The following is a 57,131-nucleotide window of genomic DNA, read 5'->3' on the forward strand; positions in this document are numbered from 1 at the left end:
ATTGGGCATCTGCCCTCGTCCGATCTGTCTGCAGTACGCGTGGGCCGTGTGCGCCGGGTTGTATGCGGGGCGCCCGGCTATTTCGCAGAAAGCGGCATTCCTCGATCTCCCGAGGAACTAAAGATGCACCGCACCGTGGCAATCAGCCCGGTTAGCCCATCGGTCGACTGGAGGTTCGGCTATGAGATGGACGAGACGGTCCGGATCAATTCTCGCCTCGTAGTGAGCAGCGTGGCATCGGGCATTGAAGTGGCGCGGAAAGGTTGGGGCCTCACGCGATGCCTATCGTATCAAATCGGACCCGACCTTGAGAGCGGAGCGATGCAAACCGTTCTGGAAGACTTTGAGCCCGAGCCTCTACCGATTCACCTTGTGCATGTCGAAGGCCGCAGAGCGGCTGCAAAGGTTCGAACTTTCATCGACCTAGCATCCTGGCGGCTGCGTTCGGTTGCCGTTCTGAACTGAGCGAGAACCGGATCGCACACCAGAATTGCGCCAGTTGTGCGAAAGCTAGACGGGTGTTCTTTTCGCGAAATCTATAAAGGCTCGTAATCTGGAAGGCATGTGTCGCTTCGTGCGGTAGTTGAGCGAGTAATGCGGCAACTCAGGCACCATATCTTCGAACAGGCTCACCAACGTGCCATGCTCCAGCGCATCTCTGGCGGCCTCATGATAGACATAGGCAAGGCCGAGGCCGCTGGCCGCGAATTCGACCATGGACCGCAGATTGTTGATAGTCATCCGGCGCTTGGGATTGATCACGCGCGATCCCCCTCCTCTTGAAAGGTCCAGGGTGCAACATTCCCCGAATTGCCAAAGGCAAAGAATATCCCATCGTGATCGAGCAGATCGTCAGGGCGATCAGGCGTGCCTTTTTCTGCGAGATAGCCGGGCGATGCGATCACGGCCATCTTGAGCTTTGGTCCGAGAGGTACGGCGTGCGTATCCTGTTCAAGAAGCGTGTTGGACCGGATTGCTGCGTCGATACCGCTTGTCACCAAATCGACCTTGGCGTCCTCATAAATAAGCTCGACTTGAACGTCCGGGAATTCCTTGGCGAACTGAGCGAGAAGTCGATCAAGAAAGAATGGTCCGGCGCTGTATGGCGCGCTGAGTTTCAATGTGCCAGCAATCGCATCCTTGTCATCATCCAGTTCCTGAATGGCGACCTCAAGGTCGGACAAAGCCGGCAGGCTGCGCGAATAGAGCCTTTCGCCAGCAGTTGTGAGCGCGACCGAGCGAGTGGATCTTTCAAACAACCTCACGCCCAGGCGGTCTTCGAAACGCTGCACGGCTTCGCTGATCGAACCCGCCTGAAGGTTCAGGCGGGATGCGGCGGCCCGGAATCCGTTTGAACGTGCAACCTCGGCGAAGATTGTCAGGTCGCTCAATTGTTGGCGTTCCATTGTTTGATATTCCTTACAGTGTGTTTGTTAAAATGCGGATTATCAGATCAATCTAGCGAGCCTATCTGTCTTTGCAAGCCGAAACTGAAACTGAAACACAGGAGAATGATTATGACTGAACGTGAAGAAATCGAAGCTGTCGTTAACGCTTGGAACAATGGCCTGGACGCTGGTGACATCGAAGCGATGGTCGCAACCTGTCATCCGGACACGATGACCGTGAATGAACGTCAGCCCGTCACAATTGGTACGCAAGGTATCCGCGATAAGTACAACCCCCGCATCGCAGCCGCCGAAATTACCTCGGGATATGACATTGAAGACTTGCAGTTCTTTGGTGATGTTGCCGTCGTTTCGGGCCGTTTCTACGGTACGATGAAAATGCGCGACACCGGAGAAGTCCGTAACCCTGAAGGCCGCCTGGTTCTGGTCTACCAACGCGACGACACGGGCGCCTGGAAGATGATCCTCGACATCGACAATAACGGCCCAGCCTGATCCCTTGCAGGCCGCGTCATACCGGCGCGGCCTGTCTCCCCTTTGAGCTGAGTACCGGAGCGTGAATCATGACAACCTTGGAAACCGTCACCAACGAAATTGTGGGTCTGCACGATTTTTTCGCCGCATGGTTTAACGGCACTGCCGATCGCGATCAGCTTGATCCACGTTTTCTGTCGCGCTTGCATCAGGATATCCAGTTCATCCCACCAGAAGGCCAGGTAATGAACCGGGCCACCCTGCAAGCGGGCTTTGACAACAGTTACGGATCAAACCCTGATTTTCGCATCGCAATTCGCGATGTCGATATTCGCTATGAGCATGGCGACCATGTTCTTGCCACCTACACGGAATGGCAAACCGGAGCGACGCGGTCCGCCTTGGCCAACAACGCCCGATTCACCACAGTTCTGATGGAGATGACCAAGCCGGTGACTTGGCTGCACCTGCAGGAAACATGGCTGCCTGAGGCTGTGCGTAGCGCAGGTTCGTTCGACTTTTAATGCCATTCATATTGCCCAACTCAAACTGATCGAGGTCCCCAAATGACAAAGCATATAGCCCATCAACCGCGCGAAATTGCCGACTGCGTCAGCGCTTATCTGCAAGAAGGCGACCTGGATGGGATCGTTTCGATGTTCCACCCCGATTGTCTGGTGTTCTTTCCACCTGACGCCCCGCCAAGTGTAGGCCTGGAAGGCGCCAGAAAGGCCTTTGAAGGCTTCTTGGAAGTGCGCCCCAGGATCGAAAGCAACGTCTTCAGCGAAATCATCACTGGCGACACGGCCATGCTCCGCGCGAACTGGCGGGTTATCGCGCCCGACGGGTCGGTCATGGCGGAAGGTCAATCGACCGAAGTTGCCAAGAAACTGGACAATGGTGGCTGGGGCTATCTAATTGATTGCCCCAACGGCCCGCCCAATCTTGAGGATGCGTAGCGATGGCTGATCAGAATTTCCATGAGCATGAGATGCGCCTCCAAAACAAGATGGGGATGCGCGAACAAATCGACATGCTCACGGAAAGGCTGATGCACGATGAGATGCCCGATCAGCACCGCGAATTTTATGCTGGTCTTGAATACATCTTGGTCGGCACGGTCGGCGCAGATGGGAAACCATATGCTTCAATGCTGACCGGCCCCGTTGGCTTTGCGTCGTCACCTGATCCCAAAATCTTGAGTATTCGCAATACGATTGACGACGAAGATCCCGCATTTGCTGAGCTGAAAGTGGGTGCCCCGGTTAGCGTTCTGGGCATCGAGCTTAGCAATAGGCGCCGTAACCGGATGCATGGCCGGATTTCTCGTATCGACCCGGATGGTTTCGATATTACGGTCAGCCAGAGCTACGGCAATTGCCCCAAATATATCAGCACGCGGGCGATTATCGATCGCGTCGACACGCCGGCAAATCCAGTCGTGGCAGAGCGAGATGAGCTGTCGGTGCAAGACGTCGATCTGATAAAGAGGTCCGATACGTTCTTCATTGCCAGCCATCACCTTGATGGCAGCGGCCAGCCATATGAGGGCAGTGATATGTCGCACCGCGGCGGCAACCCGGGCTTTATCCACGTCGAGGGGAACGGCCGATTTGTTGTCCCTGATTATAGGGGCAACAATCTGTTCAACACGATTGGCAATCTGGTCTCGAACTCCGCTGCCGCTGTGCTCTTCGTCGATTTTGAAACGGGCTATCTGCTCCACATCAATGCGGCAGCGAAGATTATCGAAGATGAGGCCGCGATTGCAGTATATCCCGGCGCAAAGCGATTGATCGCTTTCGATGTGTTAGACGTCCGCGCCACAGACGCTGGCATCGGCTTGAGGTGGCAGCTGCTTAAACCATCACCGGTCAATCCGGCGCTTTGAGGGTCTCGGCGTCGACTGTATTTTAGGCGATCTTCGCTGCGGATATAGCGGCTGCCTTCCAGTCATAGCCACGCGCCAGCTGTTCCAGACCTACAATCGACTTTGCAGCGCCAGATCCGAATATGAATGACATAGAGACCATGCGTTTAAGGTCGATGCCTTCAATGGGGCGCATATTGATGCCCGCCACAACCGTTGAAAATTCACCCAGGGTGCAAACGCCCTTGCCTGCGGCCACCAGTTGCTGGATCCAGTCTTCACGATCAGATTGCACCTTTGGGCGTATGTCCAATCTTTTTTCAGTCACCATCGCCAGAAAATCTGATCGGAATTCGCAGTTCAAACGATCAAAATAGCTTTCCTTGGAGAATTCTTCCAAACTGATCTGAGACTTGTCTGCAAGTTCAGGTTTGTCTCCAAAGGCCATTAGAATTCGCTCTTCGAAAAGAGGGGTGGTTTTTATCTTATGATTTTCAGACGGCCGCTGTGTACAGATGCAGGCATCGAGGAAACCCGACAGTATCGCCTCTTCAGAAGTGGATTGGTCGATTTGGTGCAGAACGATGCGTGTGTTGGAATTCTCGTTCATGAATTGCGAGAAAAAATCTGCAAACTTCGCTGGCCCCAGCGAGTTAGCGATGCCGATGTTCAACATGCAATGGCCAGATTGCAAATGTTCTTCCGCAAGCATTTTTGCACGCGCTTCGCTCTCCGCTATGCTTGAGAACTCCTGGCGAATTTTCTGGCCCAGTTCTGTCAGTCGCGTGTTCTTGCCATCGCGAATAATCAGCAGGCCGCGGAATTCATCCTCCAGTTTCTGGATGGATTTGGTCAAGGCGGGTTGCGAAATATTGTGCTGCTGTGATGCCTGCGTAAAGTTCAGCGTCTCAGCTACCGACAGAAAGTATTTTATCTGACTTAGCTCCACGTGATCCCTCCTAAGCTATGACTTTATCGCTGTCGTAAAAGAGCATCGATCACGCATTGCAACCGATGCCATCATTCTTCAAAAAACTGCCCTAGGGCAGAGTTCTGATGGAGGACGCGAGATATGGTCTTCAGGTTGAACACAGTCGATTTTCATCTCAGGCGTTTAGGTGTAGCTTGCAATATTTGCAACCTTGCACCGCAACATGCCAGCCCGACTTAGGCCGATATTGATCTTCACATTTTCAAACGGATAGCAATTCTTGCGAACAAGCAATGGTAGCTGGCCTCTCATCGCCAGCCGCCATTACATTGCCGCTTTTAGGAATCGTCTAGTGAAGCCTCAACCTCGCCGAGCCATTTGGGGACGGGTGGGTTTCCATCTTCCCATAAGACCGGATATGCTTCCACGTAGATCCAATCGGTGTCTTCTGCCGGAACATGGCAAGCCAGACAGTCTCGTTTGTAATCCGTGGCCACTTGTTTCGTGGGTTCTTTGGCCTCGAATAACGCCCAGCCCCAGCCATCTCCCCAGAGCGGGTTGTCGCCAAAACGCTGCTGAGCGTCCTTGACCATAACAAACCAGACGCCCTTGTCTGTGGCATAACTGGCCGCACCTGTAGACAATTGTGCGGTCGCCGCGCTCCTCACTTCCTTGACGAGGACAGCGCCGTCAGGGAACTTGCCCGTGCTTCGATAGGCGTCAATCGTGCCTGGCGAAACATACACCTGGTGCATGCCATTGGTGGTCCCGGCACCGTCAGCCGTCGACCAAGCTCCCAGAGTTTGCCATTCCAAGAAGTCTTCCGGAAAAGAAATGTCTCCACTGTCAGATACGATATCTGACGGCCAAGCCACCTCTCCATTTGCTAGCTCGGAACCCTCAGGAGAGGATTCCGAGCCGCACGAACCGAGGGCCAATGCTAAGGCAGCCACGGCGCCTAATTTTGCTTTTCTCATGGAGTGCCTCCCTCCGCTTTTTGTTCACTTAGTTGGGTTTGGCAGCTCGCAAAACTGGATAAAACTGCGTGAAAACGAAATCGTCAGCAGCAGACGCCGCATGGCAAGCATTACAAGATGCTGTTGGCATGGCGGAAGCCGTTTGCTCATACGGGGGGCTGAGTGACCAAAGCTGAAATATGCCCATCCGCCAGGCTCGTCCTTAAAACGCTCAGTATCCTTCACAGTCAGTTCCAGACCCTGAAACTCACCTTCGAAGTAGCCAACTCCGCTGACTTCCTGAGTGGATCCGTTTTCCGCATTGTTGTTGCTGCGAACGCTTGTCAGTTCTTTGGCGATCTGAGTTCCTTCGGGGAACTCTCCCGTGGCCGAATATGCGGCGAATGCGGTGGGCTCGATGTAGACATTGTGGAATTCCGGGAATGGAGCTTCCCCGCCATTGAGCGCATTTGGCGTGAGAGGTGCCCCGATGAAGACCCATTCGCGCCAATTTTCCGGCTGGTTCACCGAACCATCATCATTAAAGGATGCGCGGATTATCTCACCCGACGCCTCAGCGGATGCCGTGGCTCGATCACCCTCACCAGCTGTATCTGCTCCCTGCGTACAGGCGGCAAGAGCAAGTGATCCTGCGGCAATGAATGTCCACTTTGTTCGATTGATAAATAGGTCTTTGGCCATGGGGCACCCTCCGTTGCTTTAGTCCTTCTCAGGACAGCCTATGGCAAAGTTCCGCCGCCGATTACATTTATTGATCTCGATAAGTTTTGGTAATGTGAATGAAGCCATCGCTTGATGACATAATGCCTATGTTTGGCACACGGAGCGCTCAGACCGCAGCAAGGGCAAAGATGGAGAATGTACCGATCGGCGCGCTGGCGCCGCTTCACCAGGCTCGCCTCTCTCCTTAGAGATTGGGCGCCGGCAGCTCTTTAGGCCTGAACCAATTCTTCATTGCAAAGCGTGCGGCGGATCAATTCCCCATCCTTAAACCACTGCCATGTTCGCGCTCGCTTTTTTCCGGTAGATCCGATGGTAATCATCTCGAAGAAGTTGGCGCCTGGTTCATCTTTGCGATCCAGATTGAGCAGGATGATTCCATCATAAGTTTCCCATCCCCAGCCCGAAAAGCGGTCATTTTCCCACCACAGGCGGTCTTCGCGAAGTTCGCCGTTTAGGGTCGCACGATATTGCCGGCCATCGGCCCAAGTGAATTCGTTGTGCTGGATGTAGGCATAAGGACCGGAGGTTGGAAAGACGCATTCAACTTTCGTCTCGTGTTCATCGATCAAATTGCCAACTGCGTCGACATGCCGATAAATCCCTTTCCAGACCCCAGCATGGCGCAACATGCCGGGCATAATACCGTCAAGAATAGGCTTTTGTGATGAACTCATAAGACGACTACCTCTCTCATTTGGCCTTTCCGATAGGAACCTTGAGTGCCATCGAATAACAACTCGTTGGGTTCTTGACACAACGATTGATTGTTCTCAGGCTGGTGCCGCTAATATGAAAAAGCCCGATATCCGCGCACGGTTCATCCGTCCTTCGCTCGACCCTCAGAAGTTGACGCACTTTATGGCGGTATATGAAACCGGCGTATTTTCTGTCGCTGCGGCGGATGTCGGCGTCACTCAGCAGGCAATTTCGAAGAGCATTGCAAGGTTGGAAGACAGCCTGGGCGTCGTTCTGTTTGAACGTCGACCTACAGGCGTCGCTCCGACGATCTTCGCCCACACTCTGGCGAAACGCGCGCGCGCCATCATTTCCGAAAGCAAACTCGCTGCGGCCGAATTGATCGCGTTGCGCGGCGCGGGGCAGGGCTTCGTCCGAATTGGCCTGGGCTGGACGTTTTTACCGCGTCTGGGGCCTGAATTGATCGAGCGATTCAAGCGGTCGAACCCTGATGTGACCGTCTCTATCGTGACCGGCGAGTCGCGCCAGCTTTATGCTTCGCTGCTTATCGGAGATGTTGAATTCGTCGCCAGCGCGCCACCCGCCGATATGGTTGCCGATCCGATGATCCAGCGCCACCCCCTGTTTGTTGATCGTGATCAGCTGGTCATGCGTGCGGGCCATCCTTTGGCGAAACGCGACAGCCATACACTCGAAGATTTGCGTACACAGACTTGGATGATCTCGCTCCAGCTCAGTCAGCAATGGAAGAGCATTTGCGATACCTTTTTGAAGCAACAACTGGAGCCGCCAGCCAATTTCGTCGATCTCAATTCGGTCATATTATTGAAATCTATGCTGTTATCTACCGATGGGGTTGCGCTGTTATCGCCCGAGCTCGTCTCTCTGCCGCATGAGCAGGCGTTGTACCATACGATCGGCGACAACCCCTTTGCCCTGCCGCGCAAGGCGTATCTTGCCACGCGCAAAAATGCCGATCAGCAGGCGCTGACGCGGCAGATGATAACGATCTTTGACCAGGTATGGCGCGAGATGATCGATGAGCGGTTACATTGTGCTCCACCCGCGTCCAAATTCTAGGAGTGTTGCCTCTTCATCATAACAACCAGAAGTTGTGGTGACAGGCGAACGTTTTGTTGGCGCCTCACTCTCCAAGCGTTATTTCTCAATCAAATTTGTCCGGACAAATTGACAAATTGCCCATCGAGCGCACACCGGGGAACAATGTGCCGAAGGGATAGTCACAATTGCTGCTTGGGAGGCCCATTTATGTCTAATCGTCTTACCGCCAGAACTGCTTTTCTGTTTGCAGCGTCGGCTCTCGCATTGAGTTCTGGCGCAACGGTGTCCGCGCAAGAAACGGATGACAGCGCTGCATCGAGCGGTGCTGATGGCAGTCAGTCAACTATCATCGTGACCGCGCAGCGGCGCGCACAAGACATTCAAGATGTCCCATTGGCCGTTACTGCTTTGGACCAAAGGACGCTGGACGTTCTGGCAGTGAAGAACACGATCGACCTCGTCGATTCCATTCCAAACCTGGTGGGTAGCAACAACACCACATTGGGCAGCGCGAACGTCTATTTCATCAGGGGCCAGGGGCAGGACGAATCCTTCCCAACATTTGATCCGGCGGTTGGCACATATATCGATGAAATCTTCGTCGCCCGCCAAAACGCCAACAACATCGCCCTGTTTGATGTTGAGCGGACCGAAGTTTTGCGTGGGCCGCAGGGAACGCTGTTTGGCAAAAACACGACTGGCGGTGCGATCAATATCGTTCTTGCCCGCCCGGCTGATGAATTTGGCGGCTTTGTCGAGGCCAGCTATGGCCGGTTCGACGAGGTAATTGTCCGCGGTACGGTTGATCTGCCCGCGTCTGAAAACGTCCGGATAAAGGCCAGCGGCTTTTATGTTGATGACAATGGTTGGCTACCCAACCCTGTATTGGGTCGCAATCTGAACGATCGTCAGGCTTGGGGTGTTCGCGGGGCTGTTGATATTGATCTCACTCCCGACCTGAATTGGTATCTGACCGCTGACTATATTGATGACGATGTCACGAACCTTACGGGCCGCGACACCATCGCCGGGGACAACAATCTGACAACCGGCAACTTTGGTGAGGTTGAGCTCGAATCCATCTCGATCCTTCCCAATGGTCTCGACGCGATCTATCCGGGTGTGCAATCCAAGGCAGACCCGGGCAGTGTGAGCCGGTCGCTGAATTTCTCGTCCAATTTGAGCTACGAGCTTGATAATGGTCAGATCAGCCTGATTGTCGGCTATCGCCAGCTTGAGAATGATTTCCTGACCAACTTCCCGCTGCCGAACTTCGATTTTCTCGCTGTTCCTGGTGCTGAAGATGATATTTTCGTCATCGATAACCTTGGCGAGTTTGATCAGTTTTCTGCTGAGCTGAAATACAATGCTCAACTGTTTAACGATGCAGTCAACCTTACCGCCGGCCTCTTCTACCTGAGGGAGGAGAACACTAGTGATGTGGCCGCCTATTTCGGTATTTTTGGCGCGACACGCGACCGGATCATTGCCAACGATACCGAAAATATCGCAGTCTATGCTCAGGCCGATATCTCAATTACGGATCAGCTTATCGCGACGCTCGGTGGACGCTTTACTGATGAGAGCAAAGACTTCTCAGTGTCTGACAACGCTCCGGTTGGTGACATCACCGACCTGACCACGGCGAACCTGATTGCATTGGGCATTCCGACAACGATTTCGGAAAGCATCTTCACCCCACGTTTCGCACTTCAGTACTTCATCAATGATGATTTGAACGTCTTTGCGTCGGCCACGCGCGGCTTCCGGTCGGGCGGTTGGAATGCGCGGGTTGATAATGCTTCAGGCCTTACGCCATTCCTTGCAGAGCGTGTTTGGTCCTATGAGACTGGAGTGAGGGCGAGCATTGGTCCGGCGTTGAGATTGGCTGTCACCGGCTTCTTCCAGCGCACTACTAATTTCCAAGCGAACACAGCCCTAGAAGGCGGAGCCTTTGCGGTTGGTAATGCTGGCGCGCTAGAGAATTTGGGTCTGGAGGCTGAGGCATTCATCAGTCCTACCGATAACTTGAATTTCTATGTCGCACTTGGCCTGCAAGATGCCGAGCTGTTGCCAAGCGATGAAGAGTTTGCGGCCTGTGCGGCTCCAAACACGCAGCTATCGTCGTTTGACATCAATTGTAACATTGCGCGGACACGGCGAACACCATCATCGCAGGTCACATTTGGTGGGTCTTGGGATATCGATATGGGTCCGGTGACCATCACGCCGCGCGGAAGCATACGCGTGTCATCTGACCTTGATATTGCGACCAGAAGCCTGGGTCCGGTTGATGGCTACACGCTTGTTAACGCGGGCATTGACATCACACCGTCGAACTCAAATGCGATCACACTCTCGGTCGAATGCAGCAATTGCACAGACGAGCGTTATCTGGTCTCTACATTTGGCCAAGGCGATCAATACTTCAACCGTCCGGGTCGCTGGGCCATTCGCGTCCGCTACAATTTTGGTGGTCGTGCGTTCTAAGCGACGATCCTTACAAACAAGCAACGGCGGGCCGCCCATGGCCCGCCGTTCATTTGTGGCAGGCACAGCCGGGCTTGGAGCTGGTCTTATGATGAGCGGGTGTACAAGTACCCTTGAAGCAAGCGCTGGCACCGCCGGTCAGGACATGGTTTTGGTGCATGGTGCCTGGCATGGGGGATGGTGCTGGGAATTGGCGGAGCCGCTGCTTGAGCAGGCGGGATACCGCGTTCATTCCGTGACACTGCCTGGGCTTGGTGATCGCGCTGCCGAACTTAAAGATGGTCTAGGGCTTGATGATCACATTGCCGCTGTCACGAAATATATCGCTGACAATGGACTGACAGACCTAGTTTTGGTCGGCCACTCATATGGCGGTATGGTCATAACCGGCGTCGCCGATCAATTGCGCGATAGCCTTGCGCATGTGGTGTATCTTGATGCCGCCGTGCCAAAAAATGGCGAGAGTATGATCAGCTATGGCGAACCGCGCCCAGCGGAGGTGATCGCTGCGAGCGAGGCCGGTTTGGCGCAACTTGCCACCGACGGAATTGCAATACCCCCATTCCCGCCTGAGCTGTTCGGCGTTCCAGTATCGCATCCTTCCTACGAGTGGGTTAGTGAGCGGCTGACACCGCACCCGCTAAAGACATGGCTTGATCCGATTTCACTTAAGCAAGGCGGGGCTGACGGATTGCCACGTACATATATTCATTGCGTCGATCCTATTCTGCCACAGACCCAGTTTCCGTATATTGCTCAGCAAGTGTCGGGCGATCCCGCATGGCGCTATTTCGAGCTCCAAACCGGTCATGATGCCATGATAACCGATCCCGTCGGTTTGACGCGACTTTTGGCAGACCTCCATATTTCGAAGCGAGCATAGAGCCGATGACACAAGCGTCCAAAACTGGTGAGTTTCGTCTCGGTACCAAGCCATTGATTGCCGCTCTTGTCGGGGTGGCGTTAGGCGCATCTCCGATACCCTACAATTCTATCGGACTTGTCATTGATCCGATTACGAAAGAATATGGTTGGAGCGTTGAGCAGGTTGCCAACGGCATCACCATTTTCGGCGTTGTTGCCGCGCTTCTTGCGCCGTTGTTTGGCGCTTTTGCCGATCGCATAGGGTCGCGCAAGGTGGCGATCTGGTCATTGGCTGCCTTCATCGTCACCTTCTCCCTTCTTTATTTTACGCCGCCAAATGTCTGGTGGTGGTATGCAATCTGGGTCTTGATCAGCCTGTTCGGTATCGGCTCTACACCGGTCACCTGGAGCCGCGGGATCAGCCAATGGTTTGTTGAAAATCGGGGGCTGGCGCTTGGGATCATGCTGCTGGGCACCAGCGTTACTGCGATCATCCTGCCCCGGCTTGGCACTGCGATTATCGAAGAATTCGGATGGCGCATGTTGTTCCCGATGCTGGCCGGACTGTCTGCCATTATCGCCCTGCCTCTGGCGATTGCCTGGTTCCGTGAACCTAAACAGGAGGAGCGACCACCGGCGCTGGCGGATGAAGGGGGAGAACTTCTGGGCATCACAATCGGCGAGGCGCTGCGTAATTATCGCTTCTGGATTCTTGTCGCATCGACGGTGCTCATATCGATCGCCTATGGCGGCGCTCACGTCCACATGGTGCCGATGGTGCGTACACACGGGTTTACCACGGTCGATGCTGCCGGCGTGGCGACGCTGATCGGAGTGGGTATTATCCTCGGGCGCGTAGTTGTCGGCCTACTATTTGATCGGTTCTGGGCGCCCGGTGTCGCGTTTCCCGTCCTGCTCTTACCGGCGATTTCCGCCTATATTCTGATCGGCCAGGATGCGCCGCTCAGCCAGCTTCATATCGCTGCCTTCCTGCTTGGCCTTGCCGCCGGAGCAGAGAGCGATGTGATCGCATTTATGGTCGCGCGCTATTTTGGTATGAAGAATTACGGCAAGATATTCGGTGCCGTATACCTTTTCTTCGGCCTTTGCGCTGGCGTCTCGCCAAAGCTTTATGCGCGCGCGGTTGACCAGACTGGAAGCTATGATTCCATGCTGCAAATTGCGATGGTCCTGTTTCTTATCGGCGGTTCATTGCTGTTGCTGCTGGGCCGTTATCCCGATCTCAAAGCAGCGGACACGGGAGGGTCCGCCCAACCCAGTGGAGCTACTGCATGACAACCACCCTCCTTGAAAAATCTCTCGCCGATCAGCTAACCCAAACAGGGGCTGAGGTTTTGTCCGGTGCAGATGACCTCGAATTCTATGCGCATGACATCTATTCGCGCGGGGCCGATCTTTCTGCGGTTGTTAGACCGGCAGACAAGCATCAACTTGCCGCGGCGATTAAGGCGGCAACCGATGCCGGGCACTCCGTTGTGCCGCGTGGTGGCGGCATGAGCTATACGGGCGGATATACGGCGGGAACACCTGGTGCGGTGCTGTTCGATCTGGCCGGGATGGACCAGATCATTGAAGTCAATGAAACCGACATGACCGTGACGGTTGAGGCTGGTTGCACCTGGGCCAAGCTGCGTGAAAAACTGGAACCGCTGGGTCTGCGGACTCCGATGTGGGGTACCCTGTCAGGGCTAAAAGCCAGCATTGGCGGCGGGATGAGCCAGAATGGCATCTTCTGGGGCACGGGCCGTTATGGCACCGCCGTCCAGGGCTGTCTGGCGCTGGAAGTGGCGCTGGCTGATGGCTCCTTACTTTCCGTGGGTAAAGGTTTCACCCGTCCCTATGGCCCCGATCTGGTTGGATTGTTCCTGAGTGACACGGGCGCTTTGGGTATCAAGGCGACTGTCACATTGCGGCTGATCCGCGAAGCAGATGCCCATGGTTATGCCAGTTTTGCCTTTGACGATCACGCCAGCTGGCTGACCGCAGCAAGTGAGATTGAACGGCGCGGGATAGCGACCGAATGTTTCGGTTTCGATCCGTTTCTCAATGCGATCAGGATGAAACGCGATAGCCTTGCAGGGGATGCCAAACAGTTGGTTGGCATGATGAAGAAGCAGGGCAGTGTGCTGAAGGCACTGAAAGAAGGCGCGAAGGTTGTTGCTGCAGGCCGGGACTTCCTGAAGGACGCCAATTTCTCGCTTCATGTGCTGGCCGAGGGACGCATTCAGGCGGCCGCCGATGCCGATGTCGCGATTGCTCGCGAGATTGTTACGGCCAATGGCGGGCGTGAGATTGAGAACACCATTCCCAAGATTATCCGCGCCAATCCCTTTGGCCCGCTGAACTCAATCCTGGGACCCGATGGAGAACGCTGGGCACCGGTTCACGGGCTGGTTTCGCACAGCAAGGCGAACGCTTGTTTCCAAGCGTTTCTGGACCTGTTTGCACGCCATCAGGATGAGATGGACGCGCATGGCATGCATTATGGGACTTTGGTGGCCAATGTTGGCAATTCGGGCATGATTATCGAACCATGTCTGTATTGGCCCGATGCGCGCAATCCGTTGATCGAGGATACGGTTGAGGATGCGCATCTCGGCAAGCTGCCAGTGCTGGCGGCAAACTCAGATGCCTGGGCGCTCTGCCAGAAAATGCGCAAAGCGATTGCCGACGTCTTTTTTGAGCATGACGCCGCTCACTTTCAGATCGGGCGGACTTATCGCTATCGTGACAGTCTCGCTCCGGCGGCCGACGATTTGCTTGTCACCATCAAGCGGCACCTTGATCCGCGAGGCCTTATGAATCCAGGATCACTCGGTTTGTAAACTTCGCTGGCCTTGCAAATACCTGCGTTACGTCATCGAGGATGTTTGCTCTGGCTGGGCTTTGAAACGGGAAATGCCGCTCCGCAATTTGGGCGGAGCGACATCTCCTTTGTTGCACCATGGGGGTATTGGTGCATGGTGCGATGAATTCGCCGGACTTACCGAATTCGATCGCCTGAAAGGTCATAGACCTCGACATCGCCAAGACCGGATGCCCGCAATTCGTCCTCAAAGTTATCAAGATCACCAACAAGCACCCATGTGAGGTCGTCGGTCGCCATGATGGTTGGCGCAACGGCTTGAATCTCGTCGACAGTGACTGACGCAAGCCGATTGACCTCTTCGTTCAAATACGCATGCGGTTTGTTGAATAATTCATTGGTTGTATACTTACCCAGCAGGAACGCATTGTTGCCCATGCTGTTTGAGATTCCCCGTATAATCGGCTCGTTGGTCTCAGCCAGTTCCGCCGCATCGATGGGGCGCTCACCAAGATACTCATCCACTTCACGCACAATTTCGCGCAATGCCCCCATCGTATGTTCGCCAGTGATGGTTCCGCTTACTCGCCATTGCGAAATATGAGGACGCGGGATGATGCCGGAGCTAATTCCGTAGGTCCAACCCTTATCCTCTCGGATATTGAGGTTCAGCCGCGAGGTGAAACCACCGCCGAACACCTGATTGGCAAGCTCTTCGGTATAATTGTCATCATATTCCAACGGGAATAGTCGTGTTGCGTAGACCAGAGTTTGCGAGCTGCCTTCTTTGTTGACCAGCACGAAACGTGGTCGCTCAGGGTTCCCAGGAACGTCTTCTCTTATCGGCGCGAGTTCTGGCACCGCGCCGCGCCAAGAACCTAGTTCTTGTTCAAGAGTTGCTTCTAAAGCCGCTTTGGTCACATTGCCGACCGCGAAAATGCGCGCATTTCCCGGCCTGAAAAACCTGGCGTGATAGTCGCGCAGTTCGTCGGGGTTTGCGCTTTCAAAATACGCGATCTTGTCTTGCAGAGTTTCGTAGTGATCTGCCCCGAACAGACCAACTCCAGCTTGATCGAATGCGACACCTTCGGGTGTTCTGCTCTGAACCAGATTTTCCTCGGTGTTGCGCTCTGCAAAGAAATCATAATCCGCCTGCGAAAAATTGGGTTGGCGCAGCGCAAGCGCCCACAGGCTGATCGCTTTTTCGAAATCTTCGACATTTGTGCTGAGGCCAACGCGCGTCTGCATGCGTTCGACTAGCGCATAAATACGGGCGCCATTCAGCGCGGAGCGTTCTTCCGTTTCTTGACGCGATAGCCCTCCAGCGCCTCCGGAACTTATCATTTCGGCTACATGCCGGGCAGTTCGTGCATCCCTCATATTGTGATGAGACCGTCCAACTGGGGTAACAAAAGCCATTTCAACAGTTGGAGAATTGGTTCTTTGGACAAATACAACTTCGGTGCCATTGCTCAGTGTAAAGCGTTCTGGCTCTGGGAAAGGTTTTGCCTCTGTCGGTAGGACAGGGGGCATTTCTGTCAGCGTGTCAGCTTCTACAGAGGTAGGCGCTTCGCGAAGCGCTTCCTTGCGCTGTTCGTGATATCCATTGTTGAGCCATTCTTGAGCTGCATTGTGTAACTCGCCTTTGGTCATCTCTGCCGCCCACACTCGGGAACGCAGCCCGAAATTCGGATCCCCCCTCAGCAGCAGATTTTCTCCCAGGGCTCCGCCGATCAGGCCAATCGATTCTGCGGCCCGAAACACATTGTTTCTCCTCCGCGCGGCCAAACGTTCACGATCTGCCTCGGTTGGACCGGCCTCCCGGTATTCCGCCATGACTTCGTCCAGAGCTGCGGATAAACGCTCCAGAGATACGCCTTCCCTTGGAACAAGGGTGATGATGAAAACGGTATCCAGCGCCCGTGCATCTACGGAACCGTATGCGCGAGTGGCAAGCTCCATGTCTTCCACCAAGCGCCTATGCAAAAGTGAATTTTCGTCAAAGCCAAGCAGGTTTGCCGCTGTTGTTGGCGTGTATGTATCTTGATCGGTGATCTTCGGTAGCATGTAATAACGCTTCAGCTCGGATTGTGGGGCAATGTCGGTTACATGCTGAAGAGTGTTCGTTTCCCGTTTTACCGGATAGGCTACGACACGATCGATTCCAGGACCGGGCTGTAGTCGCGAGAAGTATTTTCTCACCAATGGTTCGGCCGTTTGCTTATCAACGTCACCTGACAGCACGAGTACCATGTTGCGCGCGCCATAATAGTCGCGGAACCACTGCCGAACATCGTCAAGCGTAGCGCTTTCCAGATCTTCGATGGAACCGATCGTCGAATGCGCATAAGGATGCCCTTCGGGATAGAGCATTTCCAGCAAGGTGTATTGAGAGCTGCCAAATGGCCGGTTGTCCGAAAGGCCTTTTTCGTTTTTCACCACTTCGATCTGATTTTTAAGAACCTCTTCGCTTAGTCCGCTGAGGAGGTTGGCCATCCGATCACTTTCTAACCACAATATTCCTTCGAGCGAACCTGTCGGAACGGTCTGAAAATAATTTGTCCGGTCGTTGTTGGTCGTCCCATTGGCGCCCGTCGCACCAAGCCTCTTCAGGTGCTCGAAATATTCGCCCGGTGCATTGACCGTGCCGTTGAAAAGCAAATGTTCAAACAAGTGCGCAAAGCCACTTTTCCCTTCCGGTTCATCCTTTGAACCGACGTTGATAATGTTGGTGACTGAAATTGCCGGGGCAGAGCGATCTTCATGGACGATCACCCGCAACCCGTTTTCAAGGGTGAAGGTCTCGTATTGAAAGTACTCGGAGAACGGCAGGCTCTCCTCCGCTGCGCGCTCTTCTGAGATGATTTGCACGCTCGCTTCTTCGCTGGCCAAGGTTACGCTATGCAAACCGAGCAGGGCGGACGACCCCAGCAACAAGAACTTATTCATGATCAGGCTTCCCATTGTTTCGGGAATGGCACTACGGGTGCGACTATGCGCTAAGATTGCGGCTCAGATTTTTTTGCCAGCGGCAGTGTGATGGTGAACATTGTGCCAAAACCTGGCTCACTCTTGCATGTGATGCTGCCGCCGATGAGTTCGATTACCTGAATGGTAATCGATAGCCCTAATCCGCGTCTCCCTTTGCGTTCTGTAGCTGCCGTGTCCTGGCCATCTTCGCTCAATCCGAACTTCGACGCATCGAACCCCATGCCATGATCACGGATTGTAACCGTCCCATTGCTATCCACCCTTACGGCAATCGGTTTCCCGGTCTGACTGTGATGGATGGCGTTGTTGATGATATTGTTGATCGCAAGAAACAGCGCGGTTGCATTTGCCCGTATCAAGACCGTGTCCACATCGTGCGGCAGGGCCAATTCAATACTAAGGCCATGTGCACGGGCCGCAGATCGCAATGAATCGCAGGTTGTGCTGATCTCCGCCACCAGGTCGATTTCCTTGATATTGATCGCCTCTGCCGAGATGCTCGCAAATTCGAGTAAGCGTCTCACAAGTTCGCTCATCCGGCGGATATCACCAACCAGCTTGGTACGCAGTTTTTCGTCTTCGACATTCTCAAGACGCGCTCGCAAAACAGTGAGCGGCGTGTTCATTTCGTGTGCGATTGCGTTGCGGAATTTCTGTTCACGGACATAGCCGACATCAAGCCGGGCAAGCGCTTTGTTGATCGCCTCAACAAACCCGTGCACCTCGGAAAACATCCCTTTGACAGGCAGTTTTGCACCGCGAGTTGAAGGTGAGATGTCTCGCGCAATGTTGGCGGCGCGCTTGATTGGCCGCATTATGGCGAAGATCAGCATCGGCGTGAGGATGATGAGTAGGGCATAACTGACAAGGATAGGTTCGAAAGCAAATTCAAGCGGCGTGCGCAGCAGATGCGCATCGTTGATCGGGGTATATCCCGGCTCGATACCAGCGACTTCACCGGCACTCTCAACGCCATTGCACTGCCTCACAAATGCGTAGATCTGGTCTGAATCGTAAAACAAAGTGGGGCAGGTCCGCGACAGCACGTCTTTCGCCGACAACCCGTCTTGCCGCAATTGCTCACGCAAGCTCGGTAAAATCTTTGGGGGTTCGCCATAAGATGAAGAATGCCCGTCACGCTCGACAAAATATCGAAACTGAGGGTTCTTAAGTTTTATATCTTCGACTGAGGCCCGCAGTTTGGGAATGTCTTCAGGCTCTAATGGTCTTTCCAATGAGCTGGGATCTTGCTCATAGGCGCTGAGTGCGGAGATCATGTGAAAGGCAAACACGTCATTAAGCGGAATATCCCGCTGCTGCTGATCAGCCTGCCATTGCAATACGGTGAAGATAGCCAGCATCGCCAATTGGGATACGATGAAGACCAGCATGATCCTCGACGAAAGGCTATTGAATGCGCTTCTGGCGAACTTACCAATCATTTTTCGACAAGGATGTAGCCAACGTGCCGCATCACGCGAATATGCAGCCCGGACCCGCTGTTGGCCAGGGTCTTGCGCAATCTAGATATTTGCGAGGACACGGTGTTTGACGCTATCTCGTCGTCGAAGCTGTAAATCGAATTTTCGATTGCTTGATGGGAGACAACCTCTCCCTTGCGGCGCACCAGTAGATCGAAGATTGCCAGCTCGCGCCGAGGCAAGGCCACCGCTTGGCCATCCACGGATAACTGCCGCGAGTTGAGATCATACTGGGCGTTCGCGACGTTTATGACCTTGTGCTGTGCGGACTGTTTCGAATTGCTGCATATCCTGAGCCGCAAGAGCAATTCATCAGGCTCATAGGGCTTAGCCAAATAGTCCAGCGCGCCGGCGGACAGGCCATGAATTCGATCGCTTGCCTGCCCGTGCGCTGAAAGTATCAAGAACGAGGGCAATTCCTCGCTCGGCAATTCTCGCTTCAGTTGCTCAATCAGATCAACCCCATCACCATCTGGCAGGCCGCGATCCAAAATCACGCATGCGTAATCCGCGCCCTTGATCGCCTCAATTGCTAGTTCAATGCTGATTTGATGATCGACGATGTAGCCGTTTGCCTCAAGCAGTCCGACCAGCATTTCCGCGATTTCATTGTCATCTTCGATCACCAATATTCGCATGCTGGCCGGCCCTCAGAACGTGTCGTCTCTTAGAAGCTCTTCCTTAGCCCAACAAAGACCGTGCGTCGTCTCAGGTCATACCCGAGAGAGGAAAAACCGTTGGCAAGGTTCAAGAACGGTGGATCCTGATCAAACACATTATCGACTGCCAGTGTCACTCTAGTGCCTCCAATGGGGCCCAGCGACTTTGGCAAAGTGTAGGCGAGGTTGAGATCGACCAGAGTCAGGCTGTCGACCGGGATTTGACCCATGGTCAAAACCCCATCGATAAAGCCGACCGATTCAACACTGTACCCACCATTGTGAATGACGACGCCAGTGAGAGACCAATTGTTGTAGGTTAGCTGTGAGCGGAAGTTCCATCTGGTCGATGGTTGATCCTCGCCGCGAGTGCTCTCGAATGGCGAGCCTTCTGTTAGCCGCTCTTCATTGTCCAGTATGCGGCTGTATGTGAACAGGCTGTCGATCTGCAGCTCACCCAAGGATACAACATGATTGAATTTCACATCTAGGCCAGCCGTGAATTGGCTTGCCAGGTTTACAGGGCCGCTAAACAGGAATTCAGGATTTCCGGCTGCATCGCGGACGATCGCTGGTTCTGACAGGTCTCTTTGCGGGAAACTCGCCCCCAGGAATGGGGCAGAGGATGCAATCCGGTTGCTGTAATCGATTGCGAAATAGTCGACATCGACGCGAAAATTGCTGCCCAATGCATCGAAACGATACGTACCGCCGACGTTCAGTGTTTCGGCTGTTTCGTTACCCAGGTCGGGGTTGCCGCCTGAAACCAGCGGCACCAATGTTGGATCAAGCACTACGCCCGATACTGGGTCCACCTGCGGATCAAAGGGGCTTGCGACTATGCTTGCCTGACCAATCTCGGTGGCATTTGGTGCGCGGAATGAACGCCCGATTGTCGCACGGATAGTCAGATCGTCCGTCGGGTACAGAGCAATGCCCAGCCGCGGGCTAAATCCATCGCTCGATCCCCTATATTCGGCCAGCTCTCCTACGGGCGTAAACTGATTGATCCCGTTCTCTCGGAACAGGTCCAATGCGCTCTGCCGGGTTACTGAGGTTCCGTTGTTTTGAATATCTTCATAGCGCAGCGCGGCGTTGACCACGACCGAGGAATGAATTGGGAAACTCAATTCTGCAAAGAACGCCGTTGTTTCGCGGTTTGAATCGAGATCAGGTTGAGTCACCTCTACCCCGAGAGTGTCCGTGCTGGTCCGGATGAAATTCAGACTTTCTTCGCGATACTCGCCGCCAATCACCACTTCCAACGCGCCGGACGCGCGCCCCGTAAAGAGCTTGCCGCGAACAAAACCCTGAAAGGTCAGCAGGTCTGTTTGGCCATCGTTCAATTGAACCCGGCGAGCATTCTGCAGCGTCTGCGCAATCTGATCGTTCACCAGGAAATCGGCACGTTGCAAATTCACAGGCGGCGTGAATGTGAATGTGTCAAAATCGAACCTGCCCGTAAGCAAATCCCCGAGGACCAGTTCATCAAAGATCCCGCGATCTTCATTGCGCGAGAAACTGGCCGATGCCTCCCATCCCCAATTCTTACTAAGGTCTCCAGTAATCCTGCCCCCCACATCGAAATTCTCGCTTTGCGTATCGATAAATTCGTTCGCAAGAATGCCGGCGTTCACGACCTCTGTAAGGTCAAGCGAGAAATCCACGTCGGTGCGGAATGGAAAGGGAAACGGCGACCCGCTTGGGAATGGCGAGCCAAAGCCGTTGAAGCTCGCAATGAAACCGGCGACGTCGATCCGCGGTGCCTCCACTTCCGTCACGGTGTCACGCTGAGAATAAGAAGCATCAAGCTGGATATTGTTGATAATCCCTAGCGGAATATCCTGACTCGCGCGAAAGCTGACGCCCCAGGTTTCAAATCCAGGGGCCAAGTTCACAGGCAGAAATTCACTGAGATCGTCCCGCGCCACCACACCGAATGTTGACGGGTCAGTGCCGGCACCAACTGGCCCTGAATCGTCCGGTAGAAGCAGCCCGCTTGAAGAAAAAACATCGCTCGCCGGAAGAAACGGTAGTGCGCCTGATGTCGCCAGAAACACGCCGCGAGTGGATGTCAGCGTGCGGCGGTCTGTCCCGCCAAGATCGCGAAAATCGCGGGTCGTAACGCCAAATCCGTTGGCAGTGATGGTGTCTTGTTCGAGATAGCTACCGGACAGGTTAATGTTACCGCTTCCCCAACTCACGCCGAGCGTTCCGCCCAGACGCAGTTCGTCACCGCCTGACTCGCTAAAGCCGTACTGACCACTAAGACTAAGGCCGGTGTAGTCGCTTTTCTGAATGATATTGATCACGCCAGCGACAGCATCGGCACCATAGATGGCCGACGCGCCAGCACTCACAATCTCAATACGCTCAATCGTTTCGATAGGGATTGCCGAAATGTCGGCAAAGTCAGCGTTGGCAACACCTTCACCGGCAAGACGTCGTCCATTGAGCAGAACCAGTGTTGATCCCGCGCCAAGCCCGCGCAGATCGACGACTGAGCCGCCTTCAAGATTGCTCACGACACTAGAACGGTTGAGCGGTGCTCGGCCGTTTATTGCGCCTGTGTTCGAGGCCGAGATAGCAGGGGTATTGTTAGAGACCTGACGCAGCAATTCGTCGATACTGGTGATGCCGCGTGCGGTTATCTCTTCGGCGGTTATGACAGTTACTGGCTCGGACGCGGCGCCTGCGGACAGGCGGCTGCCGGTGACGACAATGGCATCCGTGCTTTCTTCGTCGATCGCTGTGGTGCTTGTGCCAACCTCTACAATTTCGCCTTGCGGTTCGGCACCCGTCTCTTGTGCTGAAACGGCCCCATGCATCGCGATGCAAATCAACGACGATGAAACATAGACCATAGACCTAGTTGTCATATATTCCCCCTCAAATCCTCAATTGTTCACTCGGCTTGAAGCCGGCGAACTTTTTGATGATTTTATAATGGGGGCGAATGATGCGCGAACATTGCGCGGCGTAATCGCCCGTCCAAATGCTCTTGCCAGTGTATAGTATTATGGTGGGCGTGTCCCGCTGCCTGGGCGGTCGGCGATCCTGATGTCGCGCGCTGATGGCACTATGCCAAGCATATGAGTACTCAGTCTATCTTGCCGCATTTTGCCTGGGCTACCTGGACCGACCAGCAGCACTTGTGCCGTTTACTGTATCGCTTGGAACATGGCCTTTAGAATTGGTCCAAAGGCAGTCATGTGTCTTGCAATATGCGAGCTGTTGCTTTGCGGAGCTGGGGCAGGACGTCCGCTTCGAACCAAGGATTATTCTTGAGCCATCGAGTGTTACGGGGGCTGGGGTGAGGCAAGGGCATAACCCGCGGCCAAAACGTCCGCCAATCCCTGACCGTGTCCGTTAGCGTTTTTCCCTTCGCGCCTCCTAAGTGCCAGCCCATCGCATATTTACCGATGACCAACGTCAATTCGATGTTCGTCAATTGGTCTAGCACTTTCTTGCGCCAGGCTTGCTCGCATTCGCTTCGTGGAGGCAAATCGCCGCCCTTTCCCGTGCCTGGAAAGCAGAAACCCATCGGTACGATGGCGAACATATCTGCATCGTAGAAGGCGGTGCGATCTACACCCAGCCAGTCGCGCAACCGATTGCCCGAAGGGTCATCGAAAGGTCTGCTTTTGAAGTGTGTGATCCGTCCAGGCGCTTGCCCTGCGATTAGGATTCTGGCCTTTGATCCTATCTGGAATATGGGGTTTGGCCCCAGTGGTAGTGCGGTGCAGATCTGGCACGCACTGATTTCCTCGACCAGTGGATCAAGGTTTTGCGCAACGTCGGGGCTGTAGCTTTTTGCCATGCGTGTATCCGTCACCTTTGGGACTGAGTCCTGGAATGCGTCATGGGATTGACTGTTGCATGTTCTTGGCGAGAGCCATGGGCTCGCCTGAGTGGCCGATCGATCAGGAACCGGGTTCCAAACCGCCAGACCCTCGCCAAGTGCAATGCGATGCCTAGCCGATGGCCGTGAAACCGATCACCAAGATCGCGGCCCAAGACACCAAGTAGACCGGGGTCCGGAGGCCTGGCACACCCAGTATATAAACCGCAGCATGTGCGATCCGGGCAAAGAAGAACACAGATGCCCATGTTCCAATTGTGCTCGCGGTGGATGCGTCGCCAATCAATCCTGCTGCAACGACCACAGCGATAAACGCTGGCATGGTCTCCACCATATTGAGGTGCGCGCGCTTTGCCCGATCAACCCACAATGGTGTTTCGGGCTCCCTGGCTGGGAAACCTTCAGGATAGTTATGCAAGAAGGTTGGCAGGCCCCAGATAAACAGACGTGCAGTGATATACGGCACCCACAACAGGACGGTGAGAATGCCGCTTAGAGCGAGATATGTGTATGCAGTTTCCATTGGATCGACCCTCCTCAGGTCGTTTATCAATCAGTTCATTGTTCGCTGCCGAACATGAATGAGGAGGAGCATCGCCCCTCCTCAAATCCGATCGGGTTTACAAGTCGGTGGCCGCTGTGCTGCGAATTTGCTGCCAATTGGCTTCTGCCTTGGCGATCGTTCCCTGTGGGTCTTTTTGATATGCGTTGAAGATGGCCTCGTTCAGGAAAACGTAGAGTTTGCCATCACGGACATCAGCCCAGCGGGGATCGCCATCGAACTTCTTGCCTACCGCTACGCCAAAGGTGCAGAATCCGCCATTCTGTGGGATATAGCTGGCTGGGTTTGCGTTGAAGGCGTCCAGGTTTTCCTGGGTGGCGAAATAATATGCAACGCCGTCATGAACAGCGGCAAATCTGGCCGCGCCCTGGATGCGGTTACCCGTGCTAATGAAGGCCACGGTGTCAACGCCGTGTAGGCCAAGTGGCGCATTGGCTGCGGTTAGCCCTGCCGACACATTGTATTCATCAGCAGCGATAGCGACGCCCGAGGTTAAAGCTGTAGCAGCAACAAGTGATGCAATAAGGGTTTGTTTAAGCATGATATTTCCTTCTCTTCTGTTGGGTTTTGATGGGGGTTAGGCAGCTTGTGCAGCCGGGGTTGTCACGACTGGGAAGTCGATTTCAGTTTCAGCCAAGTGGTTGAAATAATTTGTGAAAATATTAGCCATGACTTGACCAAAAATTTCCAGCATCTCACGGTCAGAAAAGCCGTTTTCGCGCAGCTCTGCGATGCGATCATCGCTGACGTGGCCTTTGGCACTGACGATCTCTGAGGCAAAATTGAGCACCAATTGTGTGCGAGGATCATCCGATTGACCGGAAAGGTTGCGGGCCATTTCGTCGGCATCAACACCGGCCATTCCGCCGAGTGCTGTGTGTGCTGATGCACAATAATCGCACTGATTGGCGCCAGCGACGACGAGAGCGATCTGTTCATTGAGCTTGCCTGAGAGGCTGGAGGCGCCGAGCGCACCTGAGAGGCCCAGATATCCCTCCAGCAACGATGGGGCGTTTGCCATCGTACCAAAGATATTGGGCACCATGCCCAGACTAGACTTTACGTTGCCGAGAAGTTCGGCGGCCTTTGGATCGGCTTGTTCCGAAGTGATTGGTGTTATGCGTGACATGTTTGCTCCTTCGTTAGTTTGACGATGGAGCGGGATTTGCCTGGATTGGACGATATGACAATGCTATGTGGTTAAATCGCGATAGAATGCAAATTCATCCGGACGATATGCAAATTTAAGTCATGGATTTCCGATAGTGTGTCGGTGTTTCACCAAATTTTGTGGCAAAGGCGCGTGTGAATGCCGCGGGCGAACGGTATCCCGTTTGATTCGCAACTTGCTGAACATTTTCTGTGCCCGTTTCGAGCAAGGCTAGTGCCTTTTGCAGCCGCCAATCAGATAGGTAGGACATCGGTCCTTGCCCCATCAATTCAGCAAACTTCTCTGCGAAACTGCTGCGCGACATTCCTACCTCATGCGCTAGGCTGTTCACGGTCCAGGGGTCCGACAATTCTTTATGAATAATCGCCAGGGCACGCCCGATCTGGGGGTCCTGAAAGCCTCTTAGTGCCGGCTGGATCCCACCTTGCTCCCCAGATTCAATCCCGATCCGCATCAATTCGATGAACATCACTTCCGATAAACGCCTGACCGACGCCTCCAGCCCGGATTTGTCGGACAGCATATGGCGGCTGATCAACCGCAGTATGTCGTCCAACCATGGGTTCTTCGCCCGCATTGAAGAGGTGGTCAGCAGTGTTTCCGGCATCGCACGCAGCATCGCATGATCGGCTTTCTGACGGAATGTGAAGTGGCCGCAGATCAATTGCGTGCTCGCATTGGCATCGCCATCACCAACCTTCAGAAAACCGTTCCCGTCATATCCGACCTGGTCCAGCACTGTTTCGAGCGGCGGAGCCGTTTCCACTGGCGTGTCCGACAGAATATGCGTTTGGCCGCGCGGGATCAGGATCAAATCACCGGGGCTGAGCACCCACGGCTCTTTGTTGGGAAGCGTGACCGTACATTGGCCTTGGACCACCAGATGAAATCGAGCGGCGCCCGGGAGTACCGGTACGGTGACCGACCAAGCTCCCGAAAAATCTGTGCGGAAGTAGAGCGCGCCCTTAAGGTCAAGCGTATCGAGAACGTCGTCGAGAATATCCATGTCGACATCATACGAAAATGCACAGCGTCCGACTACCCAGTGAAATTTGACCGTCACATCAAATAAGTTTGCCAATCGTCCGAAGGTGCCAATATTCTACTGCAACCCAGCTTTCCTGGTGCCGCCAATTGAGCCAGCAACAGCCTTGATCCCGGTCGTGTCACGGCGCGTTATACCAATTGGGCTACAGCAGGTTTGCCTGTGTCTCATCACGGTGCTTCTTGAGATAACGCATAAACGGGGTGCCTCCAGTGCCAACCTCCGTATCATTGCCAGCGTTCCGCTTACCCTGCTTGTTGATGTAACTGGCGGCATATTCGAGATGGCGCGTTCGAAAATCGGCCACGGCCTGAATATTGGCGTTGTAGGCGTCGGTTAGCGCAGCTGAACCTGCATCTTCGACAAATCCACGTAGCCCGCTGTTTGAACGCACGTCATCGACAAACCGGCGATGAGGCTGGGGACGATATGCGTGCAATTGATCTAGAAACGCTCGCAGTGGATCAGCAGCATGTCCCACACCCAGCAACGCATCCATGCTTGGGACAATTGAGGATTGCGATCCTGTTTGCCCGCGATAGGCCTGTGCCGCTGTGCCAAAGCGCTCAACACCCTCGTAAATCACCCCATTGGGAAGGGCGGGATTGTCCTTCCAACCATGAATGTAGGGCCGGACCCGCTCAAAATAGATATAGGGATCACACCGTTCTGGCATTCTATCAAACAGCGCGTTGATTTGCGCCCAAGTCTCGGCTGTTTTCTCAAGCAGTTCGCGTGCAACCGCTGTGTCTTTGCGGGTGGCGGCTTCATGAATGTCTGCAAAGCGTGCAAAGACTTCGCCTGCGCGCGCTTCGATCGCTACATGCACCAATACAAACCACGCCTCGTCCTGACCTCCAAGAAAATTCTGGATCATCTGGATATTGTCGAGCCCCAACGGCTTAGACGGATCGATCAAAGCCCAATTGTCCAGAACATAAGAGGCATAGGTCAGCAGCGGCTGCTGCCCCAATCGGTCAGCCAGCGTGACCATCGGCACTGCCAGAGCAGCGGGGAGCCGGTCCGTGTGGGCCGTCTCGCCCCAGATATAGGATTGCACCATGAAGGTGTAATGCACCGTCGCCATGCGCGCCTGTGCATCGGTTAGGGCGGACACGTCTGAGAGGTCCTCTGGGTGCGGAAGACGCGACTGAAGAAAGGCGCGCACACGGTTTGAAGGTAGGACTTGAGGGAGCTTGCTAGCCACAGATGCGGCATCGCCCCAAGCACCTGTCAGTTCGACCTTTGCGGCGTCATATCGGCACAAGAAACCACCGTTTGTAGACATGTCATATTCGCTAAGCGGTTTGATCGCGAGGTTGGAATTGGATGTGTTCGCCATTCTTGATTTCCCATTATTTTAATTGGACACAACAATAACGTGCAATTCGATACGAATGGTTGCAAATCACATTGACCAATCGCGTTATGACAGTGAATAATTGTGTAATGGATCAGATTGACGAAAAAATATTGCGCATCTTGGAATGTGAAGGCCGAATCAGCAATACCAATCTGGCGGACAAAGTTGGCCTTTCTGCCTCCGCCTGTTTGCGCAGAACTCAAGAGTTGGAACAGAGTGGCTACATCAAGGGCTATCGCGCGATCCTAGACCGGCACAGGCTAGGCGGAGAGATCACAGTATTCGTTATGGTTGGGCTTTCCGCCCATCTTGCCAAGGATGCAAAAGAGTTCGAAGTCGCGATGGAGCTGGCCGATGAGGTCCGCGAATGTCACAATATTACTGGATCAGTGGAGTATCTGCTGCGGGTCGAAGTCGGCAGTTTGGCGCGCTATAAATCCTTTCACGCTGATACACTGGGCATCCTGCCACAAGTCGCCCGTATAACCTCGCATATCAGCCTTGGATCATCGAAAGATATGAGAGCCTAGCGTTCGCGGCGATCAATATCGGTAGATTGGTTTCAAGCGGCTGCTTTAAAGAGCGACGTCCTTAAGCGTCGAGCTCGATGAACCTAATCTATCAGCGGAATATCTGGTCACTAGATGAAGGGTCCACCAAACTCGAACGCCGGGATCACCTCGTTGAGGTGCTCGCGGTTGAGCATGGTTGGCAAAGATGGCGGCAGGCCTAGTCTAAACCGCGAAAGACATGCTGGAGGACCCACATTTCAAAGAGCGCGAGGCGATCATCGAGCGAGAAACCGAGGGCCGCGGCAAGAATGAAGATGCAGAATGCCTTTCCGCGCTTTCGCGCCGCTCAAAACATGTAAAATTTGATTGCGGCGAGCCGATACTGGTTTCGCGGCCCTTCAAGGTGTTATACCTGAAGGATCGGAGGATTTTGCATGAAGCACGCTGCGCTGAAAATATTGATTGCGGGGGCGTTTTTCGCCTCGGCGACGACCCAAGCCGTTGCCGCGCCCGAGGGCGAGATCCGCTATGTGGTGAAGCCGTCGGATACTTTGTACGAGCTGACCAAGCGTTATCTGGTCAACCCGGCCGCGCTGGAGCGTGTTCGCCGCGCCAATGGGGTTAGGAACCCTCGCTTGATGCAGGTGGGGCAGACCTTAAAGATCCCGCGTAGCCTGCTGAAATATCGCCCGGTTCCGCTGACCCTGCAGAGCTTTTCAGGCAGCGTCAGCCTAACCACGCGTGGCCGCAATGTCGCACCTCGCGTTGGCCTATCTGTACGCGAGGGCGCAGAGATCACCACCAGCGCAAACAGTTTTGCGGCGTTTTCCGGCGATGGTAATTCGCGCCTTTCCATCCCCTCCAATTCTCGGGTGCGTATTGTCGATGCGCGCCGCTACCTCATCAACGGCCAGATTGATGTCCAGATAAAGGTTCTAAAGGGGCGTAGTGAAGTCATTGCGCCTAAAGTGAACGGTCAGGGACGTTATCGGATCGGCACGCCTTTGGCGGTGACAGCAGTACGCGGCACAGAATTTCGCGTCGGGTTTGAGCCGAATGGAGAGGTCAGCCTGACCGAAGTGCTAGAAGGCGAAGTCGCGGTTAGCGCGGGCGAGAACGAGGCTGCGACTGCTGCTGGTTTCGGCGTTGCCTCAGCCAAGGATCAATTGGGCGCGCAGGAGCGCCTGCTTTCAGCGCCAGAGCTGGTTGATCCAGGCCGGATCCAAACTACCGAAATGGTCGAGTTCGCGATTAATGAGCTGAGCGGGGCGGCGGGCTATCGCACGCAAATCGCCAAGGATGCCGGCTTTGTTGAAGTGGTGACTGAACGGCTCGGCAATGAGCCCCTTGCCAGTTTTGATGGCCTTGAAGATGGCCGTTATTTCGTGCGCTCCCGGGCGATTTCTGCCTCTGGCCTTGAAGGGCTGTCGCGAACATTCTCTTTCCGCCGCAAGCGTGCAGGCGTGGAGGGCGGGGTCGAGCCATCGCCATTCGACGATGCGTTCAAATTCGCCTGGCGCACGCAGGGCAGCGGCGATACTCTCAGCGCTTTCCAGCTCTGGAATGCAAAGACGCCGGGCCAATTGCTGGTCGACGAAGTCGCGCTCGAAAATTCTGCCATTATCATCTCCAACCTTGAGAATGGAGATTATCGTTGGCGTGTGGCGACATTCGAAATTGATGAAGGCGACGTCATAAAGGTGTGGAGCCCGACACAAGAGCTGTCTGTAACCGAGTGAGCCGGTTCTTGCAGTACAGGCGAGCGCGCGCATGAAGAATTTTCGTCTGTTCGGCGAATGGCTGTTGCTGTTTGGCGCGACCATCGCCTTGGTGCTGACCGCCTGGCAGCAGGAATGGACGCACCGGATCGATTACAGCCTGCTCGATTTTGCCTCGCAATACCGACTGGCAGAGCCATCGGACGAGATCGTCATTGTCGAAATTGACGACCGTGCTTTGTCGGAAATCGGCAATTGGCCGTGGGACCGGGCGCGCCATGCAGAACTGATCGATCAATTGACGACCTATGGCCCAAAGCTGACCGTGGTCGATATTCTGTTTGTCGACCCGACCCAGGCAGAGAGCGACGCGCAATTGAGCCGCGCTGTCGCGGAGGCTGGCAATGTGATCTTGGCCCATGCATTCGCCCGGTCATTGGGCGCATCGACCGATCCGGCCCCGGTATTTCCAATCCCTGAGTTAGCCAACGCCGCGCAGGATATTGGGCATGTTTCCGTTGGTGCGGACAGTGACGGCGTGGTGCGCCGCTTCGCGCTAGAATTTGAAGCTGGCGGCCAGCAATATGACCATCTGGCCAAGGTCGCAGCCCTGAGCGCCGATGCGGAAGCCTTAGAATTGCCGCGAGACACTGCCGAGCCGATTGTACCCATGCATCCTTATGGCTCGTTCGTTAGCTATTCTGCTGGCGACGTAGTGTCTGGCCAGGCCTCACGCGAGTTCCTGGCTGATAAGATCGTGCTGATAGGCTCCACCGCGCAAGGATTGGGAGACCGCTATACCGTGGCAGATCATGCCGGACGGATCATGAGCGGTGTTGAAATGCAGGCCAATCTTTTGAGCGCCATTCTGCAAAACGAATTGATTACCGAGCTGGACGATTGGATCGTTGGCGGCGCTCTGATCGTGGCGATTGCGTTGCTGTTTCTTACCTTCTGGCAATTGCCCCCCGTTTGGGGATTGCGGCTGTCGCTGGCGCTGATCGCTGCGCTGGTGGCGTTGTCCACCGCGTTGGTCGTGTCTGGGCAATGGATGCCCGTATTCCCCGCGATCCTGGGCGTGGTCGTTGCCTATCCGCTGTGGGGTTGGCGGCGGCTCAGCGCGGTCAGCCGGTTTCTGGAGGTTGAGGCGCAGGCGCTTATGCCGCGTGCAGGCAAAGAGGTGGCCGATGGCAGCTCCGGCTTTGACACGGTTGCGCGCCAGGTATCCCTGATGCGCAATTTGATCGGGGCGACCCGAGAACGGCTGGCCTTCCTGCGCAAGACGCTGTCGGCCTCGCCCGACCCCATGATGGTGTTCGATGCAGAGGACCGCGCGGTTCTGATGAATGAGCAGGCGGTGGCTATCTTTGGTGAGGAGACAGACTGGTCTGGCCTGACCTTGTTCCAACTGCTGGCAGAAAACCGCGCACAGTTCGACACCAAGATGGAAGAGATCACTACCGCGGATGGGCGGGAGTTTCTGGTCGCATCATCAGAGGTTGAGATCGACGAGCAGACCAAAATTATCACCATGCGCGACATCACCAAGATCCGCGAGAGCGAACAGCAACGCCGCGAGATGCTGGAGTTTCTTTCGCACGATATGCGATCTCCACAGGCCGCGATTGTGGGTCTGGTGGGGGCGGCGGGCAAGCACCTGCCTGAGGACGAACGCATGGAGCGAATTGAGAGCCAAGCGCGCCGCACGCTGAAGCTGACCGATGACTTTGTGCAGATCGCCCGGTTGGAATATGAAGGCATTGAGCCGGTCGAGACCGATATTGGTGCTCTGTTGCACGAGGCGTCAGACCGCGCCTATCCACTGGCCAAACGTAAGAATATCAAGCTGGAAACCAGCCTGCCGATGGATCCGGTGTTTTGCATGGTGGAGGCCTATTCGCTGTCGCGCGCGATTGACAATCTGATCGGCAATGCGCTCAAATTTTCGTCCAAGGGCGAAACTGTCAAAGTGGCTTTGAAGAGCGATGAGAACAGCAGCCCGGTGATCGAGGTCGCCGACGAAGGCCCTGGTCTGCCGCCCGAACGCGTAAGCAATCCCTTTGCTCGTTTTGGCGCGCGCACAAAGGGGCAGGGCCCAGCGCTGGTTTAGGTCTGGCTTATGTAAAGAAGGTCGTCGACGAGCACGGAGCGGAGATCAGAGTGCGCACCAAATCGGATGGCGGAACTTCGTTCGAAATCACTTTGAATTGCGAGCAGATGATCAGCGACTAATCGCTGGTAAGCTTGCTCACCAGAACTTCGGCAAACTCATCCATTTGCGGCTCTTTGCCTTCGCAAATGGTTCCCTGCGCCTTGCTCTGCTGGACCAATTCACCACTCGCCCGGTCAAACAGGGCCAGGTTCGCCTCCACTGCTAAAGCCTCGCAAAGGTCGAGCAATCTTGCTTTGCGAGGCTCGGCAACAGGGCGGGGCGGCTCTGTATTTGCTCCGGCTTCACCGGCAAATACACCTAGGGTGGCTGGGCGCTGAGATATGCCCAATTCAGCCACGACATCGGCGTCCTCTGCCAAGAGGATGCCTTTACCAGCCAAGCTTTCTTTTAGGGCTGAATGCAGCGCGAGCAGCTGTGCCTGATCCTTGTCCGGTTCGAGCAGATGCACCGATTGCGACCGCGGAGCAGCGCCAATGCTAGAGCTGATCTGCGGCGCTTCTGTTACCGCACAAGCGGCAGCGAGGCCGCAAGATGCAGCCAAAACTGTACTGCTGAGGAACCGTTGATTGCGGATCATATCTCACTCTTCATCGGAGGACTCATCATCATTATACGCATCCATCCGGTACCCAAATCCAAAAACGGTGCTGATCACAAAGCCATTGGCTGGCTCCAGTTTCAGCTTGGCGCGAAGCCGTGAGATGTGAACATCCACCGTGCGCGTTTCGAGGTCGGCATTGCCGCCCCAAACCTTTGACAGCAGATAGCCGCGTGAGAGAGGGCGGTCAAAGTTCCGGAAGAACAGATCAATCAAATCAAACTCGCGCGAGGTAACCTGCACGTCTTCGCCATCAACGGTTATCGCTTTCGCTTTGCGGTCGAGCGAATATTTGCCGTAGCTGGCTTGTGTGTCTGGCTTGGTGGTCTCGTTGCGCCGAGCAGCGGCTTCCATCCGCGCTTTGATCACTTCGTCGGATTCCGGTTTGATGATATAGTCCACCGCGCCTGCTTCCAGACCGTGAACCACGTCTTCTTTCGCCGCGCGGCTGGTCATTACGATGAATGGCGGCGGCGTGTCCATGTTCTCTGCTGCCCAGCTGACGACCTCTGGTCCGGTCAAGCCTGGCATGTTCCAATCCAGCAGCACTATGTCGTAGGTTTCGCGTTGCAGCGCCCGTTGCAGGGCAGAGCCATCGAGAAATGTTTCCACTTCGTGCCCCGCACCCACCACAATGGCCGAAACCTGTTCGAGCAGTTCCTTTTCATCATCTGCTAGAGCCACGCGCATATGCTAGTTCCCTCTCAAACTATTGGCCTCAATAACTTGCTATCACACGATTTGTGTAATCCATAGACATTCTCGATTATTGGGTTTGACCGATTGTATTGGGCGGGACGAGGCTTGTTTGGTGATGTGTAGACTGCCATCATTCCCAGTCTTAGAGACGGACGATCAGCGGATCGCGGCTTCATGGCAAAATGTTTGTCTGTCACGGAAAATTGTCGCAATTGATCAGCTTAACACCGATTGGTGGGGTTGCTTAGATGTGCATGCCTCGCTTGTCATGACCCATTCAACAATAAGGCTTCATTTTCATGCTCGAAAAACTCCAGGCACCTGAGCTTGACGTTTTGTACCGGACGGCCAACGCATTTCGGGCCGATCAACGCGCTGATAAGCTCGATCTGGGGGTGGGCGTTTACCGAGATGAAAGCGGAAAATCGCCGGTTATGGCCTGCGTACGTGAGGCGGAAGAGAGGCTGGCCAAGACTAATGATAGCAAAGCCTATTTGCCGCTTGCGGGTGAACCCGGCTTTCTTGCCGGGATGAGTAAGCTGTTGTTTCAGGAGGTATTGCCATCAGATATTGCACAGGTGCAATCGGTGGGCGGTACCGGCGGCGTGCGGCTCGCATTGGAATTGGCGCAGGCGGCAAATCATTCGCTGACGGTCCATTTGGGCGTTCCAAGCTGGCCCAACCATCAAGGCATCTGCAACCGTCTCGGCATTCCTGTCCGTACTTATGACTATTTAGACAATGGTGCTGCGAGTGCGGCAAATACGCTTGCCGCGATTGATGCCGCGCAGCCGGGCGATGTTTTGATTCTCCACGGCCCATGCCACAATCCAACCGGGCTCGACTTGAGCGATAATGCTCTGGATGAGATCATTCAGACCGCAGGCAGAAAGGGTGTCATCCCGCTGATTGATGCGGCGTATTATGGGCTCGGCAACGAATTGGATGCTGACCTTGCCAGGCTGAGGGGATTGCTGATGGATACGCCTGAGTGTTTCCTGACGATGTCTGGGTCAAAGGCGTTCGGACTATATCGTGACCGTATCGGCGTGTTGTTTGCCAAATGCCCTTCGGCAGATATTGCCGTCGGTGTTCAGGCCAATGCAGAGAGTCTCGCGCGGGTAAATTACTCCGCGCCCGCTGCGCATGGAGCGCAGGTCATTGGGACAATTCTGGCAGATAGTGCGCTGACGCAGGCTTGGCGCGATGAACTAGGTGAAATGCGCGCCCGTATGACTCAGCTGCGCACCCAGATTCGCGAATTGAGCGGCTCCAATCCGGCCCTTGCCACCATTTGGCAAACCAAAGGTATTTTTTCACTGCTTCCGATCGACGCCGCGGTAACTGATCGCCTGGCTGAGGATCATGCCATCTATATGCCGCCCACCGGGCGGATCAATCTCGCTGGATTGTCTTCGGTCACCGCGCCGCGATTTGTGTCTGCTCTAGAAGGGCTGATCTGAACGCATGGAACAGCTTCTTATCAATGACACACCGCCAGAAGGCGCGGCCGAGGATTGGACGATTGCGCAGGATTGGGCGCAGTTTTCTGATCAAGATCACGCGCGCTGGCGCGACCTCGTCACCCGGCAATCGGACGGATTGCGAGGGCTGGCGTCCGAGGCTTTCCTAGACGGCCTTGCCACCTTGCAGCTCGCGGAAAATGGCATCCCGGACTACGCCGAGTTTAACCCGCGTTTCCTTGCCGCCACCGGTTGGCAGGCGATTGCTGTTCCCGGGGTCATCCCCACCGATGTGTTTTTCAAACATTTGTCGCAGCGCCGCTTTCCCGTTTCAAATTTCCTGCGCCAGCATTCATCGCTCGATTACAATGACGAGCCGGATATGTTTCACGATGTCTTTGGCCATCTGCCAATGTTCGTCGATCGCACCTTTGGCGACTTTATGGCCGCTTATGGCCGCGCTGGGCTGCGCGCGAAAAACAAGGGCGTGTCTGATCTGCTTGGCCGGCTGTATCTGCATACGGTCGAGTTTGGCCTGATCCATGAAGGCGCCGGAGTGAAGGCTTACGGCGCGGGTCTGCTGTCTAGTTATGCTGAGACGGTTCATGCGGTGAGCGGCGACATCGCGCGCAGGCTGCGGTTCAATCTGCCGCGTATGATGCGCACGGATTATCCGTTCGATACGTTTCAGCCGACCTATTTCGTGATTGAGAGCTTTGCAGCTTTGCTGGAAGAAATGGAAACGACCAGCCTTGGCGCCGTCTATGACGAGTTGAAGGACTTGAAAGTTCTAACGCCGGGCGAGTGCGATCCAAGTGATGCTGAGTTTGAGGTGAGCGGGGCATGAGCGACAAGAAACCTGGCAGCGACTTGCCCGATGGTTCGCCGATCACGCGCCGAATCGAGGACGGCATGGAGACCTTTGAAGCAGCGATCCAAGGCGAGACGATCCAGTGGGATAAGGGCCTGACGTACGGTCGTCATTTGCAGACCGATCAATTGCTCAGCAGCCAGATCCCGGTGTCAGACAAGCCAGATGAGATGCTGTTTATTATCATGCATCAGACCATGGAATTGTGGATCAAGCTGATGCTGCATGAGGTGCGCGAGGCGATCTCTGCCCTGCGCGCAGACGAGCTGGGCAGGGCGGGCAAGACGCTCGACCGGACCGCGACCATCATGCGCCACATGATCCATAGCTGGGAGGTGTTGGCGACCCTAACTCCACATGATTTCCTGACCTTTCGCGGGTTCCTGCGCAAGGCATCAGGCTTCCAATCGCACCAGTATCGCGAGCTGGAATTTCTGCTGGGCCTCAAACGCCTGGACCTGATTTTGGTCCACCACGACAATGGCGAGGCGACTGAGAGGCTCACGCAGGTTCTGGAGGAACCCTCGCTCTATGATGAGGTGCTGGCAGCGCTGGCACGCGGCGGGCTCGATATTCCTGAGGGCAGGTTAGAGCGTGACTGGAGCGAGCCTTATGAACCGAGCGATGCCGTTGAAGACGCATGGCTGAAAATCTACAGCAACCCGGATCAGCATTGGGAGCTGTATACGTTCGGCGAGAAGGTCACAGCGCTTGAATATTACTTCCAGGAATGGCGGTTCAAGCACATGAAAACCGTCTCTCGCGTGATTGGGCACAAGCATGGGACGGGCGGATCGTCCGGCGTCAATTACCTCGTCAAAGCGCTCGATCTCAATTTCTTCCCAGAGCTGTGGTCGATGCGCACGCGCATGAATGCCCCGAAAGAGGGTGGTGATTATTCGCAGTGTCCCGTTTCATGAGTGTGCGCCGGATCTGGGACATCTCTCAACGTATTCATGCGGGTATTCCTTTGTGGCCGGGCGAGCCACCGGTTGCGATCAAGCGCAATATCGAAATCGGGCCGGATTGCCCGGTGAACATCGGGGAACTGTCGCTACCTTTGCACACTGGCACACATGGCGATGCGCCGCTTCACTATGATCCGGCGGGTATTGCGAGCGATGAATGCGATCTTGAACCCTATCTTGGCCCATGCCTTGTTGTGGACGCGCGCCATGCCAGTGGCAGTGTGCAGGAAGATGATCTGGATTGGCAGGCGATTGCGGGTGAGAGCCGCGTGATTATGCGCACTTATGAACGCTTTCCGCACGAGGCCTGGGATTCCAACTTCACCGCGATTGATGCCCGGGTGATTGCGCGTCTGCGTGAGGCCGGAGTGCGTCTGATCGGCACTGATGCGCCCTCGCTCGACCTGGAAACATCCAAGACGATGGACGCCCATCACGAAGTGCGCGCAGGCGATATGCGCATTCTGGAAGGGCTGGTGCTCGACGATGTGCCGCCCGGTCAATATGAGCTGATTGCACTTCCGCTGGCGATTGCCGGAGCCGATGCCAGCCCGGTGCGCGCGATACTAAGGGAGCTGGCGGCATGACATCTGTGGCAGATCGGGTTGCCGCGCTCGATGCAAATGATCCTTTGCGCGGGTTTCGCGGTCAATTCCAACTACGCGATGGCCTGATTTACCTCGATGGCAATTCGCTTGGTGCCCTGCCCAAGGCGACGATTGCGGCTATGCAGGATGCGGTCAGCGAGCAATGGGGCGAGGGCCTGATTACCTCATGGCTGGGCGCGGATTGGGTGAACGCGCCCCGGCGGATCGGCGAGAAGATTGCCGCACTGATCGGCGCAAATCCGGGGGAAGTTATCGCCGCGGACAGCACATCGGTGAACATCTTCAAGGCTCTGGGTGCGGCATTGTCCTTGCAAACGGGACGCTCTGTGATCCTGACAGAGGAAGGTAACTTCCCGACCGATCACTATATGATGCAGGGGTTGGAGCGACTCAGCGGGGGCGGAGTGCGCTCGCTTGCGGTGCCTGCTGACGACGTGCTTGGCCGCCTGAGTGACGACGTTGCGGTCCTGTTGCTCACACAAGTTCATTACAAGACCGGCGCAATGCGCGACATGGCGGCGATCAATGCGGCTGCGCATAAGCATGGTGTTCTCGTGATCTGGGATCTTAGCCATTCGACCGGCGCGATTGAAGTGGATCTCAACGGCTCAGGAGCGGACTTCGCGATCGGTTGCGGCTATAAGTTCTTGAATGGCGGGCCGGGCGCGCCCGCTTACATCTATGTCGCGCAGCGCCATCAGCATGCCGATGCTGTGCTGGCCGGATGGTTTGGCCATGCGCGCCCCTTTGCCTTTGAAGAGAAATATGATGCGGCCAGCGGAATTGAGCGCTTCTTGTGCGGCACGCCGCCGGTGCTGGGAATGGCCGCGCTGGAAGCTGGTGTTGATCTGATCGCACAGGCGGACATGCGCGATGTCCGGGCGAAATCGGTTGCGCTCGCCGAGCTGCTGATTGAGCAGATGGAGCCGCTGTGCGCGCAATATGGCTTTGAGCTGGTCAGCCCGCAAAACCGGGAGGAAAGCGGCAGCCATGTCTCTTTCTCGCATCCCAATGCCTATGCGATTGCGCAGGCACTAAAGGCCCGCGATGTGATCGGCGATTTCCGTGCGCCGGATGTGCTGCGCCTCGGCCTGACCCCGCTGTACTTGCGTTATGCAGACATCGCCGAGGCGGTCCGCCGCCTCAGCGAGATTTGCGAGACGCGCAGCTGGGACAGACCAGAATTTCACGCCATGTCAGCGGTGACGTGAACGGCGCATTGTGGCGCGCGCGCCGCGTGGCCTCCCGGCTCAGCATGGTCAAAGGCTAACCCTCTAAGCGAGGCAATCGATCTGTGTGGCCGCAAATTTGCCGATGATTGCCGCGCATCATCGCTTGCCATCAGGTGTTTAAAGCTGTTTCATCGTCCCCACATTCCCACACGCATTCCAGCCTTTGTATGCGCGCATTCCCGCCGCCAATGCTGATAGGACATAACGACCGATGATCACTTTGCTTTCGCCTGCTAAAAAGCTGAACTTTGATCCGCTGGACACCAGCCTGGAGATTACGCAGCCGCGCCTGGCCGAAGATACGCGCGAGATTGCCCGCGTTGCAAAGCAGCAATCCGCCGCCGATCTCAAACGCCTGATGCATATTTCGGACAAGCTGGCTGAGCTGAATGAAGAGCGCTTTCGCGTGTTCGACCTGGAAGGGCGCAGCAATTCGGCAAAGCCTGCGGGTCTGACCTTTGACGGCGATGTTTATTGGGGGCTGGAGGCGAGCAGCATGGATGAGGCGGCGCTCAGCTATGCTCAGGAGCATATGCGCATTCTATCGGGCCTTTATGGCTTGCTGAGACCGATGGATGCAATCCAGCCGTATCGCCTGGAAATGGGCACGAAGATGGTCAATGATCGCGGCAAATCGCTGTATGATTTCTGGGGCAGTCGGATCGCTGAGACACTGAATAGCGATCTTGCGGATCACGCCGATCAGACCGTCGTTAATCTGGCGTCGAATGAATACTTCAAGGCGGTTGATCAAAGCGCGCTGGGTGCGCCCGTGGTCACCGCGAGCTTCCTCAATGTGAAGGATGGCGAGGCACGGCGGCTGATGTATCACGTCAAATTCGCGCGCGGGCTAATGGCGCGCTGGATCATGAATAATCGGATCGACCGGGCGGAGGACCTCAAGGACTTCAACGCCGAGGGATATGCCTATGATGCGGCGGCTTCCAGCGAGAGCGAGCTGGTGTTCACGCGCGAGCAGCCACCAGTGAAGAAATAACGGCTAGCTTAGTTGGAGGCGTCCTTAAGCCTGTTGGCCACAAGGCCGCGCCCGATCACATGGGCCTGGATCTCGCCAGCGCCTTCGAAAATGTTGAGAATGCGCGCGTCACACAACACCCGGCTGATCGGATATTCCAGCGCATAGCCATTGCCGCCATGCACTTGCAGCGCGTTATCCGCATTGGCCCAGGCCACGCGCGCGGCGAGCAGTTTCGCCATGCCCGCTTCGATATCGCAGCGCTCGCCCAGATCTTTGTGACGGGCGGCCGAATAGGTCAGTTCGCGCGCCATAACCGTCTCTGCTGCCATCATCGCTAGCTTATCCGCGACCCGCGGAAAGGCGGTGAGGCATTTGCCAAATTGCTTGCGTCCCAATGCATAGCTGAGCGCGAGGTCAAAGGCGTTCCAGGCAACGCCGATGGCGCGGGCGGCGGTTTGAATGCGGGCGCCCTCAAAGGTGCGCATCAATTGCTTGAAGCCCTGGCCCTCTGCCCCGCCGAGCAGGGCGGCCTTTTCGACGGCGAAATTGTCAAAGCCCAGCGCATATTCCTTCATCCCGCGATAGCCGAGAACTTCGATCTCGCTGCCATCGAGACCCGCGTCGGGGAAGGGCGCTGCGTCGGTGCCGCGTGCCTTGCGCGCGAGCAGCATGGATAGCCCGCCATAACCGGGTTCATCCGGATTGGTGCGGCACAGAACCGTCATCAGATCGGCGCGCGCGGCGTGGGTGATCCAGGTTTTCGCCCCGTGAATGCGCCAGCTACCATCCGTTTGCCGGGCCGCGCGGGTGCGCACGGAGGCGAGGTCTGAGCCTGTATCCGGCTCTGTGAAAACGGCAGTTGGTAGGATCCGCCCATCGGCGATTTGCGGCAGCAGCTCGGCCTTTTGCGCATCCGTGCCGTTCTCTCCGATCAGCTCGCCCGCAATCTCAGACCGGGTGCCGAGCGATCCGGCACAGATCCAGCCGCGCGACAGCTCCTCAGACACGAGCGACATTGCCAGCTTGCCCAGGCCAAGTCCGCCATATTCCTCAGCAATGCACACGCCGAAAACGCCCAGTTTGGCCATCTCATTTACAATCTCAAGCGGGATGAGATCATCTGCCAAGTGCCAGGCGTGGGCATGCGGCGTGATCCGGTCGGCGGTAAAGGCGCGAAATTGCGTCCGGATCATGTCTAGCGTTTCATCGCCCAGCCCTTCGTAGGGCCGCTCACCCTGGCTCAGCCGCTCGGTTAGCTCAGCGCGGGTCTCTGCCGTATTGCCCTCTGCGATCATCCGAGCGGTGCCGGGATTGGCTGCGAAGGCGTGTGCGGCATCCTCCAGGCCAAATTCGGCCGGGCGGATCACTTCATTGGCGCTCATCACAATGCCGCTGGCCAATTGAGCGCAATATTCGCCAAAGCCGATGCGTAAGACCAGCTCGTCGACAGCTTGGAATGCGCCCGCAGACTGCGCCGATTTCGCCCAATCAGCGGCTGCCTCCAGCGCTTGAGCCGTGGTGGCGATCCAGGCAAAGCCGTGAACCAGGCGCTGCTCGCGTTCAGCCAAGGCGGCATCCACCCGGCCACCCGGCGCGGTGACTTTGGCGGTCTGGTCCGCGACGGCGGCGGCGTATGAGCGGGCGGCCTGCGCTGCCTCATCAGCCAAAGAAATCCAGTCCATCGTCATTTGGCCAATCCTATCATGCCCCGGTGCCGCCCTGCAGGCCTCCTCTCTCTTTGCTAGTCGAAGCGGCCAGGTAAGTCAGCCGGTCGATCGTGGATGCCCACCACATGTTTGCCCGCACGTATCAGGTGATCTTGCGCGCGCTCTTTGACAACGTTATCAGTATGCCCAAAGTGAGGAGGGATTGATGAAGTTTCATACAGCATTGCTCGGGTTGGCGGCTTGCAGCCTGGCCGCTTGCGGCGCACCGCAGGCGAGCGAACCGAACGAAGAGGCCCCGGCAGAGGCGGGCGGATCGCCATTGGCGACCGCTGTTCTAACGACCCAAACCGCCAAATCCACCGAAGAGGAATGGGGCACCTTTGCCGAATATTTCGCCGGGACAACGGCCGGCACGCGAGATCTTTTGTCGGGCACAGCGACGATCAAACCCGGTCTCGAAATCCATCCACCGCATCGCCATGCCGAGGAAGAATTCCTGATGGTGCTGGAGGGGCAGGGTGAATGGACCGTCGGTGAAGAGGTCTTCACCGCAAACAAGGGTGATATGCTCTACGCGGCGCCGTGGGATGTGCACGGCGTCAAAAATACAGGGGACACGCCGCTGACCTTTGTGTTCTGGAAATGGAATTCTACCGGGCTGCCAACACCGCCTGATCCGCTGGAGGCGGCAGGCGAAGAATAAGTGACAATGCGCAGCGCCCAGGCCATTTGCGCTGCTGCTATGGCGGCGGGTCTGCTGGTGCTTTCTGGTTGCGCTGCGCCGCCGCCGCTTCAAAACGCGGCTGCTGTCTTTGCTACACCGGAAGTGCTCGCTGTGCATCAGCAGTGGCAGCCGGTGACGCTGGATTTCGCCGGGCCGCAATTGAGTGAGACCGGCGAGCTTAACCCCTTTATCGATACACGGCTGATCGTCACCTACACCAAGGGGACGCGCGTGGTTTCGACCCGCGGGTTCTTCGCCGCCGATGGCGATGCAGGCGAGACAGGGGCGGATAGTGGCAATATCTGGCGAGCGCGCTTTATGCCGGATGATCCAGGTGAATGGAGTTATTCCGCGCGGCTGGAGCAGGGACCTGATATTGCATTGGCCACCGGCACAACCAGTTCTGCAGGGGCCACGCCCAAAAGCCTCGGCCAATGGCAGGGGCGTTTTGCCGTTGCACCGCCAGAGAGTGATGCGAGGGGTTTCTACGCGACTGGAAAGCTTACCCAAGATGGGCAATATTTCCGCACCGCACAGACCGGCAGAAGGTGGCTGAAGGGCGGAGCCAATAGTCCGGAGAACCTGCTCGCATTTGCTGATTTCGATGGTACCTACCGCATGTCTGATAATGCCCGCGATGGTGAGGCGGATGCGGGCGGGGACATTCACAGTTTCGCCCCGCACATCCGCGATTGGCGGGCGGGCGATCCCACCTGGCAGCACGGCAAAGGCAAAGGCCTGATCGGGGCGGTCAACTACCTCGCCGATCAAGGTATGAACGCCGTCTATTTCCTAACCTATAATGTTGCGGGTGATGGCAAGGACGTGTGGCCCTGGGCCTCGCCCGATGATCCCACCCGGTTTGATGTCAGCAAGCTGGCACAATGGGAGACAGTTTTTGCGCATATGCAGGCGCGCGGCGTCGCTTTGCATATTGTGTTGCAGGAAACCGAGAACGAGCTGCTGCTGGATGGCGGTGACACGGGACCGCAGCGGCAACTCTATTTGAACGAGTTGATCGCCCGCTTTGCGCATCATCCGGCACTGTTCTGGAACCTGGGTGAGGAAAATGGCCCGGTTCATTGGCGCCCAGAGGGGCAGAATGACGCACAGCGCAAGGCCATGGCGCAGCATATCGCCGCGAATGATCCCTATGGCCATCCGGTCCTGCTCCACACCCATTCGGAAGGCGCGGATAAGGATACAATCCTCACTCCCCTGCTTGGTGAGCTATCGCTGGCTGGTCTGTCGTTTCAGGTTTCCAAACGAGAGACGGTGAATGCTGAGGTGCGCAAATGGATCGCGGCCTCGCGCGAGGTGGGGCGGCCATGGGCGATCACCATGGATGAAATTGGTGAGTGGCAGGTCGGCGCGAGGGCTGACAAGCACGATCCCACGCACGATGGCCTGCGGCAGCACGCGCTGTGGGGCACATTGCTGGGTGGGGGCGCTGGAGTGGAGTGGTATTTCGGCGCACACCAGGATGGCAATGATTTGACGACGGAGGATTGGCGCAGCCGCGCCGAGCTGTGGCGGCAAACGCGTATCGCGCTGCGCTTCTTTGAAGAGAACCTTGAATATTGGGACATGCAGCCATGCGCGGGCGATGCCTATTGCCTGGCTGACGCGGGACGCAGCTATGCGATCTATTGGAGTGACGCGGCCCCTAAACCGGGCAAGGACGTGGTTGTGCCGGGCCTTTACCGGGTGCGTTTGTTCGATCCTGTTGCTGGCATATTTGTTGGCGACAGGCATGCGGTGAAGCTGACGAGTTCAAATGACCTAAAACGGCTTATCGGGTCATCCATCAAAGATGACCGAGTTTTTCTCCTGGACCGGGTTGATGTGCAATGATTGCTGTGTGCCACAGGTTGATGATTTTCCTACTCTTTGTGCCTGAAGTAGAATGTGCGTGATCGCTGGAGCGTACATTTGAAAAGTCACACATCCAACATAGTTATGCGGTGTAACATCATGAAAAATATTACTTGTTCGCAAAAGTCACAGTTTTGCAAATGCTGTCTGTGTTCCAATGCCGCTCTGCACGGGAAGGCCAGCATAGCATGAGCGATTTTGCGCAGTTCCTGGCTGAGTGGCGGCCACTGATCGCAACCGCGATTGGTGTCGCTGGATTGCTGATCCTGATCCTGGTGCGGCGGGTGAATGCGTTTGCGGCCTTGCTGGTCGCGGCCTTGGCAACTGGCCTGATGGCGGGCCTGGCGCCGGACGCAGTGATCGATGCGGTGACAAACGGCTTTGCCGGTGTGCTCGGCTTTATCGCCGTGATTGTCGGACTTGGTGCGCTGCTCGGCGTCTATCTGGAGGCAAGCGGCGGCGCAGCGGCGCTGGCGCGTTCGCTGATCGGCAATCGCCCCGCGGGGCCAGCGGGCATTGCGATGGGTTTTGTTGGGCTGGTGATCGCGATACCGGTGTTCTTCGACGTTGGACTGATCTTGCTGTTCCCACTGGTGCAAGCGCTTGCGATGCGCGCTGGCAAACCGGCGCTGTTCTTCGGATTGCCGCTGCTCGCCGGGCTGGCGACGGCGCATGCTTTCATCCCGCCAACCCCGGGACCGGTCGCTGTGGCGGAGATTCTCTCGGCTGACCTGGGCCTGGTGATCATCTGCGGGTTGGCGGCTGGTATTCCGGCAATGCTGATCGCGGGGCCGTATTACGCGCGCTTTGCTGATGCGCGTGGCTGGTTGCCGATCAGCGATACGGGCGCTGGGGCAAATGAAGAGGCCGCTGCGAATGCTGGTCTGGCAATGCGTGCCGCTCTGGTCGTGGCGCTGCCGATTGCGCTGATCGTTGCCGCTGCGCTCGCGGGGCAGTTCGGCGTTGAAAGCCCGTTCTTGGCCTTTGTAGGGCATCCGTTCACGGCGCTGCTGATCGGCTGCGCGGTCGCCGCAATGGCGCTGAGCGCGGATGATGAGGCTGGGGCTGAGCGGCTTAAAGACGGGCTGTCGCGCGCGTTTGAACCGACCGCTGTGATCCTGTTGGTGACCGGGGCAGGCGGGGCGTTCAAACAGGTCTTGGTTGATACCGGCGCGGGCAAGATGCTCGCAGAGAGCTTTGCGGGCCTGGGCATTGGCCCGATTGTCGCAGGCTTTGTGCTCGCCGCGATTGTGCGAGTGGCGCAGGGATCGGCAACGGTCGCGATGCTGACGGCGGCGGGACTATGCGCGCCATTGGCACTCGCCGCCGGGCTGGACGGCTGGGATCTCGCGCGCATGGTGATCGCCATTGCGGCCGGGGCAAGCGTGGTCAGCCATGTGAACGACAGCGGCTTCTGGCTGGTGTCGCGCTATTTTGGCCTGACCGAACGCGAAACGCTTAGGACATGGACTGTCGCCTCGACGCTCGTCGGCCTTGTCGGTTTTGCGATGGTATTGGCGCTGGGTTTAGTGCTCTAGAGCGGCGGAGAGCTGCTGCACGATCGCACTGACTGGCTGCTCGGCATCCACGCGGATCGCGTTTTCAGGGGCATCGAGCGCGTCAAGCTGACTATCGAGCAAGCTGACCGGCATGAAATGATCTTCGCGATTGCGCATCCTCGCGGCCAGTGTCTTGCGCGGGGCATCGAGCAAGACGAAGAGCGTTTCGCGATTGGGGACGGCTTGCAGGCGGTCTTGGACGTATCGGGTGAGGGCGGAGCACGCGAGCACGACCAGCGGCTCTTTGTGCTGCGCAATTGCGGCAAGCATGGCGTCGATCCATGTCGCGCGGTCGCCATCGGTTAAGGCCTCGCCAGCTATCATCTTGGCGCGGTTCTCAGGCGGGTGAAAATCATCACCCTCCAGCATGGGAGCTGCGATTGCCTCCGCCAATGCGCTCGCAATCCGTGATTTGCCGCAGCCGCTTGGCCCCATGATAATAGCGAGCCGAGCGGTCATGTCAGAGTGCAGCTTGGCTCAAAACGCGCAGGACCGCGTGGCGTCGATATCAGGCTCCAGCCGGATGTCCGACAGACCGATGGACGCGGGGCCTTCGGATCGAATGATCATGCCGGTGCTGAGTGCGCCGAGATCAGCACCAAGGTCTGCAAAACATGCCAGCGACAAGCGCACTTCACGCCATTCGCCCGAGGTCACGCTGACCGGCAGGCCTCGGCCACATGTGCTGTCATCGTCACAGCCCATGGCGACCCGCAGGTTAGCAGGCGCACTGCCAGTGTTCCGCACAAAGAAGGCCAGCTCCATTGCGCCGTTTGACTGCCGTTTGAAATCTACAGGCACATGACTGCTGAACCGAACATAGGGTTCGTCCGAACCCCAAGTGATCCGCAAGGAGTCCTCTTGGGCCAAACGGTCAAGCCCGGCGAACGACAATGCGCCGCCGTCCCAGTCGCTGGAATTAAGGCGTGTTTGCGCAGTATCCACCACCCCATAGAGCGACCATGGGTTTGGCGCGCGGCCGCCCGCATAGAGAACATCGCCGACTGAAGAGCCGCTAGCATTAATGCCAGAGCGTTCAGAAAGCTTCGCTAAGTTCCCTTTGCTCGCATAGGATAGGCCATAGCCATAGGCGAACTGAGGGTCATAATCCTCATCACCGACGTTGAGCTCCGATTGACTCGCGAGTTTGGGCCAGGAAAAGGAAAGCCTGCCGGTAAAGTCATACGCAGGATTGGTGCGGAACAACAGGTCGCTGATACCCGCGCCTTCGCTACCCGGCAGCCATGCGGCGACGAACGCATCAGAGGCGTTGATCTCTGGATTGACCCACATCGGCCGGCCGGAAAGGAACACCGAGACCACTGGCGTGCCCGCCGCTTGATAGCTTGCAAGCAGGCTCGTATCGAAGCCTTCTTCGGAAAAATCGAGATGCGGACGGTCGCCCTGGAACTCGGCATAGGCATCCTCGCCATAAACCGCGATCACGACATCAGCGGAATGATTGCCGGTGCCGTCTTTGTCAAAGATCACAGTGCCGCCCGCTGCGCCAACAGCTTCTTGAATACCGCTGAGGATCGACTGGCCATTGGGGAACTCATCATTGGTGTGAGCACCGCCTTGCCATGACAGGGTCCAGCCGCCGGAAGCCTTGGCTATGCTGTCCGCGCCGTCACCCACTACGAGCACAGTTTTGCCCGGATCAAGTGGCAGCAGAGACTTGTTGTTTTTGAGCAGAACCAGCGATTTACGGACTGCTTCTCGGGCCAGCGCGCGGTGCTCCGCATTGGCCAGCAAGCTCACATCGCCAGCATCTTGCCGAGTGCTCGGCGCGCCTCGATCAAACAGGCCATATTGCAGCTTCACTCGCAAAATCCGGCGAACCGCATCATCCAACCGTTCCATCGGTATCCGCCCCGATTTCGCATGGGCCAGCGTGCTTTCATACAGCCCGCGCCAACTGTCAGGCGCCATGAACATATCGATGCCTGCGTTGAATGCCTCTGGGCAATCGGTGTTTGAACAGCCCGGAATTTGTCCGTGCGCGTTCCAATCGCTCACTACGAAACCGTTGAAGTTCAGGCGATCTTTCAAAACATCGGTGATCAGCGCCTTATTGGCGGTCATCTTGACGGTCTGCCAGCTAGAAAAAGACACCATCACAGTTTGGACCTGGGCCTCAAGAGCGGGGAGATAGCCTATTGCATGGATATCGCGCAGCTCCTCTTCGCTGATGCTGGCATCGCCTTGATCGCGGCCATAATCGGTCGCACCGTCGCCGATATAGTGTTTGGCCGCCGACAGGATCTTGCCGGACGCCATAAAATCAGCTTCGCCGTATGTGCCTTGAAGACCCTCGACGATCCGGTCTGAATAAGAAACGACGACTTCCGGGTCTTCTGAAAAGCCCTCATAACCTCGCCCCCAATTGTCATTGCGGGGTACAGCCAATGTTGGTGCAAAGGTCCAATCGTGGCCTGAGACGACCAATTCGCGAGCGGTCGCTGCCATGATGCGTTCAATCAGATCGGGATCACGCGCCGCGCCAAGGCCGATATTGTGCGGGAAAATCGTTGCGCCGATCAAGTTGGCATGGCCGTGGACTGCATCGATCCCCCAGATCACCGGAATAGCGATCTCTACCCCTTCCGGATCGGTCGATGCCTCCCAATATTCATCAGCCATCTCTAGCCAGCTAGAGGTGTCGGCGTAGGGCAGGGGGCCCGGCGCGGAATTGCCGCCGCTGAGCACAGATCCCAGCCGGTATTTCTTAACGTCCTCAGGCGTCACAGAAGCGGAATCGGCTTGCATTGTTTGGCCGACTTTTTGTTCCAAAGTCATCTTGGCCATGATCGTATCAATGCGTGCTTCGATCGCCGGATCGAGCGGGGTGGCGGGCAATTGCGGCCAGATTTCTGGGTTAATCACGCCCTGCGTGCTGACCGCATTGGTCGATATGACTTCCGCCTGATCGCCAGTGTAGCTTTGCGCGCAACTGGCCGCGACAAGACTCAGCCCCAGCGTGAAGGCCGGTTTCACTAAATTCAACTGCATTCTGGCTCTCCCCCGCCGACGCACCTTTGCGCCGACGAATCCCTATTCGTCAATCTTGTCCTATTAGCAGCGTTTTTTGACAAGGTTGTCAATATTGGAATATCAAGACTCTAGAAGGGATTGATTCACTATGCAGGTTACGCGTCGGACAACATTGCTGGGCCTTTCGGCCAGTGCGCTCGCCGCATGCGCTGGCGATCACGATAGCGCGCGGATCGCAGCCGGAGGCTCCGCAGCAGACGCAAATATTATCTTTGATGAATTTGAAGCCGGCTTCGCCGATCTTGTGGACATCGCTGCTCCATCACGGCTCCTTTCAGAAGGGCACCAGTGGTCCGAGGGGCCGGCATGGGACACAGAGCGCCAAAGGCTTTATTTCACAGACGTTCCGAAAAATCGCGCTTACGCGTGGAGCGCGCAGGAAGGAATCTCGATCTTTCTTGATCCCTCAGGCGTTGCTCCAGATCAAGCGGGGGGACTGCGTGAGCCGGGTGCCAATGGCTTGCTCATGGGCAAAAGCGGCGAACTGCTGATATGCAACCACGGCAAGCGCGGTGTCGAAGCGCGCGATATGGGTGCTGGCAGCCGACGGACTTTGGTGAGCGAGTATATGGGCAAGCGCTTTAACAGTCCCAACGATCTGATCGAAGCGAGCGATGGAACGATCTATTTCACCGATCCGCCCTATGGACTGGAAGGGCTGAATGCTTCACCGATGAAAGAGCAGGATGCCAATGGCGTTTATCGCCTGGGTAGCGATGGCGCGCTTTCCCGGCTTGCGGATGACATGACCTTCCCCAATGGCATTGTGCTGTCTCCGGACGAGAGCTCTTTGTACGTGAGCCAATCTGATCCAGACGCTCCGCTTATCCGCCGGTTTGACACTCCCGCGTCTGCCGATAGTGAGATTAGCGGGGGAGAAATATGGTTCGATGCGAAGCCGTTTATGCACGAGGTTGGCGGGCTACCCGATGGGATGGCGGTCGCGGTCGGCGGGCACATCTTTCTTGGCGGACCAGGCGGAGTTCTGGTTATCGATCCTCAGGCGCGTTGTATGGGCCGGATTGGAACGGGGCGCGCGACGGCCAATTGTGCCTTTGGCGAAGATGGACGCACCCTGTTCATCACTGCTGGCGACCGCCTGGTCGCAGTGCGCACCAAAGTGGCTGGAGTAGGTCGTTTTTGAATCGCCCTGAGTCATGCCGAACACTGCTACATCTGAGCCGCGTAAGCTGATGCTCGGCAGAAAACTTGTGCGCCTAGCTGGCTATGGCATTGGCGATTTTGGACTCAATATCTACTGGCACAGCCTCTCGCTGATCCTCGTATTTTGGTACGCAGAGGTGGTTGGACTAAATCCAAAGCTGGCTGGTTGGATCTATGCGCTTGGTCTGTTGTGGGATGCAATTTCTGATCCCTTGGTCGCCAGTTTTGCCGCTGCCAATCGCAGCAAATACGGGGTGTACCGTCCGTTTATCTTGTTCGGCAGTTTTGGATTGGGTGCCTCTTTCTGCCTGCTGTTTTGGTCACCTCCATTAGAAGGCTGGCTGCTGTTCGTAGCGCTTTTGGCGTCAGCGATCATCTTCCGCACATTCTACACTATTGTGGCTGTGCCTTACTCGGCGCTGTCAGCGCGCTTGACCTTCAGCTCCGTTGAAAGAGCCGAGCTTTCTGGCGTGCGTATGTTCTTCGCCTTTTGCGGCATGTTGTGTGTTACGTCGTTCTTCTTTCCGCTCAGCCGCGCATTGGAAACGCAAGGCGAGTTTGCAGGGCAGGGCTCTTTCTTTGCCGCTCTTCTGGGTGCGTTTGTGGCCACAATTGCGCTCATTGCATGTTTTTTGTTCACTCGTGAAAAGCCTCCCCTTGGCGGTGACGATCTGCCGGTCGGTTGGAGCATGCGTTCGTTCCTTGATGCTTTCTCGCAGAACGATGCGCTGCGTATGCTCTTACTGGTACTGCTGTTGAATTCAGCGGCTGGGGCGAGCATCAGCATACCGATAGCCTTTTATATCGAAGCGAATGCGGGCGACTTCGCAAACAAGGAAGTCATCCTGTCAGCCTATGCATTTTCCACGCTTGTCGGGACACCGATCTGGACATTGATAGCGCGCTCGCTTGGCAAAAAGAAATGCTGGTATTTGGGAACCCTGTTGACGGCCATTGGCGGTATATGGCTGTTCGCATTTGGACCATTTCTGGTCAGCGGTGTGCCGGTTCAGTTGATTCTTTACGGATTTGCGGGCTCTTCCTTTGCCATCATCATTTGGGCACTGATCCCCGACACGGTTGAATATGGCCAATACAATTACGGACGCCGCGATGAAGGCGCAGTGTTTGGCTCAAGTCTGTTTGCTCAAAAGGCGTCTAGCGCGCTGACCGGTTTGGGAGTTGGATATCTGCTTTCAGGTATTGGCTATCAGCCTGAGCGCGATGTGCAAACTGCAGAGACGGCGGTTTCACTCGGCCAATACATTGCAATTGCTCCGGTTCTCTTTTTGATCGCCGCTTCAATTACACTGTTTCTTATGCCACTGAGCAGTGGTCTGCACGCTCGCATTGTTGACGAGTTGTCGCAGTGACAGGGGGGCGAATGGCAAAGGCGAAATCTGAAAATTCAGCGAAGATGAAGGACGTTGCCGATTTGGCGGGCGTCTCGATCAAGACAGTATCGCGCGTCCTCAATAATGAGCCGCACGTGCAGGAAAAACTGCGCCGTAAAGTGCGCGAGGCAGCCGGGGCGCTCGATTATGTCCCTAGCCAGTCCGCGCGTTCGCTGCGCGGTAGCCGCTCCTACGATATCAACCTTGTTTGCCACCATGCGGGCAGCGTCTATGTCAATGCGATCCAATTTGGCGCGGTGATTGCGTGTCAGGAGCTGGGTTATCAATTGTCGATTAGTCTCGTTGAGGACCTCGGCGAAATGGCGATGGCCGATATCCGTACCGCGCTAGAGACTGTGACACGTCGTCGCCGTCCCGATGGGGTGATGCTGCTTGCGCCCTATGCCAATGACGAGAAGGTCGCCTTCGTACTTGACGAAATGGGGATACCGGTGGTGCGTGTCGGCCCGGTCGATTTGCAAAACCAGGGACTGTTGGTTGAGATAGACGATTACAAGGCGTCAATCGAAGTCGTCCAGCATTTGACGGGCCTGGGGCACAAGCAGAATCGGATTTATTCGCGGGAGCGAGAATCAGCGTTCATCGCATGTCCGTTTTGCTGGATTTTGCGTTGCAATGGAGGCTGCGGGACTGAAGATTGATCCTGATTTTGTGCGGCCCGGCGCGTTTAGTTTTCAAACGGGCTATGATGCTGGGCAGTTCTTTCTCGGCCAATCCAACCCGCCAACGGCCGTCTTCTCTTCCAACGATGACATGGCGGCAGGTCTAGTTGCCGCCCTCATCGAAGGCGGAATGAAAGTGCCGGAAGATATATCGGTCGTCGGATTTGATGACGCCGATATTGCAACGCGGATGCGCCCCTTCCTAACCACTGTACGCCAACCGCTAAGTGATCTGGGCAGCACCGCAGTCCGCGAACTGGTAAAGGGCTTAAGCGACAGTAAAGGGCCGGGACCGCATCGCATTGTCCTGGATCATGAATTCATCCTCAGAGGAACAACGGCGCCGCCAAAGCGCCCATAAAAGCGACGTGAATAGAAGGGATCTTAACGTGACACATTTGAAAAACTCCAAACTTGCAATTGTGGTCGCAATGGGCCTTTCCCTGTCGCTGTCGGCAAACGCGCAGGTGCCCCCTGCAGCGCAGGCAGAGGCCGTTCCGAGCACACCAATCGCACCCGATTTTCAGATGAAACGCTGCGTCAATATGGGCAACGCACTGGAAGCGCCGAATGGAAGCTCTTGGGGCAAGCTCTATGCTAAAGCCGACTATCAGAAGATTGCTGAGGCAGGTTTTGATACGGTGCGCATTCCAATACGTTGGAGCGATTACACGGGCCCCGCACCAGAATATCGGCTCCATCCAGATTTCGTTGAGATAGCTGACAATAATATCAAATGGGCTTTGTCGAGCGGGCTCAATGTAGTGATTAACATCCATCATTTTGAAGAGATGATGGAGCAGCCAGGCGAACAAATGGAACGATTCCGAGCGATCTGGGATCAGCTTTCGTTGCGTTATTCCAAGCTACCCGGCAATGTCTGGTTTGAAGTGCTGAACGAGCCCACCAAGAATTTGAAAGGCAAGGAGATGCGCCAAGCTCAGGCGCTTGCGCTTGCAACCATTCGTCGTGATAACCCTGACCGGATCGTTATTCTTGGCGGGGAAGAATGGTCTGGCATTCGTACGTTAGCGACCAACCTAGCGACCGATGATCCCAATGTTGTTTACACTTTCCATTATTACGACCCGTTCAACTTCACCCACCAAGGGGCGGCCTGGTTGGGTGAGAATATGCCCAAAGGTAAGCGTGGATGGGGTTCGGCTGCAGATAAAGTGGAATTGGCGAACGCAGTCGAAATTGCCACCACATTCCGCAAAGCTGTGGGACGGCCCGTATTCCTTGGCGAGTTCGGAGCGAATGACCCGGTCGATAACAAGGAACGAGTGAAATGGGCCGGCGCCGTCAAAGAGGCGATGGAGGAAGCCGACATTCCTTGGTGTCTATGGGCCTACGCGAACACCTTCGCGCTCCATACTGAAGAGAATGGTTGGGACGAAGACATGCTCGCCGTGTTGACTGGAGAATAGCCGTAGGCGGAAGGGATGCGGGGCCGCGATCGCGGTCACCCGCATTCGCTTCTACTGATCAAGGTAAGCGAAGCTCGCTTTAGCAAACCCTTCGGCATCTTTCGTATCGTCATTTTCGACGTAAAAACACTCCAGGCCAGCGGTCTCTGACTCTGCCAAGATGGCAGAAAAATCAATTACGCCGTCGCCGATGTTGACCATTTCACCATCTTGAGATGCATCCTTGATATGGCAGGCAGAGAAACGGCCTGGTGCTTTCGCGAATAGCTCTAGCGGGTCAACATCGGCCTTGTGCGCCCAGAAGAAATCCAGCTCCATCGTTACTGCGTCGGCCTCTGTGCGCTCTAGCAAGATGTCGTAAGGCACTTCACCGTCAATCGTTTCAAATTCAAACTCATGGTTGTGATAGCCAACCATCATGCCCGCCTCTTTTGCGGGGCCAGCGCGTTCATTGAGCAGGTCTGCAATGGCTTTGTATCTGTCGAGATTGCGATCTTCTGGGGCAAGCCAGGGAATGATCAGCTTGGTTTGTCCCATCAGCGCCGCACGCTCTATAACCGCATCAAAATTGTCTTGCATATCAGCCAGCTGCACATGAGTGGAATTGCTGACCAAACCAAGATCATCCATCCGCGCTTTAATTGCGGTGGCATCGTGATCATAATAACCAGCAAACTCTAGGTCCTTATAACCGATCTGAGCCAAAGTGGTGAGGACGCCGTCGTAGTCTTGCTCAAACTGCTCGCGAAAAGTGTACAGCTGAATACCGAGCTTGCCTGTGTAGGGACTGGTCTTTGCCGCTGTTTCCGGCGTGGGCGCTACGCCATTGCAGGCGGCGAGCAATCCGATGCTACCGAGCAAGCCGCCTTTTAAAACATCGCGGCGATCAAGTGATTGAAGTGCTTTCATCAGATCAAATCCTGTTTCATTTGGGTGGCGGCATAGTCGACCGCACGCGCTGTTAGAGCCATGAAAGTGAGCGATGGGTTCTGGCATGCAACCGAAGAGAACGAAGACCCGTCGGTGATAAAGACATTGGGCACATCGTGGCATTGGTTGCGGCCGTTAACGACAGAGGTTGCCGCGTCATATCCCATGCGTGCGCCGCCCATTTCGTGAATGCAATCTCCCGGAACGGGTTCTTGTTCGAATGTCTGAATATCCGTGCAGCCGGCCGCCTCCAGCATTGCAACGGCATCGCGCTTCATCGCAACGCGCATCTTGCGTTCGTTTTCAGACCAGCTGACATCCAAGTGGATTTGCGGAATACCGTTTGGATCGGTCTTGGTTGGGTGCAGCACCGCCATGTTCTCTTCGCGCGGCAGCATTTCGCCAAAGGCTTGCAAGCGAATGCGCCAGCTGTCGGCTGGTTGTCTGAGTTCGTTCTTCAGATCCTCACCAAAGCCCTGGCCGCCTAAGGCGCGGGTCCAAGAGGCACGCGAGCTTTGCCCTTGATAGCCGTATCCGCGCAGAAACTCTCCATCGGTTTCATTGCCGAGATTGGTAAAGCGCGGAACGTAAATGCCATTGGGCCTGCGCCCTGCAAAATAGCTATCCTGAAAACCTGGATAAGCCGCCTCTGCGCCGATCCGTGTGTGATGATCCATCAGATATTTGCCAACCGTGCCGCTGTTATTGGCGAACCCGTTTTGGAAAGCTTCTGATGTGGAGTTGAGCAGCACCTGCACCGTACCCAATGTGGATGCGCACATGAAGATCACTTTAGCCTGATAATCCTGACGCTCTTTGGTGGTGCGATTGACAGTTCGCACACCGGTCGCCTTGCCGCTTTTCTCGTCATAGAGAATGCGTTCGACCACAGTGTCTGGCAGCAGGGTCATATTCCCGGTCTTCTTCGCCGCTGGTAAAGTGGCCGAAACGCTCGAGAAATAGGCACCGAACGAGCATCCACGCTCGCATTGGTTGCGGAATTGGCAAGAACCGCGGCCCAACGCCAATTGCTCTTCGGTTGGCTGCGTCAGATGTGCCGCGCGGCCGGGGATCATCTTGCGTCCCGGAAAGGCTGCCTCAACCTTGGCTTTTGCGTCTTTCTCTACGCAGGTGAGGTCCATCGGTGGCTGGAACACGCTGTCGGGCAGCTGATCTAGGCCTTCTTCTGAACCGCTGATGCCAACGAATTTCTCAACATAATTATACCACGGCTCAACATCGGCATAGCGGATCGGCCAATCCGTACCATACCCATCGGCCTTGTTGGCGGCGAAATCCATCTCGCTCCAACGATAGCTTTGCCGTGCCCACATCAATGATTTGCCGCCGACCTGATCGCCGCGCAGCCACGAAAAGGTCTTGCCGTCCTCAACCGAGTAGGGATTTTCCTTGTCGTTGATGAAGAAATTCCGCGTGCTCTCGCGGAAGGCATAGCAGGTCTGCTGCACCGGATATTCCGCATTGGCCAGTTTTGGGTCGACTCGGTCGCGGTGCTTCATATCCCACGGATTTTGGTTCTCACCGACATAATCCACGCTGTGTTCTGTTTGTTTGCCGCGTTCCAGTACCAGGGTCTTGAACCCTTTCTCGCTGAATTCCTTTGCGGCCCAGCCGCCCGACATTCCAGAACCAACAACAATCACATCGAAAGGGGTGTTCTCAGACATTCTCTTGTTACTCTCTTTCGATTCTATTTAAACGCCGCGGTTCAGCCAGGCTCGGCCGACCTCTTCCAAGGGTGCGCAGGCTTCATAACGGCCAGGGATCTCTTCAAAACCGAGTTCCTTGGTGGCTTCCTCTGACGTGTAAAAGCCGAAGATCGTCATATCGCGTAGCTGCTGCCACGTGCCCTTGCCGGTCATGTCACCCGGCCCAGTGTCCAGCTCGTTCAAGATCGTGCGCTGCTGATCCGCCGACGCGCTGGCAAAGCTGTCGGCGCCCGCGTCCGTTGCCATGTCGTCAAACACGGAAAGACCAGCGGCAAAATCATCTTGCTGTTCTGTGGTGAAATGGTCGGTGAAGACTGCCTCGATATAGGCTGGCACCTTGGCGAGCCGCGCACCAGGAGTGTCGGTTTGCGGGATCACCAGATCGCTGACAGCATCGATTAGCTCGAGCTTTCCAGCTAGGCTGCCGCCTGCACCATTGGAACAACCTGCGATACTGCCCATGGCAGGCAGCACAATCGCCGCGCCTGCCACCGTTATGGAGCCGCGCAGCATCGTGCGGCGGCTGAGCTTGGCCCGTGTATTTGTCATATTCATGCCTGCTCCACTTGCACTTGAGGCGCATTTGCCTCTGATTGTTTGCGTCTGCGATCAAGAAACCAAATTACGCCGAAGATCAGCAGGAGGGGGATGGGCATCATCGCCACAAACTCAAACGCTTGCGGTGCGGCCTCAGCTTCGATCGCTTGCAATTGTGCGGCTGCCTCTGGCGTACCCGCGTCACGCAAGGCCGCTAGCGCTTCTGCAGTGCCGGCCTCTACAACCATCGCTGCGTCATACATCCGGCCAAGCTGGGGCAAGAGGAAGTAGATCGCGAGCGCGCCGAATGATCCGATCAGACCGATGAACCAGCTGCCACCGCGCGGATAGCGTTCTGATACGGTCGCCATCATGGTGGGCCACAGCAGAGCAACGCCCATGCCCCAGATCGTGGTTGCGGCAATGATAAGGACCGGGCTTGATGCCTGTGACATGGCATACAGGCCAATCATTGCAGTAAGGCTGGACACCCACAGGACGCCAGCATTGGATAGCTTGTTTGCTAGCGCGCCAGCGAAGTGACGCATTACGAACATCAACCCAGAGACGTAAACCAGCAGCAGCACTGCATTGAAACCGACCTTCGCTGACAAGGCGGTGTTAATCCAGCTTGCCGGGCCCAGTTCGAGCGATGTCGTAAGCAACATTGCGCCGAGCCAGACGAGAAATGTCGGTGCACGGACAATTTCAAGCATCATGTCTTTAAACGATACGCCGTCCGCTGCACGCTCGGTTGGTGGGAAACGGACACCGATTGAAAGGATCAACACCAAAAGCGCTGGCAGGAACGCGACCGACATCGCCATGCGCCAAGGAATCTCCAGCCCGCTGACCGCGAAGCCGATGAGTCCGCCCGCGATTAAGCCAGCAGGCCACCATGCGTGCAGTACATTGAGCCGGTGTGTCTTTTCCTCGGGATAGAGCGCGGTTGTCATGGGATTGACCGCTGCCTCCATCGCGCCCCAGCCAATGCCCTGGATTAGGAAGCCGACTGTAAACAAGGTGCGCGCTGTGTCTGGTCCAACAAAGCTAGCCGCACCAATCGCCAAGACGGTGCCTGCGACGAAGCATGTCGCTGCAATACG

53 protein-coding genes (2 of these 53 cut by a window edge) are annotated in these 57,131 nt (G+C 55.9%); 28 read left to right on the plus strand and 25 right to left on the minus strand.

Annotated elements, in window-relative coordinates; genetic code table 11:
* On the plus strand, positions 1-465 hold the 3' portion of the coding sequence (locus AC0V6O_RS03895; protein ID WP_486141702.1) for a LysR family transcriptional regulator. It extends 432 nt beyond the left edge of the window; only the last 465 of its 897 coding nucleotides appear in the window; its start codon lies off the left edge, out of view; the stop codon is at positions 463-465.
* A 45-nt stretch (positions 466-510) separates the two neighbouring features.
* Here the strand turns inward: AC0V6O_RS03895 and AC0V6O_RS03900 are convergent, their stop codons facing one another.
* Positions 511-762 (minus strand): LysR substrate-binding domain-containing protein, encoded by a 252-nt coding sequence (locus AC0V6O_RS03900; protein WP_486141704.1) that lies wholly within the window; start codon positions 760-762, stop codon positions 511-513.
* A complete protein-coding gene (locus tag AC0V6O_RS03905; RefSeq protein WP_486141706.1) occupies positions 759-1,406 on the minus strand; it encodes a LysR family transcriptional regulator in 648 nt (215 codons plus the stop codon). The genes AC0V6O_RS03900 and AC0V6O_RS03905 overlap by 4 nt, the downstream gene beginning before the upstream one ends.
* A 111-nt stretch (positions 1,407-1,517) precedes the next feature.
* Between AC0V6O_RS03905 and AC0V6O_RS03910 the strand changes: the two genes are divergently transcribed.
* From AC0V6O_RS03910 to AC0V6O_RS03925, 4 genes are all read left to right on the plus strand, one after another.
* Positions 1,518-1,904 carry a YybH family protein gene (locus AC0V6O_RS03910; RefSeq protein WP_472638027.1) on the plus strand — a complete coding sequence of 129 codons (387 nt, stop codon included), beginning with the start codon at positions 1,518-1,520 and terminating at the stop codon, positions 1,902-1,904.
* Positions 1,905-1,972: 68 nt separating this feature from the next.
* Complete coding sequence (locus AC0V6O_RS03915) at positions 1,973-2,407, plus strand: hypothetical protein (RefSeq protein WP_486141708.1); 435 nt, start codon at positions 1,973-1,975, stop codon at positions 2,405-2,407.
* A gap of 42 nt (positions 2,408-2,449) precedes the next feature.
* Complete coding sequence (locus AC0V6O_RS03920; RefSeq protein ID WP_486141710.1) at positions 2,450-2,842, plus strand: YybH family protein; 393 nt, start codon at positions 2,450-2,452, stop codon at positions 2,840-2,842.
* A 2-nt stretch (positions 2,843-2,844) separates the two neighbouring features.
* Positions 2,845-3,774: a pyridoxamine 5'-phosphate oxidase family protein gene (locus AC0V6O_RS03925; RefSeq protein WP_486141712.1), complete on the plus strand. Its 930-nt coding sequence runs from the start codon at positions 2,845-2,847 to the stop codon at positions 3,772-3,774.
* A 22-nt stretch (positions 3,775-3,796) separates the two neighbouring features.
* On the opposite strand, the gene AC0V6O_RS03930 is transcribed toward AC0V6O_RS03925, so the two are convergent.
* The 4 genes from AC0V6O_RS03930 to AC0V6O_RS03945 form a co-directional block, all read right to left on the minus strand.
* Complete coding sequence (locus AC0V6O_RS03930) at positions 3,797-4,702, minus strand: LysR family transcriptional regulator (RefSeq protein WP_472638031.1); 906 nt, start codon at positions 4,700-4,702, stop codon at positions 3,797-3,799.
* Between the two features lie 320 nt (positions 4,703-5,022).
* Positions 5,023-5,661 (minus strand): cytochrome P460 family protein, encoded by a 639-nt coding sequence (locus tag AC0V6O_RS03935; RefSeq protein ID WP_472638032.1) that lies wholly within the window; start codon positions 5,659-5,661, stop codon positions 5,023-5,025.
* Positions 5,662-5,685: 24 nt separating this feature from the next.
* On the minus strand, positions 5,686-6,342 hold the full coding sequence (locus tag AC0V6O_RS03940) for a cytochrome P460 family protein (RefSeq protein WP_486141715.1): 657 nt from the start codon (positions 6,340-6,342) through the stop codon (positions 5,686-5,688).
* Between the two features lie 251 nt (positions 6,343-6,593).
* Positions 6,594-7,058, minus strand: coding sequence for a hypothetical protein (locus tag AC0V6O_RS03945; RefSeq protein WP_486141717.1), 465 nt, complete (start codon positions 7,056-7,058; stop codon positions 6,594-6,596).
* A gap of 115 nt (positions 7,059-7,173) precedes the next feature.
* Between AC0V6O_RS03945 and AC0V6O_RS03950 the strand changes: the two genes are divergently transcribed.
* The 5 genes from AC0V6O_RS03950 to AC0V6O_RS03970 all read left to right on the plus strand — a co-directional run bounded on the left by AC0V6O_RS03950 (position 7,174) and on the right by AC0V6O_RS03970 (position 14,342).
* On the plus strand, positions 7,174-8,160 hold the full coding sequence (locus tag AC0V6O_RS03950; protein WP_472638036.1) for a LysR family transcriptional regulator: 987 nt from the start codon (positions 7,174-7,176) through the stop codon (positions 8,158-8,160).
* Between the two features lie 189 nt (positions 8,161-8,349).
* A complete protein-coding gene (locus AC0V6O_RS03955; protein ID WP_486141719.1) occupies positions 8,350-10,632 on the plus strand; it encodes a TonB-dependent receptor in 2,283 nt (760 codons plus the stop codon).
* 37 nt (positions 10,633-10,669) lie between these two features.
* Positions 10,670-11,515: an alpha/beta fold hydrolase gene (locus AC0V6O_RS03960; protein WP_486141721.1), complete on the plus strand. Its 846-nt coding sequence runs from the start codon at positions 10,670-10,672 to the stop codon at positions 11,513-11,515.
* A 5-nt stretch (positions 11,516-11,520) separates the two neighbouring features.
* Positions 11,521-12,792 (plus strand): MFS transporter, encoded by a 1,272-nt coding sequence (locus AC0V6O_RS03965; protein WP_472638039.1) that lies wholly within the window; start codon positions 11,521-11,523, stop codon positions 12,790-12,792.
* On the plus strand, positions 12,789-14,342 hold the full coding sequence (locus AC0V6O_RS03970; protein WP_486141723.1) for an FAD-binding oxidoreductase: 1,554 nt from the start codon (positions 12,789-12,791) through the stop codon (positions 14,340-14,342). The genes AC0V6O_RS03965 and AC0V6O_RS03970 overlap by 4 nt, the downstream gene beginning before the upstream one ends.
* A gap of 158 nt (positions 14,343-14,500) precedes the next feature.
* Here the strand turns inward: AC0V6O_RS03970 and AC0V6O_RS03975 are convergent, their stop codons facing one another.
* The 10 genes from AC0V6O_RS03975 to AC0V6O_RS04020 all read right to left on the minus strand — a co-directional run bounded on the left by AC0V6O_RS03975 (position 14,501) and on the right by AC0V6O_RS04020 (position 27,436).
* On the minus strand, positions 14,501-17,272 hold the full coding sequence (locus tag AC0V6O_RS03975) for a M16 family metallopeptidase (protein WP_472638041.1): 2,772 nt from the start codon (positions 17,270-17,272) through the stop codon (positions 14,501-14,503).
* A gap of 50 nt (positions 17,273-17,322) precedes the next feature.
* On the minus strand, positions 17,323-18,705 hold the full coding sequence (locus AC0V6O_RS03980; protein WP_486141726.1) for a sensor histidine kinase: 1,383 nt from the start codon (positions 18,703-18,705) through the stop codon (positions 17,323-17,325).
* 47 nt (positions 18,706-18,752) lie between these two features.
* The gene (locus AC0V6O_RS03985) at positions 18,753-19,433 is read right to left on the minus strand and encodes a response regulator transcription factor (protein ID WP_472638043.1); all 681 of its coding nucleotides are present in this window, start codon (positions 19,431-19,433) and stop codon (positions 18,753-18,755) included.
* Between the two features lie 29 nt (positions 19,434-19,462).
* Positions 19,463-22,333 carry a TonB-dependent receptor domain-containing protein gene (locus AC0V6O_RS03990; protein WP_486141728.1) on the minus strand — a complete coding sequence of 957 codons (2,871 nt, stop codon included), beginning with the start codon at positions 22,331-22,333 and terminating at the stop codon, positions 19,463-19,465.
* Between the two features lie 329 nt (positions 22,334-22,662).
* The gene (locus AC0V6O_RS03995; RefSeq protein WP_486141730.1) at positions 22,663-23,274 is read right to left on the minus strand and encodes a uracil-DNA glycosylase family protein; all 612 of its coding nucleotides are present in this window, start codon (positions 23,272-23,274) and stop codon (positions 22,663-22,665) included.
* Between the two features lie 154 nt (positions 23,275-23,428).
* Positions 23,429-23,839, minus strand: a complete 411-nt coding sequence (locus AC0V6O_RS04000) for an MAPEG family protein (protein WP_486141732.1) — start codon at positions 23,837-23,839, stop codon at positions 23,429-23,431.
* Between the two features lie 97 nt (positions 23,840-23,936).
* On the minus strand, positions 23,937-24,419 hold the full coding sequence (locus AC0V6O_RS04005; RefSeq protein WP_486141734.1) for a YHS domain-containing (seleno)protein: 483 nt from the start codon (positions 24,417-24,419) through the stop codon (positions 23,937-23,939).
* 36 nt (positions 24,420-24,455) lie between these two features.
* Positions 24,456-25,007 carry a carboxymuconolactone decarboxylase family protein gene (locus tag AC0V6O_RS04010; protein ID WP_486141736.1) on the minus strand — a complete coding sequence of 184 codons (552 nt, stop codon included), beginning with the start codon at positions 25,005-25,007 and terminating at the stop codon, positions 24,456-24,458.
* Positions 25,008-25,122: 115 nt separating this feature from the next.
* A complete protein-coding gene (locus AC0V6O_RS04015; RefSeq protein WP_486141738.1) occupies positions 25,123-26,112 on the minus strand; it encodes an AraC family transcriptional regulator in 990 nt (329 codons plus the stop codon).
* A gap of 127 nt (positions 26,113-26,239) precedes the next feature.
* A complete protein-coding gene (locus AC0V6O_RS04020) occupies positions 26,240-27,436 on the minus strand; it encodes a PrnB family protein (RefSeq protein WP_486141740.1) in 1,197 nt (398 codons plus the stop codon).
* A gap of 107 nt (positions 27,437-27,543) precedes the next feature.
* On the opposite strand from AC0V6O_RS04020, the gene AC0V6O_RS04025 reads away from it, so the two are divergent.
* From AC0V6O_RS04025 to AC0V6O_RS04040, 4 genes are all read left to right on the plus strand, one after another.
* Positions 27,544-27,987: an Lrp/AsnC family transcriptional regulator gene (locus AC0V6O_RS04025; protein ID WP_472638052.1), complete on the plus strand. Its 444-nt coding sequence runs from the start codon at positions 27,544-27,546 to the stop codon at positions 27,985-27,987.
* Positions 27,988-28,403: 416 nt separating this feature from the next.
* Positions 28,404-29,708 carry a FecR family protein gene (locus tag AC0V6O_RS04030; protein WP_486141742.1) on the plus strand — a complete coding sequence of 435 codons (1,305 nt, stop codon included), beginning with the start codon at positions 28,404-28,406 and terminating at the stop codon, positions 29,706-29,708.
* A gap of 31 nt (positions 29,709-29,739) precedes the next feature.
* Complete coding sequence (locus AC0V6O_RS04035; RefSeq protein WP_486141744.1) at positions 29,740-31,797, plus strand: CHASE2 domain-containing protein; 2,058 nt, start codon at positions 29,740-29,742, stop codon at positions 31,795-31,797.
* 2 nt (positions 31,798-31,799) lie between these two features.
* Positions 31,800-31,919, plus strand: coding sequence for a hypothetical protein (locus tag AC0V6O_RS04040; RefSeq protein ID WP_486145491.1), 120 nt, complete (start codon positions 31,800-31,802; stop codon positions 31,917-31,919).
* Here AC0V6O_RS04040 and AC0V6O_RS04045 read toward each other — a convergent pair.
* Together AC0V6O_RS04045 and AC0V6O_RS04050 are read right to left on the minus strand one after the other, a co-directional pair.
* On the minus strand, positions 31,916-32,437 hold the full coding sequence (locus tag AC0V6O_RS04045) for a hypothetical protein (RefSeq protein WP_486141746.1): 522 nt from the start codon (positions 32,435-32,437) through the stop codon (positions 31,916-31,918). The two genes, AC0V6O_RS04040 and AC0V6O_RS04045, sit on opposite strands and share 4 nt — an antisense overlap.
* Positions 32,438-32,440: 3 nt before the next feature.
* Complete coding sequence (locus AC0V6O_RS04050; RefSeq protein WP_486141748.1) at positions 32,441-33,148, minus strand: response regulator transcription factor; 708 nt, start codon at positions 33,146-33,148, stop codon at positions 32,441-32,443.
* A 308-nt stretch (positions 33,149-33,456) separates the two neighbouring features.
* Between AC0V6O_RS04050 and AC0V6O_RS04055 the strand changes: the two genes are divergently transcribed.
* The 6 genes from AC0V6O_RS04055 (at position 33,457) to yaaA (ending at position 39,296) form a co-directional block, all read left to right on the plus strand.
* Positions 33,457-34,620 (plus strand): aromatic amino acid transaminase, encoded by a 1,164-nt coding sequence (locus tag AC0V6O_RS04055; protein ID WP_486141750.1) that lies wholly within the window; start codon positions 33,457-33,459, stop codon positions 34,618-34,620.
* 4 nt (positions 34,621-34,624) lie between these two features.
* Positions 34,625-35,467, plus strand: coding sequence for a phenylalanine 4-monooxygenase (gene phhA, locus AC0V6O_RS04060; protein WP_486141752.1), 843 nt, complete (start codon positions 34,625-34,627; stop codon positions 35,465-35,467).
* Complete coding sequence (locus AC0V6O_RS04065) at positions 35,464-36,411, plus strand: tryptophan 2,3-dioxygenase (protein ID WP_486141754.1); 948 nt, start codon at positions 35,464-35,466, stop codon at positions 36,409-36,411. The genes phhA and AC0V6O_RS04065 overlap by 4 nt, the downstream gene beginning before the upstream one ends.
* Positions 36,408-37,046: an arylformamidase gene (gene kynB / locus AC0V6O_RS04070; protein WP_486141757.1), complete on the plus strand. Its 639-nt coding sequence runs from the start codon at positions 36,408-36,410 to the stop codon at positions 37,044-37,046. Before AC0V6O_RS04065 ends, kynB begins: the two co-directional genes overlap by 4 nt.
* Positions 37,043-38,278 carry a kynureninase gene (gene kynU / locus AC0V6O_RS04075; RefSeq protein ID WP_486141759.1) on the plus strand — a complete coding sequence of 412 codons (1,236 nt, stop codon included), beginning with the start codon at positions 37,043-37,045 and terminating at the stop codon, positions 38,276-38,278. Before kynB ends, kynU begins: the two co-directional genes overlap by 4 nt.
* Before the next feature lie 232 nt (positions 38,279-38,510).
* Entirely contained in the window at positions 38,511-39,296 is a 786-nt protein-coding gene (gene yaaA, locus AC0V6O_RS04080) for a peroxide stress protein YaaA (protein ID WP_486141761.1), read from the plus strand.
* Positions 39,297-39,304: 8 nt separating this feature from the next.
* Here the strand turns inward: yaaA and AC0V6O_RS04085 are convergent, their stop codons facing one another.
* Positions 39,305-40,960: an acyl-CoA dehydrogenase family protein gene (locus AC0V6O_RS04085; protein ID WP_486141763.1), complete on the minus strand. Its 1,656-nt coding sequence runs from the start codon at positions 40,958-40,960 to the stop codon at positions 39,305-39,307.
* A gap of 190 nt (positions 40,961-41,150) precedes the next feature.
* Here AC0V6O_RS04085 and AC0V6O_RS04090 point away from each other — a divergent pair, with 190 nt between their 5' ends.
* The 3 genes from AC0V6O_RS04090 (at position 41,151) to AC0V6O_RS04100 (ending at position 45,082) form a co-directional block, all read left to right on the plus strand.
* Complete coding sequence (locus AC0V6O_RS04090; RefSeq protein ID WP_486141765.1) at positions 41,151-41,648, plus strand: cupin domain-containing protein; 498 nt, start codon at positions 41,151-41,153, stop codon at positions 41,646-41,648.
* Positions 41,649-41,687: 39 nt separating this feature from the next.
* Positions 41,688-43,523, plus strand: a complete 1,836-nt coding sequence (locus tag AC0V6O_RS04095) for a DUF5060 domain-containing protein (RefSeq protein ID WP_486141767.1) — start codon at positions 41,688-41,690, stop codon at positions 43,521-43,523.
* 209 nt (positions 43,524-43,732) lie between these two features.
* A complete protein-coding gene (locus AC0V6O_RS04100; protein ID WP_486141769.1) occupies positions 43,733-45,082 on the plus strand; it encodes a GntP family permease in 1,350 nt (449 codons plus the stop codon).
* On the opposite strand, the gene AC0V6O_RS04105 is transcribed toward AC0V6O_RS04100, so the two are convergent.
* Together AC0V6O_RS04105 and AC0V6O_RS04110 are read right to left on the minus strand one after the other, a co-directional pair.
* A complete protein-coding gene (locus AC0V6O_RS04105) occupies positions 45,071-45,562 on the minus strand; it encodes a gluconokinase (RefSeq protein ID WP_486141771.1) in 492 nt (163 codons plus the stop codon). The two genes, AC0V6O_RS04100 and AC0V6O_RS04105, sit on opposite strands and share 12 nt — an antisense overlap.
* An 18-nt stretch (positions 45,563-45,580) precedes the next feature.
* Positions 45,581-48,115 (minus strand): glycoside hydrolase family 3 protein, encoded by a 2,535-nt coding sequence (locus tag AC0V6O_RS04110; protein WP_486141773.1) that lies wholly within the window; start codon positions 48,113-48,115, stop codon positions 45,581-45,583.
* Positions 48,116-48,245: 130 nt separating this feature from the next.
* Here AC0V6O_RS04110 and AC0V6O_RS04115 point away from each other — a divergent pair, with 130 nt between their 5' ends.
* From AC0V6O_RS04115 to AC0V6O_RS04135, 5 genes are read left to right on the plus strand one after another with little or no spacing between them, the layout of a single operon-like run.
* On the plus strand, positions 48,246-49,301 hold the full coding sequence (locus AC0V6O_RS04115) for an SMP-30/gluconolactonase/LRE family protein (RefSeq protein ID WP_486141775.1): 1,056 nt from the start codon (positions 48,246-48,248) through the stop codon (positions 49,299-49,301).
* A gap of 13 nt (positions 49,302-49,314) precedes the next feature.
* Positions 49,315-50,694 carry an MFS transporter gene (locus AC0V6O_RS04120; protein WP_486141777.1) on the plus strand — a complete coding sequence of 460 codons (1,380 nt, stop codon included), beginning with the start codon at positions 49,315-49,317 and terminating at the stop codon, positions 50,692-50,694.
* 11 nt (positions 50,695-50,705) lie between these two features.
* Complete coding sequence (locus tag AC0V6O_RS04125) at positions 50,706-51,377, plus strand: LacI family DNA-binding transcriptional regulator (protein WP_486141779.1); 672 nt, start codon at positions 50,706-50,708, stop codon at positions 51,375-51,377.
* The gene (locus AC0V6O_RS04130; RefSeq protein ID WP_486145493.1) at positions 51,292-51,759 is read left to right on the plus strand and encodes a substrate-binding domain-containing protein; all 468 of its coding nucleotides are present in this window, start codon (positions 51,292-51,294) and stop codon (positions 51,757-51,759) included. The genes AC0V6O_RS04125 and AC0V6O_RS04130 overlap by 86 nt, the downstream gene beginning before the upstream one ends.
* Positions 51,760-51,787: 28 nt before the next feature.
* Positions 51,788-52,828, plus strand: a complete 1,041-nt coding sequence (locus AC0V6O_RS04135) for a glycoside hydrolase family 5 protein (protein WP_486141781.1) — start codon at positions 51,788-51,790, stop codon at positions 52,826-52,828.
* A 51-nt stretch (positions 52,829-52,879) separates the two neighbouring features.
* On the opposite strand, the gene AC0V6O_RS04140 is transcribed toward AC0V6O_RS04135, so the two are convergent.
* The 4 genes in view from AC0V6O_RS04140 to AC0V6O_RS04155 are tightly spaced (at most 27 nt apart) and all read right to left on the minus strand, a layout consistent with a single transcriptional unit that may run on beyond the window.
* Positions 52,880-53,737, minus strand: a complete 858-nt coding sequence (locus AC0V6O_RS04140) for a sugar phosphate isomerase/epimerase family protein (RefSeq protein WP_486141783.1) — start codon at positions 53,735-53,737, stop codon at positions 52,880-52,882.
* Entirely contained in the window at positions 53,737-55,446 is a 1,710-nt protein-coding gene (locus AC0V6O_RS04145; protein ID WP_486141785.1) for a GMC oxidoreductase, read from the minus strand. The genes AC0V6O_RS04140 and AC0V6O_RS04145 overlap by 1 nt, the downstream gene beginning before the upstream one ends.
* A gap of 27 nt (positions 55,447-55,473) precedes the next feature.
* Complete coding sequence (locus tag AC0V6O_RS04150; RefSeq protein ID WP_486141787.1) at positions 55,474-56,037, minus strand: gluconate 2-dehydrogenase subunit 3 family protein; 564 nt, start codon at positions 56,035-56,037, stop codon at positions 55,474-55,476.
* A 2-nt stretch (positions 56,038-56,039) separates the two neighbouring features.
* Positions 56,040-57,131, minus strand: partial view of an MFS transporter gene (locus AC0V6O_RS04155; protein ID WP_486141789.1) — the 3' portion only. 246 nt of this gene lie beyond the right edge of the window; only the last 1,092 of its 1,338 coding nucleotides appear in the window; the start codon falls outside the window, past its right edge; its stop codon occupies positions 56,040-56,042.

Source organism: Erythrobacter sp. JB2-19 (assembly GCF_057365005.1).

Bases quoted from the DNA above. Each gene is read 5' to 3' on its own strand.
- AC0V6O_RS03985 (WP_472638043.1), bottom strand. From the start codon at position 19,433: ATGCGAATATTGGTGATCGAAGATGACAATGAAATCGCGGAAATGCTG.
- AC0V6O_RS04150 (WP_486141787.1), bottom strand. From the start codon at position 56,037: ATGACAAATACACGGGCCAAGCTCAGCCGCCGCACGATGCTGCGCGGC.
- AC0V6O_RS04085 (WP_486141763.1), bottom strand. From the start codon at position 40,960: ATGGACTGGATTTCTTTGGCTGATGAGGCAGCGCAGGCCGCCCGCTCA.
- AC0V6O_RS04000 (WP_486141732.1), bottom strand. From the start codon at position 23,839: ATGGAAACTGCATACACATATCTCGCTCTAAGCGGCATTCTCACCGTC.
- AC0V6O_RS03955 (WP_486141719.1), top strand. From the start codon at position 8,350: ATGTCTAATCGTCTTACCGCCAGAACTGCTTTTCTGTTTGCAGCGTCG.
- AC0V6O_RS04020 (WP_486141740.1), bottom strand. From the start codon at position 27,436: ATGGCGAACACATCCAATTCCAACCTCGCGATCAAACCGCTTAGCGAA.
- kynU (WP_486141759.1), top strand. From the start codon at position 37,043: ATGACATCTGTGGCAGATCGGGTTGCCGCGCTCGATGCAAATGATCCT.
- yaaA (WP_486141761.1), top strand. From the start codon at position 38,511: ATGATCACTTTGCTTTCGCCTGCTAAAAAGCTGAACTTTGATCCGCTG.
- AC0V6O_RS04145 (WP_486141785.1), bottom strand. From the start codon at position 55,446: ATGTCTGAGAACACCCCTTTCGATGTGATTGTTGTTGGTTCTGGAATG.
- AC0V6O_RS04050 (WP_486141748.1), bottom strand. From the start codon at position 33,148: ATGCGCGTGGCTCTAGCAGATGATGAAAAGGAACTGCTCGAACAGGTT.
- AC0V6O_RS03980 (WP_486141726.1), bottom strand. From the start codon at position 18,705: ATGCTGGTCTTCATCGTATCCCAATTGGCGATGCTGGCTATCTTCACC.
- kynB (WP_486141757.1), top strand. From the start codon at position 36,408: ATGAGTGTGCGCCGGATCTGGGACATCTCTCAACGTATTCATGCGGGT.
- AC0V6O_RS04055 (WP_486141750.1), top strand. From the start codon at position 33,457: ATGCTCGAAAAACTCCAGGCACCTGAGCTTGACGTTTTGTACCGGACG.
- AC0V6O_RS04125 (WP_486141779.1), top strand. From the start codon at position 50,706: ATGGCAAAGGCGAAATCTGAAAATTCAGCGAAGATGAAGGACGTTGCC.
- AC0V6O_RS03905 (WP_486141706.1), bottom strand. From the start codon at position 1,406: ATGGAACGCCAACAATTGAGCGACCTGACAATCTTCGCCGAGGTTGCA.
- AC0V6O_RS03940 (WP_486141715.1), bottom strand. From the start codon at position 6,342: ATGGCCAAAGACCTATTTATCAATCGAACAAAGTGGACATTCATTGCC.
- AC0V6O_RS03935 (WP_472638032.1), bottom strand. From the start codon at position 5,661: ATGAGAAAAGCAAAATTAGGCGCCGTGGCTGCCTTAGCATTGGCCCTC.
- AC0V6O_RS04030 (WP_486141742.1), top strand. From the start codon at position 28,404: ATGAAGCACGCTGCGCTGAAAATATTGATTGCGGGGGCGTTTTTCGCC.
- AC0V6O_RS04025 (WP_472638052.1), top strand. From the start codon at position 27,544: ATGGATCAGATTGACGAAAAAATATTGCGCATCTTGGAATGTGAAGGC.
- AC0V6O_RS04095 (WP_486141767.1), top strand. From the start codon at position 41,688: ATGGCGGCGGGTCTGCTGGTGCTTTCTGGTTGCGCTGCGCCGCCGCCG.
- AC0V6O_RS04090 (WP_486141765.1), top strand. From the start codon at position 41,151: ATGAAGTTTCATACAGCATTGCTCGGGTTGGCGGCTTGCAGCCTGGCC.
- AC0V6O_RS04065 (WP_486141754.1), top strand. From the start codon at position 35,464: ATGAGCGACAAGAAACCTGGCAGCGACTTGCCCGATGGTTCGCCGATC.
- AC0V6O_RS04045 (WP_486141746.1), bottom strand. From the start codon at position 32,437: ATGATCCGCAATCAACGGTTCCTCAGCAGTACAGTTTTGGCTGCATCT.
- phhA (WP_486141752.1), top strand. From the start codon at position 34,625: ATGGAACAGCTTCTTATCAATGACACACCGCCAGAAGGCGCGGCCGAG.
- AC0V6O_RS03910 (WP_472638027.1), top strand. From the start codon at position 1,518: ATGACTGAACGTGAAGAAATCGAAGCTGTCGTTAACGCTTGGAACAAT.
- AC0V6O_RS04115 (WP_486141775.1), top strand. From the start codon at position 48,246: ATGCAGGTTACGCGTCGGACAACATTGCTGGGCCTTTCGGCCAGTGCG.
- AC0V6O_RS04120 (WP_486141777.1), top strand. From the start codon at position 49,315: ATGCCGAACACTGCTACATCTGAGCCGCGTAAGCTGATGCTCGGCAGA.
- AC0V6O_RS03950 (WP_472638036.1), top strand. From the start codon at position 7,174: ATGAAAAAGCCCGATATCCGCGCACGGTTCATCCGTCCTTCGCTCGAC.
- AC0V6O_RS04005 (WP_486141734.1), bottom strand. From the start codon at position 24,419: ATGCTTAAACAAACCCTTATTGCATCACTTGTTGCTGCTACAGCTTTA.
- AC0V6O_RS03970 (WP_486141723.1), top strand. From the start codon at position 12,789: ATGACAACCACCCTCCTTGAAAAATCTCTCGCCGATCAGCTAACCCAA.
- AC0V6O_RS03960 (WP_486141721.1), top strand. From the start codon at position 10,670: ATGGCCCGCCGTTCATTTGTGGCAGGCACAGCCGGGCTTGGAGCTGGT.
- AC0V6O_RS03920 (WP_486141710.1), top strand. From the start codon at position 2,450: ATGACAAAGCATATAGCCCATCAACCGCGCGAAATTGCCGACTGCGTC.
- AC0V6O_RS03990 (WP_486141728.1), bottom strand. From the start codon at position 22,333: ATGACAACTAGGTCTATGGTCTATGTTTCATCGTCGTTGATTTGCATC.
- AC0V6O_RS03915 (WP_486141708.1), top strand. From the start codon at position 1,973: ATGACAACCTTGGAAACCGTCACCAACGAAATTGTGGGTCTGCACGAT.
- AC0V6O_RS03975 (WP_472638041.1), bottom strand. From the start codon at position 17,272: ATGAATAAGTTCTTGTTGCTGGGGTCGTCCGCCCTGCTCGGTTTGCAT.
- AC0V6O_RS04010 (WP_486141736.1), bottom strand. From the start codon at position 25,007: ATGTCACGCATAACACCAATCACTTCGGAACAAGCCGATCCAAAGGCC.
- AC0V6O_RS04140 (WP_486141783.1), bottom strand. From the start codon at position 53,737: ATGAAAGCACTTCAATCACTTGATCGCCGCGATGTTTTAAAAGGCGGC.
- AC0V6O_RS03995 (WP_486141730.1), bottom strand. From the start codon at position 23,274: ATGGCAAAAAGCTACAGCCCCGACGTTGCGCAAAACCTTGATCCACTG.
- AC0V6O_RS03945 (WP_486141717.1), bottom strand. From the start codon at position 7,058: ATGAGTTCATCACAAAAGCCTATTCTTGACGGTATTATGCCCGGCATG.
- AC0V6O_RS03925 (WP_486141712.1), top strand. From the start codon at position 2,845: ATGGCTGATCAGAATTTCCATGAGCATGAGATGCGCCTCCAAAACAAG.
- AC0V6O_RS04105 (WP_486141771.1), bottom strand. From the start codon at position 45,562: ATGACCGCTCGGCTCGCTATTATCATGGGGCCAAGCGGCTGCGGCAAA.
- AC0V6O_RS04100 (WP_486141769.1), top strand. From the start codon at position 43,733: ATGAGCGATTTTGCGCAGTTCCTGGCTGAGTGGCGGCCACTGATCGCA.
- AC0V6O_RS04035 (WP_486141744.1), top strand. From the start codon at position 29,740: ATGAAGAATTTTCGTCTGTTCGGCGAATGGCTGTTGCTGTTTGGCGCG.
- AC0V6O_RS04110 (WP_486141773.1), bottom strand. From the start codon at position 48,115: ATGCAGTTGAATTTAGTGAAACCGGCCTTCACGCTGGGGCTGAGTCTT.
- AC0V6O_RS03965 (WP_472638039.1), top strand. From the start codon at position 11,521: ATGACACAAGCGTCCAAAACTGGTGAGTTTCGTCTCGGTACCAAGCCA.